47 protein-coding genes are annotated in these 54,335 nt (G+C 45.7%); 22 read left to right on the forward strand and 25 right to left on the reverse strand.

Annotated elements, in window-relative coordinates:
• The first annotated feature begins 97 nt into the window (after nt 1–97).
• The gene (locus tag Q5691_RS01090) at nt 98–412 is read left to right on the forward strand and encodes an ATP-binding protein (protein WP_333343803.1); all 315 of its coding nucleotides are present in this window, start codon (nt 98–100) and stop codon (nt 410–412) included.
• Between the two features lie 54 nt (nt 413–466).
• Nucleotides 467–1,183: a response regulator transcription factor gene (locus Q5691_RS01095; RefSeq protein WP_333214752.1), complete on the forward strand. Its 717-nt coding sequence runs from the start codon at nt 467–469 to the stop codon at nt 1,181–1,183.
• A gap of 23 nt (nt 1,184–1,206) precedes the next feature.
• Here the strand turns inward: Q5691_RS01095 and Q5691_RS01100 are convergent, their stop codons facing one another.
• A complete protein-coding gene (locus Q5691_RS01100) occupies nt 1,207–1,611 on the reverse strand; it encodes a gamma-glutamylcyclotransferase (RefSeq protein WP_333214754.1) in 405 nt (134 codons plus the stop codon).
• A 120-nt stretch (nt 1,612–1,731) separates the two neighbouring features.
• Between Q5691_RS01100 and Q5691_RS01105 the strand changes: the two genes are divergently transcribed.
• Entirely contained in the window at nt 1,732–2,331 is a 600-nt protein-coding gene (locus tag Q5691_RS01105) for a glyoxalase-like domain protein (RefSeq protein ID WP_333343761.1), read from the forward strand.
• Nucleotides 2,332–2,513: 182 nt separating this feature from the next.
• Complete coding sequence (locus Q5691_RS01110; RefSeq protein ID WP_333343762.1) at nt 2,514–3,329, forward strand: phytanoyl-CoA dioxygenase family protein; 816 nt, start codon at nt 2,514–2,516, stop codon at nt 3,327–3,329.
• Nucleotides 3,330–3,439: 110 nt separating this feature from the next.
• Here the strand turns inward: Q5691_RS01110 and Q5691_RS01115 are convergent, their stop codons facing one another.
• From Q5691_RS01115 to Q5691_RS01155, 9 genes are all read right to left on the reverse strand, one after another.
• On the reverse strand, nt 3,440–4,711 hold the full coding sequence (locus Q5691_RS01115; protein ID WP_333343763.1) for a bifunctional sterol desaturase/short chain dehydrogenase: 1,272 nt from the start codon (nt 4,709–4,711) through the stop codon (nt 3,440–3,442).
• 73 nt (nt 4,712–4,784) lie between these two features.
• Nucleotides 4,785–5,408: a restriction endonuclease subunit R gene (locus Q5691_RS01120; protein ID WP_333214761.1), complete on the reverse strand. Its 624-nt coding sequence runs from the start codon at nt 5,406–5,408 to the stop codon at nt 4,785–4,787.
• A gap of 155 nt (nt 5,409–5,563) precedes the next feature.
• Nucleotides 5,564–6,505 (reverse strand): hypothetical protein, encoded by a 942-nt coding sequence (locus Q5691_RS01125; RefSeq protein WP_333214763.1) that lies wholly within the window; start codon nt 6,503–6,505, stop codon nt 5,564–5,566.
• Nucleotides 6,506–6,508: 3 nt separating this feature from the next.
• Nucleotides 6,509–7,660 (reverse strand): DUF3696 domain-containing protein, encoded by a 1,152-nt coding sequence (locus Q5691_RS01130; RefSeq protein ID WP_333343764.1) that lies wholly within the window; start codon nt 7,658–7,660, stop codon nt 6,509–6,511.
• The gene (locus Q5691_RS01135) at nt 7,657–8,814 is read right to left on the reverse strand and encodes a DUF262 domain-containing protein (protein ID WP_333214767.1); all 1,158 of its coding nucleotides are present in this window, start codon (nt 8,812–8,814) and stop codon (nt 7,657–7,659) included. The genes Q5691_RS01130 and Q5691_RS01135 overlap by 4 nt, the downstream gene beginning before the upstream one ends.
• A gap of 154 nt (nt 8,815–8,968) precedes the next feature.
• Nucleotides 8,969–10,618, reverse strand: coding sequence for a family 10 glycosylhydrolase (locus Q5691_RS01140; RefSeq protein ID WP_333214769.1), 1,650 nt, complete (start codon nt 10,616–10,618; stop codon nt 8,969–8,971).
• Between the two features lie 359 nt (nt 10,619–10,977).
• Nucleotides 10,978–11,376, reverse strand: a complete 399-nt coding sequence (psb27, locus tag Q5691_RS01145; protein WP_333214771.1) for a photosystem II protein Psb27 — start codon at nt 11,374–11,376, stop codon at nt 10,978–10,980.
• A gap of 147 nt (nt 11,377–11,523) precedes the next feature.
• Entirely contained in the window at nt 11,524–12,777 is a 1,254-nt protein-coding gene (locus Q5691_RS01150; protein WP_333214773.1) for a DNA replication/repair protein RecF, read from the reverse strand.
• A gap of 314 nt (nt 12,778–13,091) precedes the next feature.
• Nucleotides 13,092–15,917, reverse strand: coding sequence for a cation-translocating P-type ATPase (locus Q5691_RS01155; protein ID WP_333343765.1), 2,826 nt, complete (start codon nt 15,915–15,917; stop codon nt 13,092–13,094).
• 486 nt (nt 15,918–16,403) lie between these two features.
• Between Q5691_RS01155 and Q5691_RS01160 the strand changes: the two genes are divergently transcribed.
• The 7 genes from Q5691_RS01160 (at nt 16,404) to Q5691_RS01190 (ending at nt 21,969) form a co-directional block, all read left to right on the forward strand.
• Complete coding sequence (locus Q5691_RS01160) at nt 16,404–16,751, forward strand: hypothetical protein (RefSeq protein WP_333214779.1); 348 nt, start codon at nt 16,404–16,406, stop codon at nt 16,749–16,751.
• Nucleotides 16,752–17,086: 335 nt separating this feature from the next.
• Nucleotides 17,087–17,605 (forward strand): phycocyanin subunit beta, encoded by a 519-nt coding sequence (locus Q5691_RS01165; protein WP_333037001.1) that lies wholly within the window; start codon nt 17,087–17,089, stop codon nt 17,603–17,605.
• A gap of 102 nt (nt 17,606–17,707) precedes the next feature.
• The gene (cpcA, locus tag Q5691_RS01170; protein WP_006631256.1) at nt 17,708–18,196 is read left to right on the forward strand and encodes a phycocyanin subunit alpha; all 489 of its coding nucleotides are present in this window, start codon (nt 17,708–17,710) and stop codon (nt 18,194–18,196) included.
• Nucleotides 18,197–18,345: 149 nt separating this feature from the next.
• Nucleotides 18,346–19,161 (forward strand): phycobilisome linker polypeptide, encoded by an 816-nt coding sequence (locus Q5691_RS01175; RefSeq protein ID WP_333214781.1) that lies wholly within the window; start codon nt 18,346–18,348, stop codon nt 19,159–19,161.
• A 193-nt stretch (nt 19,162–19,354) separates the two neighbouring features.
• The gene (locus tag Q5691_RS01180; RefSeq protein ID WP_333214783.1) at nt 19,355–20,224 is read left to right on the forward strand and encodes a phycobilisome linker polypeptide; all 870 of its coding nucleotides are present in this window, start codon (nt 19,355–19,357) and stop codon (nt 20,222–20,224) included.
• 247 nt (nt 20,225–20,471) lie between these two features.
• Nucleotides 20,472–20,756, forward strand: a complete 285-nt coding sequence (locus tag Q5691_RS01185; protein WP_333107417.1) for a phycobilisome linker polypeptide — start codon at nt 20,472–20,474, stop codon at nt 20,754–20,756.
• A gap of 373 nt (nt 20,757–21,129) precedes the next feature.
• Complete coding sequence (locus Q5691_RS01190) at nt 21,130–21,969, forward strand: HEAT repeat domain-containing protein (RefSeq protein WP_333311706.1); 840 nt, start codon at nt 21,130–21,132, stop codon at nt 21,967–21,969.
• A 21-nt stretch (nt 21,970–21,990) separates the two neighbouring features.
• On the opposite strand, the gene Q5691_RS01195 is transcribed toward Q5691_RS01190, so the two are convergent.
• On the reverse strand, nt 21,991–22,695 hold the full coding sequence (locus Q5691_RS01195; protein ID WP_333343766.1) for a DJ-1/PfpI family protein: 705 nt from the start codon (nt 22,693–22,695) through the stop codon (nt 21,991–21,993).
• A gap of 92 nt (nt 22,696–22,787) precedes the next feature.
• On the opposite strand from Q5691_RS01195, the gene Q5691_RS01200 reads away from it, so the two are divergent.
• Together Q5691_RS01200 and Q5691_RS01205 are read left to right on the forward strand one after the other, a co-directional pair.
• Nucleotides 22,788–23,510, forward strand: a complete 723-nt coding sequence (locus Q5691_RS01200) for a LuxR C-terminal-related transcriptional regulator (protein ID WP_333216651.1) — start codon at nt 22,788–22,790, stop codon at nt 23,508–23,510.
• A gap of 70 nt (nt 23,511–23,580) precedes the next feature.
• Complete coding sequence (locus Q5691_RS01205) at nt 23,581–24,207, forward strand: HEAT repeat domain-containing protein (RefSeq protein WP_333343767.1); 627 nt, start codon at nt 23,581–23,583, stop codon at nt 24,205–24,207.
• On the opposite strand, the gene Q5691_RS01210 is transcribed toward Q5691_RS01205, so the two are convergent.
• Together Q5691_RS01210 and Q5691_RS01215 are read right to left on the reverse strand one after the other, a co-directional pair.
• Nucleotides 24,196–24,489, reverse strand: coding sequence for a DUF2103 domain-containing protein (locus Q5691_RS01210; protein WP_333055302.1), 294 nt, complete (start codon nt 24,487–24,489; stop codon nt 24,196–24,198). The two genes, Q5691_RS01205 and Q5691_RS01210, sit on opposite strands and share 12 nt — an antisense overlap.
• 100 nt (nt 24,490–24,589) lie before the next feature.
• Complete coding sequence (locus Q5691_RS01215; protein ID WP_333343768.1) at nt 24,590–25,057, reverse strand: response regulator; 468 nt, start codon at nt 25,055–25,057, stop codon at nt 24,590–24,592.
• Between the two features lie 428 nt (nt 25,058–25,485).
• Here Q5691_RS01215 and Q5691_RS01220 point away from each other — a divergent pair, with 428 nt between their 5' ends.
• On the forward strand, nt 25,486–25,812 hold the full coding sequence (locus tag Q5691_RS01220; RefSeq protein WP_333055299.1) for an antibiotic biosynthesis monooxygenase: 327 nt from the start codon (nt 25,486–25,488) through the stop codon (nt 25,810–25,812).
• Here Q5691_RS01220 and cas6 read toward each other — a convergent pair whose 3' ends face one another.
• Together cas6 and Q5691_RS01230 are read right to left on the reverse strand one after the other, a co-directional pair.
• Nucleotides 25,813–26,694 carry a CRISPR-associated endoribonuclease Cas6 gene (cas6, locus tag Q5691_RS01225; RefSeq protein WP_333216658.1) on the reverse strand — a complete coding sequence of 294 codons (882 nt, stop codon included), beginning with the start codon at nt 26,692–26,694 and terminating at the stop codon, nt 25,813–25,815.
• A 302-nt stretch (nt 26,695–26,996) separates the two neighbouring features.
• Nucleotides 26,997–28,079: a class I fructose-bisphosphate aldolase gene (locus tag Q5691_RS01230; RefSeq protein ID WP_333216660.1), complete on the reverse strand. Its 1,083-nt coding sequence runs from the start codon at nt 28,077–28,079 to the stop codon at nt 26,997–26,999.
• A gap of 224 nt (nt 28,080–28,303) precedes the next feature.
• On the opposite strand from Q5691_RS01230, the gene Q5691_RS01235 reads away from it, so the two are divergent.
• Nucleotides 28,304–30,934: a M1 family metallopeptidase gene (locus Q5691_RS01235; RefSeq protein WP_333343769.1), complete on the forward strand. Its 2,631-nt coding sequence runs from the start codon at nt 28,304–28,306 to the stop codon at nt 30,932–30,934.
• 204 nt (nt 30,935–31,138) lie between these two features.
• A complete protein-coding gene (locus Q5691_RS01240; RefSeq protein WP_333343770.1) occupies nt 31,139–31,636 on the forward strand; it encodes an NUDIX hydrolase in 498 nt (165 codons plus the stop codon).
• A gap of 195 nt (nt 31,637–31,831) precedes the next feature.
• On the opposite strand, the gene Q5691_RS01245 is transcribed toward Q5691_RS01240, so the two are convergent.
• The 6 genes from Q5691_RS01245 to petC form a co-directional block, all read right to left on the reverse strand.
• Nucleotides 31,832–32,314 (reverse strand): hypothetical protein, encoded by a 483-nt coding sequence (locus Q5691_RS01245; protein WP_333311712.1) that lies wholly within the window; start codon nt 32,312–32,314, stop codon nt 31,832–31,834.
• A 51-nt stretch (nt 32,315–32,365) separates the two neighbouring features.
• Nucleotides 32,366–33,493, reverse strand: coding sequence for an FAD-dependent oxidoreductase (locus Q5691_RS01250; protein WP_333343771.1), 1,128 nt, complete (start codon nt 33,491–33,493; stop codon nt 32,366–32,368).
• 232 nt (nt 33,494–33,725) lie between these two features.
• A complete protein-coding gene (psbQ, locus tag Q5691_RS01255; RefSeq protein ID WP_333216172.1) occupies nt 33,726–34,169 on the reverse strand; it encodes a photosystem II protein PsbQ in 444 nt (147 codons plus the stop codon).
• A 111-nt stretch (nt 34,170–34,280) separates the two neighbouring features.
• The gene (locus Q5691_RS01260; protein WP_333216174.1) at nt 34,281–35,132 is read right to left on the reverse strand and encodes an alpha/beta fold hydrolase; all 852 of its coding nucleotides are present in this window, start codon (nt 35,130–35,132) and stop codon (nt 34,281–34,283) included.
• A gap of 105 nt (nt 35,133–35,237) precedes the next feature.
• On the reverse strand, nt 35,238–36,227 hold the full coding sequence (gene petA, locus Q5691_RS01265) for a cytochrome f (protein WP_333216176.1): 990 nt from the start codon (nt 36,225–36,227) through the stop codon (nt 35,238–35,240).
• Between the two features lie 165 nt (nt 36,228–36,392).
• The gene (gene petC / locus Q5691_RS01270) at nt 36,393–36,935 is read right to left on the reverse strand and encodes a cytochrome b6-f complex iron-sulfur subunit (protein WP_242717315.1); all 543 of its coding nucleotides are present in this window, start codon (nt 36,933–36,935) and stop codon (nt 36,393–36,395) included.
• 214 nt (nt 36,936–37,149) lie between these two features.
• Here petC and Q5691_RS01275 point away from each other — a divergent pair, with 214 nt between their 5' ends.
• Nucleotides 37,150–37,467, forward strand: a complete 318-nt coding sequence (locus Q5691_RS01275; protein ID WP_333036983.1) for a DUF3067 family protein — start codon at nt 37,150–37,152, stop codon at nt 37,465–37,467.
• Nucleotides 37,468–37,878: 411 nt separating this feature from the next.
• The gene (locus Q5691_RS01280; protein WP_333044070.1) at nt 37,879–38,187 is read left to right on the forward strand and encodes a carbon dioxide-concentrating mechanism protein CcmK; all 309 of its coding nucleotides are present in this window, start codon (nt 37,879–37,881) and stop codon (nt 38,185–38,187) included.
• A 117-nt stretch (nt 38,188–38,304) separates the two neighbouring features.
• Here Q5691_RS01280 and tatC read toward each other — a convergent pair whose 3' ends face one another.
• The 3 genes from tatC to Q5691_RS01295 form a co-directional block, all read right to left on the reverse strand.
• Nucleotides 38,305–39,150: a twin-arginine translocase subunit TatC gene (gene tatC, locus Q5691_RS01285; RefSeq protein ID WP_333343772.1), complete on the reverse strand. Its 846-nt coding sequence runs from the start codon at nt 39,148–39,150 to the stop codon at nt 38,305–38,307.
• A 183-nt stretch (nt 39,151–39,333) separates the two neighbouring features.
• Nucleotides 39,334–40,278, reverse strand: a complete 945-nt coding sequence (locus tag Q5691_RS01290) for an NAD(P)-dependent alcohol dehydrogenase (protein ID WP_333099182.1) — start codon at nt 40,276–40,278, stop codon at nt 39,334–39,336.
• A gap of 338 nt (nt 40,279–40,616) precedes the next feature.
• Nucleotides 40,617–42,794 (reverse strand): EAL domain-containing protein, encoded by a 2,178-nt coding sequence (locus tag Q5691_RS01295; RefSeq protein ID WP_333343773.1) that lies wholly within the window; start codon nt 42,792–42,794, stop codon nt 40,617–40,619.
• A 239-nt stretch (nt 42,795–43,033) separates the two neighbouring features.
• Here Q5691_RS01295 and Q5691_RS01300 point away from each other — a divergent pair, with 239 nt between their 5' ends.
• From Q5691_RS01300 to Q5691_RS01315, 4 genes are all read left to right on the forward strand, one after another.
• On the forward strand, nt 43,034–47,728 hold the full coding sequence (locus tag Q5691_RS01300; RefSeq protein ID WP_333343774.1) for a PAS domain S-box protein: 4,695 nt from the start codon (nt 43,034–43,036) through the stop codon (nt 47,726–47,728).
• Between the two features lie 346 nt (nt 47,729–48,074).
• Entirely contained in the window at nt 48,075–48,833 is a 759-nt protein-coding gene (locus Q5691_RS01305; RefSeq protein ID WP_333212194.1) for an SDR family oxidoreductase, read from the forward strand.
• A gap of 137 nt (nt 48,834–48,970) precedes the next feature.
• Nucleotides 48,971–50,068 (forward strand): DJ-1/PfpI/YhbO family deglycase/protease, encoded by a 1,098-nt coding sequence (locus Q5691_RS01310; protein WP_333212192.1) that lies wholly within the window; start codon nt 48,971–48,973, stop codon nt 50,066–50,068.
• 578 nt (nt 50,069–50,646) lie between these two features.
• Nucleotides 50,647–51,351, forward strand: a complete 705-nt coding sequence (locus Q5691_RS01315) for a rhomboid family intramembrane serine protease (protein ID WP_333212190.1) — start codon at nt 50,647–50,649, stop codon at nt 51,349–51,351.
• Nucleotides 51,352–51,447: 96 nt separating this feature from the next.
• Here Q5691_RS01315 and Q5691_RS01320 read toward each other — a convergent pair.
• The coding region (locus Q5691_RS01320) for an Ig-like domain-containing protein (protein ID WP_333343775.1) at nt 51,448–54,335 on the reverse strand (2,888 nt) is incomplete at its 5' end.

Below are 54,335 nucleotides of genomic sequence, written 5' to 3' on the forward strand. Positions count from 1 at the left end.
TTATTCTCTCCCGGCGCGGTGGCTTTAGTTCTTCTCAAAGCCACCGTTCTCATCTTTATTTAGTCTAAAGTACAGTTATAACCAGCCCATTAAAACTATTCACCTTCAACTAAATACTGACCTCAAGAGTGTTGTCCAAGTTTTATGGTGGGTCGAGCAGTTAGAGTATCTACCTATTCCCGAAGCAGTTTTGCAGCAGTGCAAACTTGCTACGATAGAAGGGTTTACAAATGCTGTTCGCCACGCTCATAAAAATCTGCCCTTGGCAACTCCGATCAACCTTGAAATAACCGTATTTAACGAACGCCTAGAAGTCAAAATTTGGGATATGGGAGAGCCTTTTGACCTCCAAGCTAAGTTAATTGAAGAATTACCGGTTATTTGGAGCGAGCTGGGATTTATGCTTGACTAAAGCTGTTCTGTAATTCCCAGCTTTAAATTGACAACAAAAAGAAACTTTTTTGTTATGAATACTGATACTACTCCCAAGATTCTCGTGGTGGATGATGACGCTTCCATCCGCACTCTAGTTCATCGTTTTTTAACTCATAAATATCAAGTAGATTCGGCAGCAGATGGCGAGACGGCTTTAGAATTGTTTGAGAAATTAAAGCCACTGCTAGTAGTTCTCGACTGGAATTTGCCCGATACTACAGGCTATCACCTCTGCCAGGAAATGCAGCGCCGTACTAATGTTTTTGTGATCATGCTCAGCAGCCGCACAGACGAAGCTGATAAACTTAAAGTCCTGTCCGCCGGTGCTGATGATTATATCTGTAAACCCTTTGGTTTGGCAGAGTTGGCAATTCGTATAGAAGTTGTGTTGAGACGGATGAGACCTGTGACTCCATCACGTATTGTATTCGATCAATTCGCGATCGATTCAGCGCGCCGGGAAGCAACACTCAACGATCGCATTATCAAGTTAACAGCCTTGGAATTTAATATCCTGTATTTTTTGGCAAGTCATTCTGGTCAATCTTGGAGTCGCCAACAGCTAATTGAAAAAATTTGGGGGTGGAACTGCCACGACACAGGAGAAAAGCAACTTGTTAGCGTACATATCGGTCAGATTCGCAAGAAAATGATTGAAGTTGATGCTACTGGATCGCAGTTTATTAAAACTATTCGGGGTTATGGTTACAGGTTTGAGCCGCCTTCGCCCACTGCAATGGCTATTTAGTAAGCTCATCGGCATTAACCACCTTATTTGGTGAAAAACCTATTTTCCCACGTGCCGTCGGGCAGCCAGATGCCTCCTAGGGAACGAACGCGATCGGGTAACATGAAGTAAGACCAAGCCGTGCCTAAAGGTTTGAGGTGTCGATCGAAGATTTCGATTTCCTGTCGCTGATATTCGTTGTGTGTCGGTTCCCGCAGCGGATGATAATCTTCAAGTTGGTCTAAATCGTCCAAAATAGCCGAGGAAGCGAAACAGAGGAGAAAACCGCAGACTGTGCCATCTCCGGCCATCATCGCAGGATAGCCGATCGGCAGCGCAAAAAGTTGACCGCGGGCGATCGCGGGGCAAGCATCCACAACTTTTCCTTCGCAGTAGCGAAGGTAGTTGCACTCCCCCGGTTTGAGAGTGCCGTAGACAAAGACTTTCATCGGGTAGGGCCTAACCGCTAGTTTTTGCTAACATAGATGGCTAAGCTAATAGTTTAAGTCTCGCGGGCGATCGCGACTGCAATCTTGATAAATTTCGTTGTTTACCCTTTCTTATAATTCATGACTCTAGCAGTTAGTTTTATTAATTTTGGACTTCGGCCTTTGTACTTGAGCTCTTTTTTGCCGTCCCTGCCCCTGGACAGCTTGTTTTCGACTCAAGGGATTATGGTGATGCTGCTGGCTGCCTATGCGGGGGCGATGTGGATGTTTCTCACCAGTGCTCCGAAGGTACACACGGTGATGGTATCGGATCTCGGACAAGCGAGGGAGTTCTATGAAGGTATGCTAAACTTGCCCGTAGCAGAAGTGCCGCTGCACTACTACTACAATTACGAGCAAACTTTGGGCACAACTGGTATCGATCCGCTGTATTTGTCGCCGAATGTCGGGAGGGCAACGACCTCTCAAACAATGGGGAGTCCGGATGGTTTGTGGTATCAGTTGATGAAAAATACCCAACTGCACATTATTAGCGGGGCCGGTGTAGGGGAAAAAAATCGCCAGCGTCACGTTTGTTTCGATCGCGATTGTTTGGATCAGCTATTGATGAGGGTACAAACTCGCGGCATTAGTTATAAAATTCGCCGGGAAAAGCCTCTGAATTTTTTGGTCAAGGATTACGATGGTCGCGTCATTGAAATGGCTGAGGTTAGTAATTAAGCTGACAGGCAAAAAATTTTAGATATAGAAATCCGGTTTCTCCCAGAAAGCGGGTTTCTAAAGTTACGAGTTTGCCAGTCATTGTTGCTATGACTTCTTCGTCTCCGTTACAACTTAACTAAATCTTTAATTTCTCCCAAACATTGTTTAAAACCGAGAACTTGATTCAAGAGGTAAAGCAGATGGGACAGACAAAATTAGTCGATCAGTTTAATCAAGATGGATATGTTAAGCTCCGGGGTTTTTTTTCCGAAGCCGAGATGAGAATACTGATCGAGGATATTAAAGAAGCCGATCCGAAGCACATTGACAATAATCTGAATAAAGGAAGCTTAACTTTTCACAGTCAGCTATTCCAATACAGTGAAAAGATCCAAAACTTCATCTCTCAACCCCGACTTGTGGAACTGCTTGCACAATTCATTGGTTCAAATTTCTGGGTGCGGTGGGATCAGGCAGTAGCCAAAGGACCAGGAGCAGAAACCTTTCCTTGGCATCAGGACAATGGCTATAGCAACCTTAAGGATAATCACTATCAACTGTGGATTGCACTTACCCGAATGACCCCCGAAAATGGTGGGCTGTGGTTACAACCGGGCAGTCACAAAAAACGGCTGCCGCACAAAGTTGAAGGTAACTATGCTGTGTATGATGGAACTCCTGACAGTCCACTCTTCATTGAAGCAGAAGCGGGGGATATTGTTTTGTTTTCCTCGCTGACACTTCACAGTACCACACCTAATGTTTCGCAGGAAACCCGCTGGGCTTACGTGATTGAGTACATGTCCCTCAATCACGTCGATCCTTCTATCAAACCACCCTATTTTGTGGTTGCCCGTAACGGTAAACCCCAGCCAGAGTTTGTTAATCTTCATACAGGTTTCCTGAACCCCTGGAATCATTTGAAATACGTTGGTTATCGCTGGAATCTCAAGCAAATGTGGCCAAGCAGGCTGAAACTACTTCTAAAGAGAGCAGAGTTGGTAGGAAAGAAGTAATACCAATTCTTACTGTACCCTCACTAGGTGAAGCCCGAACGTACTTCGTAAGTCATTCGTACTTCACCTAGAACCCTAGAAGCATTAGGTTGATTTAACCGGATTTGATATCACTTAGTTATTACTTCAACGCCCGATCGCTCTAATTCTATATCTGTCAAAGAGACTGCTTTCCGGCTGAAAATTTGGAAGTAGAGAGAAACAAAAAACTCTTTGACTGGAAAAACTATAAAAGTCAAAGGATTAATTGTCACGATGATATTGCGGGCATCGGCTTGAGCTTGTTTGACAATTTGCTGCGCTACCCAGTCGGGAGACATAATGCCGATCGGGTTTAAGTTGCTTTTAAACGGCCCTAAAATCAGTTTGCGAACGATGCAGGGTGCGTCCAGCCGCCGCAGGGTGACTAAATCTCCCAGGGCGCGCTTGCTGAGTTCGTACAGGGGACTGACAGCGGGAATTACTTCTGCTTCGGAAGTGTTGATCCAGACTTCTTTGCAAGCGATGTTTTCGTTAGTACGGACTGTTAAGAAAAAGAGTTCCATCAGCCGCCACGCGGAAAAAGTGTTAATTTCGTAGGAGTTTGCGATCGCCTCTCCTGTTCTTTCTCGCTGTACGTTAATCCCGTGATTAATGACGAGAATATCGATTTTTTCTAACAATAGGGCTAAGTCTGCCTCTTGACCAGCTTGCCAAGTTACAGTTTTTACAGGTAAATTTTCGCCGTCTAAATTGAAAGTAATTTCCTCATTTCCAGAGGAGAGGGCGATCACTTTTGCGCCAGCTTTGTGCAGGTGTTTGAGAAGCAAACGTCCTAAAGTTCCAGATGCACCGGTGACGGCTACAGTTTTGCCTTTGAGAGAAAGTGCTGTACCCATAAGTTTATCTATTAAGGTGAAAGTACCGCAATAGTAAGCATTTTGATTGTCGAAGTGATGCCGCCAGTGATAAGGTTTATTAACTAACCACTTGCCAGGGGGAGTCAGGAAGTCTCCGGGTTGGTGGGTGATGTCGGTTAATTCGTCTGCACCTTTGATGCCACACGCGCGGGCGATCGCGCTCAACAAAAAGCCTAAAGTATAAATACAACCCGCTGCTGCGCCCCAGTGATATTCCGGTAGCCCAAAATAAGCTACAACCCACAGCAACAAGCCCAAAACCATCATCGCCGCAGCTTCGGGCACGTCGTGACGCCAGTGTGCTTGCTTGTAAATTGTCTCGCTGACGGGGGTTAAATTCGGGCGGAAAACGCGGTGATGCCAAGTGTGCAGCTTTTGCAGGGGTGCCCAATAATGGGACACGACGTGATAAAAGTCTCGTATTATTTCTGCCCAGCAGACAGAAGCTATTGCCACAGCGCCGACTATCCAGTAATTTACCATGCTCGCATTAGTTTGAAATTTGAGATATTAGAGATTGTCTGTTTTGAAAGATAACTCAAAATGGCTTTTATTGCTAGTCTGGAAGTTGACTCAGGCGTTTTAAAATCTGCAAAACGCGGTACAATTCATTGCCGGGATTGGAAATAACAAATTCAGCCGATCGCGCATACTGGGGAGTTTCGCCTCTAACTAACTTGACAAAATTGAAGTTAGCACCTGTGGAAATCATGCCAAAAGTAGGATTTTCTGGGTTCGGATATGCCAGCATATATGTCAGTAGTTGTGGGAGTGCTTCGTCAGTTGAAAACGAAAGTTGTTTGGATTCTATTACTGTCACCCACAAGTTTGCTTTCATAATTAAAATATCTATTCTGCCTTCAATGATTCTGCCTTCGTCTTCCTCTTGAATGAATATCGACTTTTCGGCTTTTACTTGAAAAGGAGACTCATACAGACCGGCAATAAACAAAATGGGGCTGATGATTGTTAGCTTGACTGCGTTTTCCAATACAGGCGGGTTGTCTACCAAGTTGAAGTATATGTCTTGGACGCGATCGAGCAATTGTTTTTCTGAGTCTGTTACTTCAGGTAAGTTTTCTTGCCATTCTGTGAAAAATTCGCTGTTGCGAAGTCGCTGCAAGCCGAAGTTATCGATTAGATAGCGGAGGTTGATATCTCTTGCTTGTAGTTTTTGCATGAGGATTAATATATGTTTTTATGGTTATTAATAAGTTTAGCATAATTGGGATTTTAACCGCAGATGAACGCAAATGAACGCAGATGAAATTATGAGTAAGTTAATTGTGCTGAGATGTCTGTTCATCGGGATTTGCGAACACAATTCGCTGTAAATTATTTTATTTTGGGGCCAATATACCCAATGATTATCTTTCCGGGCCCTAATTCTGTGCAGAAATGGAGTCGCCAAGCTCCCGGTGTCATGCGGACGTGCCAACTGAAAATACGCTTTTTCCCGTCAAGACACTCAATATTTAGTTGCTCTTTAAACTCCTTAAGCCTTGACTCGCTCTCTGGAGATACCTTGCTAGGAAGATTATCCAAATCCAGCGCTCCGTCTGTCCAATTTTTGGATAATTCATCAAGCTCAAATAACTTTCTGACAACTTGTCGTAACATTTTCGGATCGACAAGGCTTTCTATCTGTTGGCTAACCCGATCGCAAAATTCCAGGCTGGAGAATAACTCAGCTCGACGTTTCCAAAGCTCCAAACCGTCAACCACCGCTGTTTGCTGACGTTTCTTAATCCAATCAGCGTGTTCGAGAACGTGGTTTTTCTGACTAGCATGAAGAACCTCTACACTTTCTTCTATCAGCTCCCCATTGTCGTCAATTTGTATTAGTTCTAAATTGAGGCGACTGCTATTCCACAATGACTCTGAATTCAGACTAATTGCCAATGTTTCAAGGTAATAAGAAACTTTAAATCCTTCGGCTTGAATACCCTGTAAACTCAACTCACAATCTGGAGCTTCTACTTTTATTTTAATACTTACATCAGAAATATCAACAGATAAAGGAGTTTTAGTTGCAAGCGTTTTCAGAAAAGTCCGCTCGTCTTTATTAACTTCAGGATCGTTACGCCAACAAGAAAGAGGATAGCTTTCAGCAAGAATCATAGCATGAAAATCCGCTTGAATGCGAATTCCCTTCAGCCCACACCCTTTAGCTGCAACCATTGTCCTAATCAATTCTGACATCCATTGTCGTGCCGTAAAAATATCAGGAGCAAGAGTTCGTGCAGACAGTTCATTAAACACCATCTCCAAATCCATCGCTTATTCTCCTTCCACCGCAGGTTCCAACAAAATCTCCAAGCTGTTGTCCCACTCATCAAAAAAACCCTTCGGCCATCGATCAATTCGTCCGTTGCGATCGATTTTTGGCGATATTACCTCAGTCACAGCTTGTCCTTCTTTATTTTGACGCTGGAAGTAGTGCAACTGAACATTTTTCGGGTCAATTTTGCCCCCGTGAACCGCAAGGCGAATCCCATTTAAGACATGATCGCTGTGAGTTTCTATCACAACTTGAACGCCACCGCTAGCTGCCAAAGCTAATAATTGACCCATTTTAACTTGTCCTTTGGGATGGAGATGCGCTTCAGGATTTTCAATTAAAATGATTGTACCAGGTGTTGATGCAAGTGCCGCTACAATAATCGGTAAAGTGTAGCTAATTCCAAATCCCACATTAGTTGCACGGTAAGGATTGCTATCTCCATAGGAATATTGAAAACTCATCAAATCGACATCGGATTTGGCGTCTATTTTGAGGCGCGTACCCGGACTAATTTCTCCCATCCACGCCTCAACTTGGTCGATTAAATCCATTGATTTTGCACTAGATTGCTCTTTTTCTCTTTGAGTCTTTAATTTTACCTCTGGATGACTGAGACTGCTATTGGGAATAACTTTCCGTCCATTAATAGCCAGAAAATGAGCCGCATATTCACCTTTGATACCCAATTGACCGAGCTGTCGTACTTGGTAATCTGACATTTCATTAAATGGTCGCGGTCCGATCCGTTCTGCCTGAAGGTAATGAAACTTATTGCCAAAAAGATTCGATTTATACACTTCCGAATTAACTGGTTCCACCCTGTTCAACACATCTACCTCTTGGTCATATTGGAAACGCCATCGCCCTTCGCTGTTGTTTTCCCAAACAATGTCAAAACCAATGAAGTCCTCTTTTGCTCCCTCAAAAAGTGCGTCACTAGCAGTACCCACATTCACTAAATCGCCATTAAGGGCCAACCCTTTTCCTGGCAGTAAACCCTGTTGGTAAGATTGTCGCAGCAGCAGGAACGATTGCATAACAGAAGATTTGCCAGTGCTGTTTAATCCGGAAAATAACGTGAGTTTTTTGAATTCCAATAACTGATTTGCAAAAGGTTTGAAGTTGACCAAGCGCAGCGAAGTAATCATGCCAGAACCTCCTGAATTATTTTTTCAATTATCCTAAATCTGTACTCGATTTTTTCCGCTGCCTGAGAGATAGAAGCCAGAAACTCTCGATCGCTATCTACATATTTTCTAAATTTTTCAATCAATTGCTCCCTGTGCTGCTTCAATATATTAAGTTGCTCGTCGCTAAGTAAACTGAGATTAACAGACCAAACTTCAAACAAGGCTTTATTTATTGGAAACATTTTTGTTTGGTGTTGGGAGATTTTACGAAAGGCATTTTTCCCAAAAATTTGCCAGGCGGCAATCATAGCTTTTGTGAAATTATTTTCTATTACTTGTAATTCCTGTTCAGACATATTATTAACCTTAGATAATGCTTTACTTAAAAATAGATTTCTCTTTTCAGATTGAGAATTTTTATAAGATGTAAGTGTAAAGGCTAAAAAACCCAGTATAAATTCCCGATCGTCCATCCGCATTTTACGCAACTTACTCAGCTTAGTAACTTGCTGGAATTCATTAGATGTAGCAAGTTGAGCTAAAAACTTTGTTGCCTTACCGGGGTTGAGAGCATGGCGGAGCTCTTGGGGAGTCATTGGCAATCCCCCTGTATTAATCCGTTTAAAAATGTTATATTTAACTTCCGGAGGTGTACCTTTTTCTATCAAATAAACTGTAACCGGAGTTTCCTCTATTCGACGCTGGTATCTGCGTTCAATTTCATCATAAGTTTTACCTTCTAAATTGGTTAAATATTCTAGTCCGCATAACCTAAGTGTTTTATCGCTCATAAATTGCTTGAGAGCAGATAGCCGCTGCAATCCATCCACAACTAACCATTTATCTTCATCAGTTGCATCTATATAAAAAGCTGGTAAGGGAATCCGAATCAGGATCGACTCAATCAGTCTACTTTTAGCGTCATCTTTCCAGATGTTTGCATGGCGCTGAAAGTCCGGTGCTAAATCGAGAGCTTCCTCATTGATTCTTCTTAGGAGTAGCTCGATGGTTGGTTCTTGGCTGAAAATATTAATTTGATCGGGATCGTATATCAGTTTGTCTGTTTCATAGGCTTCAGCATCGTTATCTTCTTCCTCTGGCATTAAATTTAGTTCATCAAGCGTCGTATCTTCGTTAGATACTTGGTTGTAGGCTTCAGGCTGAGCTACCATAGGAAATACTCCTTTGTACTAACATTTATTCCGATTCGGTATTGTCCTATTAAAACTTGGATGACATCGTAGCAGATAAGAACATTCTCAAATATTATCGCACAAATTCTCTCTTGTAGAGACGCCACGAACCGCATCTCTACAAATAATTTCCTTACAATCGGCAAGTTTGCCGTGCCCTTTCATCCTCCGGTTCTTGCCACCCAAAAGCAAAATGACTTACCGCATTAATTTGCGGCGTCGCCGAGCGAATTGCTCGCATTTGAATCTCCAAAGACGGCCGATTTTTCAGAGGTTTTCCCCAATCTCCAGCAATGGCAGGAATAATTTTTGCTCCCGGAGGCGCTAAACTTACTGTCCGCTGCACCTGTGGCACAATGCAGCTTACATCCCCGCAATTTCCGTAAGACATGGCGTGGAATTCTATAGCAGCCGGAAAGGTGTCCCAAGGCTGCAATCTCGAATCATATCCCCCTTGATTTATCGCTTGATTTGCAGTAGGAAAAAACACTGCTCCTACAGGAATTCCCATCCTTTGAGCAGGTTGAATTGCTATTCCCAAAAAATCTAAAATCCCTTGGACTGCGTGAGCAACGCTCAGTTTCCACAGGTCTTTTTGCAGAATGCCGGTATCGGGAAGCCGCGGTGTCGGTGTCGGTTTTGGTGTGGGAGTTGTAGGGTTTGGCTTGTTAGCGGCGGGAGTTGTTGAGGCCGATCTTGATGCGGGATTCTGGCTTCTAGTAGCTGTAGTTGCTACTGACATCGCCTGCGGAATTCGGCCCTGCCAAAGAGGTTCTCGCTCAGTTGGATACTGTTTGACTACTGCTTGAACGTCATTAGAATTGATAAATCCTTTAGTCAAATACCGCTGAATTAAATCTCGGCCTTGCTGATTGCTAGCCCGCTGCAAAAGAACTTGCTGCGATGCTGGGCCGTAAATCCACAAGTCTTGAACTTTGGTAGCAACTGAAGCGGGTCCGATGCCCCTTAGATAGCGAATGTAGTCGAATAACATTCCTTGCGGCTTGCGCTTGACTATTTGATTTACTAACAAAGTATAGTCTTGCCGTGCTTGTGGGTTGTAGGGATCGATAAAGGCTTGATTGCCCGGAACTTCTCCGAAGTCCTCGTTAATTGCTGCCTCTTCACTTACTGTTAAACTTGTCTGATTTTTACCGTTGATAGCGAGGGTTTGCTGTCTGTCTGGACGCTGAGAATAGCTATAGCCAAAGTTCATGGTAAATAACCAGGCGTATACTTTTAAACCTCGCTGTTTGCCTTTGGCGATCGCCTTTTCTAACAAGTCGTATTTCTCGTAACCGCGATTTCTCACAACAGAAGGCCAAGCCGTAGGATTGTCGGCTGCTGGGAGAAGCACTTGACCATCGTAAAACACTTCGACATAGACTTGGTTGTAGCCTTTATTCACAACTTTGTCTAATACCCGATCGAGTTCTCCGGGTCTGACATCGCAGGGATACAAACGCAGCCAAACTGCTTGGGTTTCGGGCCAAGTTTTTTTACGGCATTCTGCTATTTCCCGCGCGTGTTTGTTCAAAACAGCAAAATATGCTTGCTGAGATTCCGGTTTTCCCGACAGCGCGGCGCGGCGCAAGTCTTCTTTTTGATTGACCTGTTCTGGGGATAATTGGCAATAGGCTAATGTTTGGGCAAAAGCTGGTTGATTTCCGATAAACGGCCAAACAAGCTGGCTGATGAAGCTACTGGTTAAAACAGCAGTTACCGCACTTAAAAAGCGTCGCTGGTGTTGAAAATTCGCGATGCGAGTTGGTGCAATTTTCATGGGAGAATTGAATGGGGTTTTCTAGTTTAAATTGGGTGGCGATCGCATTTTTGCGATCGCGCTCAACAAGCAGCTACAAATTTTCTACTTTTTTCGGTTGACTTAGTTATGGCACAAGTCGATCGCACAATGCAAATTCTATCTGGTGGCTATTTAAATCCAATAAGGGCGATCGGGTAAGACAAGACTCCGCGATTAAACCCTTTTGCAGTATTTTTTCCCTAAATGCTGCATAAAAAAGCGCCTGGATACAGTGGGCGCTAAAAGCAGTTGATATTTCTACTAAAAATTGTTAACACTCAAATATCAAGGATGCAAGATGAATTATTAAAATTTATCCTCAATCCTAAATTTTGAGATTAAGCTCCTCTGTTAAGAGCAGCTTCAATCTGCTGAAATTCTGACTCAAGACGCTTTTTCAATTTTTCAGGAACAGGACGGTTTGGATAGGAACTGTAATGTCCGGCCAAAGAGTTTAATGCCGTCCGCATTGTCGTGAAAGAGGCCAGCTTGGTAAGAGCGGGATCGCGGCGGTATTCAGCAAAAAAATCGTTGATACTTGTGCGAGCCTTGGCTTGAGCGGCTGATTTTTCCGGCGTACCCTCTGGCAAAGTGAGCGCTGTTCTCAAGCTCTTCACTAATGCTAATGTGTCTTGGCCATAATCTCCACTCAGAGTGGCGGGAACATTGGTACAGCCCGCTACGCCGATGACAACAACTAATACTAGGGCTAACAGACGGGAAATGTAATGCTTCATAAGGTTTAGAAAAATGGAAGCGAAAGCGGCAATCAAAATTAACCTTTATCCTATCTTGAATTGAGCTAATAGTGCCAATTTCTCAACTTTTTTTCAGCTTTACCATGAAACATAAAATTTGTCAATCTAAAATCTAAAATCTAAAATCTAAAATCGATTGATTTGTCCAGCAACGACGGAGAGAATTTGGGTTTGTCGCAGCCACTGAGCATCAAAAGCGCCTAAGTGAGTTGTAGTAATCAGAGTTTGAAATCGTTCTTGAATTGTTTCTAAAAGTTGATTTTGGCGGCTCAGATCGAGTTCTGCAAGTACGTCGTCGAGCAACAGTAAAGGCGCTTCGCCGACGACTTCTTCAATAAGCTGCAATTCGGCTAATTTTAATGCTAATACCAGAGTTCGCTGCTGACCTTGGGATGCGTATTGACGAGCTGGGGTATTGTTAATTGTAAATGTAATGTCGTCGCGGTGGGGGCCGACTAAAGTGGTTCCTTGAAACTGTTCTGCGATCGCCCTTTTTTGAATTTTCTCTAAAAACGCTTGCCGCACTCCTTCGAGATTATCTTTAGCGATAAATTCTGAACTTACTTCAATATTAGCATCGTATTTTACATCTAAAACTTCTGCGGAACCGCTAATGGAACGGTGCCAATTTCGAGCTAAAGGCATCAAACGCTCCAAAATTCGATCGCGCCTGCGGATGACGCGAGCACCCGCTGTCGCCAACTGCGCGTCCCACAAAGCTAATTCCGAACTGGGAATGGGGAATTGGGAGTTGGGGATTGGGAATGGGGCATTGGGCATTGGGCATTCTGCGATATTTTGGTCTTCGGGAGTTTCAGATCCGATAAATCGCATTTTGTCAAAACTGTCGGAAAATTCCGTTTTCCTGATTTCTTTAGAACGTTTCAACAGAGCGTTTCTCTGGCGCAAAATTTGGTTGTACTGCTGCAAAATGTGAGCGTAAATCGGTTCTAATTGGATGACTAGGCGATCGATCCAATTGCGCCTTCCTTCGGGTCCACCGCGCACTAAGTCCAAATCCAAACAAGAAAATTGCACTACATTCAAGACGCTCAAAAAGTCTAAATGGCGGCGCAGCGGTTCACCGTTGAGCTTCAGTGTTCGACGCGCCCCAGAGCGAAGAGTTAAAGCTAAGTCGATCGCTCCGGTTTGACGTTCGAGTGTAGCATCAATTTGCCCGATCGGCTTTGAGTCGAGTATTAAATCGCGATCGCGTCCTACCCGGTGGCTTTTTAATGTCGAAAGCAACTCTACCGCTTCTAACAAGTTAGATTTTCCTTGAGCGTTATTTCCTACTAAAATGGTTTTGGGAGCGTCAAAGGCTACCTTTTGATCGAAGTAGTTCCGAAACTGCCGTAGGTGCAGCGTTTTCAAATACATAATATTAGTAAGTGGTAATCGATAATTGGTAATCGGTAGTTGGTAATTGGTAATACAGTAATCGTAGGGCGCAGCTTACGGGTTGTAAACGCGAGCCTTTGCTATGGCTATTTTCGCCTAGCGTAACGCTCGCAATGACATTATAACGAAGTAATAAATGTTTAATCGTGACACAATCTATTTAGTCTTCATAGCGATGATTTTAGCTGTGAGCCAGGGGTTGAAACCCCTGGCTGATCTTCTTGAAAATAGCGCCCAATGCGAGGGATTTAGGTAATAGTAAAACATGGCTCGCTATCCGTCAGCCGTTAACATTATTTCCTAGATTTGTTGTAAAAGCGCAAAAACAGTTTTTCCATTTCGATCCAGACAAACATCAGGGCGCTGAAACCGAAGCAAACCAGCAACTCAAACCCCGTTAAATAATGAGTGCCGAAAAATGCTCTCAGCGGCGGAACATAAATCAGCATCAATTGCAGAATAGTAGTCACAATTACAGCCCCCCACACAAAAATATTAGTGAAGGGATTCAACTCGATAGTTAGCTGAGTATTAGACCGAATTGCGATCGCGTGACCCATTTGTGCCAAACAAAGAGTTGTAAACACCATTGTTTTCCAAGCCTCGGGATCTCCAACATGGTTGGGGTTGGTGGTATATCCGTAAGCCCAGGACATCATCGCGATCGTCAAAATTGCAAAAATAATCCCGATCCGAATTATGTAAGAACCCAAACCCCGCGCAAAAATACTTTCTCGCGGGCTGAAAGGAGGCTTTCTCATCACGTTCGGTTCCCCCGGTTCCACGGCCAAGGCCAAAGCGGGAACGCCGTCTGTTACTAAGTTCATCCACAAAATTTGCAGCGGCGTCAGCGGCACTCCTCCCAAACCCATTAAAGGTGCGGCCGCAATTGTCAAAACTTCGCCGATGTTGCTGCCCAAAATGTACTTAATAAAGCGGCGAATGTTGCTATAAACCACTCGCCCTTCTTCAGCGGCGGCGACAATCGTTGCGAAGTTGTCGTCGAGGAGCACCATATCGCTAGCTTCTTTGCTGACATCGGTGCCGGTAATCCCCATTGCGATGCCGATATCGGCTTGTTTCAAGGCGGGGGCGTCGTTAACGCCGTCGCCGGTCATTGCGACAAATTTTCCCCAACTTTGCAAAGCTTGGACTATTCGCAATTTGTGTTCTGGGGAAACGCGGGCGTAAACGCTAACCTGTTCGACTTGCTGTTTGAGTTCTTCTTGGCTGAGCTTTTCTAATTCTTGACCGGTGAGAACTTGATCGCCCTCTGTTGCAATACCTAAATCGTAGGCGATGGCTTTTGCTGTCAACTGGTGGTCTCCTGTAATCATCACCACCCGAATGCCAGCATTGCGGCACTTCCTCACTGCTTCCCGCACTTCCGGGCGCGGGGCGTCCAGCATACTGACGAGTCCCAGCCAAATCATGTCTTGTTCGCTGGTTTCCTCAGAACCTTCGGGCGGTATGTTTTCCCAGAGTTTGTACGCAAACCCGAGGACTCGCAAACCGCCGCTTGCCATGTTGTTGTTTTCGACGAGGATGCGATCGCGCATTTCCTGGGTTAAAGGTTGTACTCGATCGCCGACTATAATCCCTTTGCAGCGCTCCAAAGTCAACTCTGGAGAACCTTTGGTCAGCATCAAATAATTGGGCTGCTGTCCTTCAACTGCTGGAAATCCCGAATGTCCCGATCGGCCGGGCACTTCGCAAATTACGCTCATCCGTTTGCGTTCGGAAGAAAAAGGAAATTCCGCCGTCCGCGGCAGCAATTGAGACTGTTTTTCCTTATAAATGCCTGCTTTTCCGGCTACACAAAGCAGAGCTCCTTCTGTGGGGTCGCCTAAAATCTGCCATTCTTGCTGTTCTTGTTGCAATACTGCGTCGTTGCAAACTGCACAGGCAATTAATAAAGATTCAAGTTCTGGATATTCCTCTAAATTATTAATTTTGGCAGATGTCAGGCGATCGGTAAAATCTCCGATCGGCGCATAGCCGTCGCCTGCGACGGCGACAGTGCAGTCGCCCGTAGAGACTAGCTGAACTACCATTTTATTTTGAGTCAGAGTACCTGTTTTGTCAGAACAAATGGTTGTTACCGAGCCCAAAGTTTCTACCGCAGGCAGTTTGCGAATCAGGGCGTTTCGCTTCACCATCCGCCTAGTTCCGAGTGCCAGAGTAACTGTCACGACTGCTGCGAGCCCTTCGGGAACCACAGCCACAGCCATGCTTAGAGAAACTTCTAGCAACTCTTCCCACCTGCTGGTATCCAACCCGATGCTGCCGTTTTGGAAGGTAATCATGCCGCCGATGACGACAATTGCGACTAAGGCTAGGGCACCGGAGACAAGAACATTTCCCAACTGGCCCATCCGCTGTTGCAGGGGAGTCGGTTCGCTTTCTACTGACTGAAGCATGGCGGCAATTTTGCCGAGTTCAGTTTGCATTCCGGTGTTGGTGACGATCGCCTTTGCTCGTCCCTGAACAACTTCTGTGCCCTGAAAAATCAGGTTGAGTCGATCGCCCAAGGAAGCATCTTCGGGAAGTTCTAGATCGGCTTGCTTGGTTACTGCTAGGGCTTCCCCTGTCAAAGCTGATTCTCTGACTTGCAAGTTGGAAGATTCGATCAAGCGTGCGTCTGCTGCTATTTTTACCCCCGCCTCCAACAGCATCACGTCTCCAGGTACGAGTTCCTTGGCTGCTATTTCTGAAGTTTTGCCGTCCCGCAGGACTCTGACTAGGGGAGAAGCGAGGTTTTTGAGGGCTGCGAGGGCTTTTTCAGCACTTTGCTCTTGGAAATAGCCGAGAATGCCGTTGAGTATGACGATCGCAAAAATGGCGATCGCATCTTTGGGAAAAGTATTCGACCGAAAGTCCAAAAAACCCGAAATCACGGCCACACCCATCAGCATCAACAACATGATGTTGGTGAACTGATCGACAAAAATCGACCACGGACTGCGGCCTCCTGTTTCTTCTAGTTCGTTGGGGCCGTATTGCTGCAAGCGTTCTGACACCTGTTGGCTGCTCAATCCAGCGTCTTTGTTGCTGCTTAGCTGCTGGAGAGTTTGGTCAATTGCTACGGTGTGCCAAGAAGAGGGAGAATTTGAAGACATAAATTACGATCGATCGTGGGGCATAAAGGTGGTTGTGGCCGGACAGCTACAGCCGATCCATCTGGCTGATTACAGTGAGAGAGTTTTAAGTTTTGAGTTCTGAGTAAAAAACTGTTTAACTTGCGACTCGTTTTGGGCGGTTCGATGCCGGGGAAGCAAAAAGCTTTTAACTTCACTGCGTCTGGCGGCTCGATCGCGCCGTTTGTAGACCTACCGCTGATAGCACCTATCCACCTTACCAAAAATAATGGGTTTAAAGCCCCGGCATAAGCTTGACGGAAGCCCAAGCAGTGATTCTTGGAATCCTGCGGTACGGCCGGGGAGGATGTCAATATATAGATGAAGCAAGTTTTTTTGCAACCGCTGCAGGACAAACAGTAGAGGCTTGCTGGGGTCAAGTCCAATGACTCCCCAGACCAAGCATCCCCGCGTTATGAAAGACCGGGCCCGGTCTTTCAACTTCCAAAGGCTGAGTTTGGTCACTCAATGCTGATAGTTCTGGTAAAAGCTGAGGCTGTGGCGAGGGGGTTCACAATCTTTTGGATTTTTCCCACACCGAATTTTGCAGGCCTCCTGACATTGGGCAGAATTTTTGGTTTTTTCCCTATTCCCCAGCCTTCTTTTACGAAAACTTTAATTTACTTAATACTTCTTAACAATTCTGCTTTTCCAGAGAAAGCCAACAAAGGCGGTAGAAACCACCGGACGGTTCCGGTGGTTTCTACCGCCACGGCAGGGCAAGAGAAGCAAACTCTTCCTTTATGGATACCCTCGCGCATCTACCCTAGGGAGGAGATTTGCCCGCAATTGCCCCGTAGGTATTTACCTTCTTAGAGAGATAAGTTTCTGTAATAATTTGTAATAAACAAAGGCGAGCGAGCATTGTATAAAGATTATCAGAGGGTTGAAACGACAGGCCAAAGTTAACAAAAACCCTGATTGACAAGGTTTGTCGCATCTCATAAAAGGTGTAAAATTTTCTAAGGTTTCTTAAACCTCCGTTGCAATGTAACAATAGTGCAGGTAGCGGAAAGGGAGAGATCGATGGGACCAGCAGATTAGCTGGCATCAAATTTCAACCCTTGCAGGCACTCGTAGCCTGAACAAATTTAACTTAACGGTTTTATACCGCAACCAAACTCAATTAACTCAAATAGGAGAGTTCTTTCATGTTTGACGCATTTACAAAAGTGGTTTCCCAATCTGACGCTCGGGGCGAATTTCTAGCTCAGGGTCAACTAGATGCTCTCAGCAGCATGGTTTCCGACGCCAACAAGCGGATTGACGCAGTAAACCGCATCACCGGCAACGCATCCAGTATCGTAGCCAATGCAGCTCGCACCCTGTTCGCTGAACAGCCTCAACTGATCGCTCCTGGTGGTAATGCTTACACCAACCGCCGCATGGCAGCTTGCTTGCGCGATATGGAAATCATCTTGCGCTACGTCACCTATGCAACATTTGCAGGCGACGCCAGCGTTTTGGACGACCGCTGCTTGAACGGTCTGCGTGAAACATACCAAGCTCTGGGAGTTCCCGGTGGCTCAGTTGCAGCCGGCGTGCAAAAAATGAAAGAAGCAGCGATCGCGATCGCTAACGACCCCAACGGTGTTACCCGTGGTGATTGCAGCTCGCTGATGTCTGAAATCGGCAGCTACTTCGACCGCGCAGCCAATGCAGTCGGCTAAAAATAGCCAAGCGAACCTTTCTTGTAAAGAAGCGAGCATCGCATTTTTGCAAACAATCATTTTTGTACAAAAACAACACAACATTAGGGAGAAACCAGAACAATGAAAACCCCTTTGACTGAAGCAGTAACCGCAGCCGATTCTCAAGGCCGTTTCCTGAGCAGCACAGAACTCCAAGTCGCCTTCGGACGTTTCCGCCAAGCAGCAGCAGGTTTGGAAGCAGCTAAAGCTTTGACCGCCAACTCTCAGCGCTTGATCGACGGTGCAGCTCAAGCTGTGTACAACAAATTCCCGTACACACAACAAATGCAAGGCCCGAACTACGCTTCTACCCCAACCGGTAAAGCCAAGTGCTCTCGCGACATCGGCTACTACCTGCGGATGGTAACCTACTGCTTAGTTGCAGGCGGCACCGGTCCAATGGACGAGTACCTGATTGCAGGTGTTGACGAAATCAACCGGACATTTGAATTGTCTCCTAGCTGGTACGTTGAAGCTCTCAAGTACATCAAAGGCAACCACGGTCTGAGTGGCGACGCTGCAACTGAAGCGAATTCCTACATCGACTACGCAATCAACGCTCTGAGCTAGATTTGCGTGATGCCCGGAATTGTAAGCTGCTGTTAGCTTAAGTGTTAGCGGTTGTTTAGAATTCCGGGCATCTGCGATCGAAGCCTAGTTTTGCAAATACTTTTTTTAAGCAGTTTTCAGTTTTTAAAGCAAAAAAGGGAGAAGCGAAGATGGCGGGATTAGGTGCAGCAGAACGGTTGGGAATAAAAGCATTTGAAGAAGCGGGACGAGTAGAACTTCGCCCCCACTGGACGCAAGACGATGCGAAAGCAGTAATTCGCGCTGCTTACAGCCAAGTTTTCGGTAACGAGTATTTAATGTCGAGCGAACGACTTACCAGTGCAGAATCTCTGCTGATGCAAGGGCAGATTTCAGTTAAAGATTTTGTGCGGTCAATTGCACATTCCGAAACTTATCGGAAAAAGTTTTTTTATCCGAACTCGCAAACGCGGTTAATTGAGCTTAATTATAAGCATTTGTTGGGCCGCGCTCCTTACGACGAGTCGGAAATTGCTTTCCACGTTGATTTGTACAATGCAGAAGGCTACGAAGCTGAAATCAATTCTTATATTGACTCAGTTGAGTATGAAGAAAATTTTGGCGACAGTATAGTGCCTTACTATCGCGGTTTCGCGACCCAAAGAGGTCAAAAAACCGTCGGTTTTAACCGGATGTTTCAATTGTACCGGGGTTTTGCTTCTAGCGATCGCTCGCAAAACCAAACCCAAGCCCGGCTGACTTGGGAAGTAGCGAGAAATATGGCTTCGCCGATATACACGGCCTCCACCGGAAAAGCCCTTGGCGGGACTTCCGGCGGTTCTCGCGACCAACTCTACCGAGTCACCGCAATGCAAGGTTCGGCTAAGTTTTCGCCCCAAGTGCGGCGGACAACTACCGAATATCTCGTGCCTTACGAGCAACTTTCGAGCCGCTTGCAGCAAATCAACAAACGTGGCGGCAAAGTGGTAAGTATTACCACAGCTTAAAGTTTGTGTATTGACGTTTTTTTGAAACGTCTTTAGCAAATTAGGACTAAGGATAAAAAATTCTTCAATTTTATGTGTATAGGTAAGGTGTGCAGTGCACACCCTACTTTGAGGCATATTATCCTTAGTCCTAAAAATTTCAAGTGCAACCAAGCATTAAACTTTTGTCATTAATAATTTAGGAGAAAATCTGGTGGCGATTACGACAGCAGCGTCCAGACTGGGAACATCCGCATTGAGCGATGCGCCGAAGGTAGAACTGCGCCCGAACTACAGCAAAGACGACGTTGAAACTGTGATTCGTGCGGTTTACCGTCAGGTGCTGGGCAACGACTATTTAATGAAATCCGAGCGACTTACCAGTTCCGAGTCTTTGCTGCGGGACGGCAGTTTGACTGTACGAGAATTTGTACGGGCTGTAGCTAAGTCAGAACTGTACAAAACCAAGTTTTTCTACAACAGCTTCCAAACTCGGACGATCGAACTAAACTACAAACACTTGCTCGGTCGTGCTCCCTACGACGAATCTGAAGTAGTTGAACACTTAGATTTGTACCAAACACAAGGCTACGACGCTGATATTGATTCTTACATCGATTCAGTAGAGTATCAAGAAAACTTCGGCGAAAGTATCGTACCTTACTACCGCGGCTTTAACACCCAGCGTGGTCAAAAAACCGTTGGTTTTACCCGGATGTTCCGCCTGTATCGCGGCTATGCAAACAGCGATACATCTCAACTAGAAGGCAATAACTCTCGCTTAGCTGTCGAACTCGGCACTAACACCGCTACGGCTGTAGTTGGGCCTTCCGGCGGTAACGAAGGTTGGGCATATCGGCCTTCTGCCAGAAACGTAACTCCCAGCAGCACTTTCGGCGGCGCTGCTGCTTACGGCAAAGAAGGGCGGCTGGTGCGCGTGGAAGTTTCGGGAATTCGCACGGGCGGCTATCCCAGCGTGCGCCGCAGCAGCAAGGCTTTCATCGTACCTGTTGAGGAGTTGTCCTCGCAAATGCAGAAATTTCAACGCCTGGGCGCGAAAATCGCCAGCATTACTCCAATTTAGTCATACCAATTTAATGTGAAGTTGCACATATCTCGATCCCCCTAAATCCCCCTGGTTGTTGGGGGACTTTGAGAAGAATCTTGTCCCCCCCTTATTAAGGGGGGTTAGGGGGATCAGATTCTATGCAGCCTCATAAAAAATTGGTATCAGTTGGCAGTTGGTAGTTGGCAGTTACTAGCTTTTAGTCAACAGTCAACAGTCAACAGTCAACAGTCAACAGTCAGAATTACCAATTACCAAGAAGCTTATGTTGGGTCAAATTGTAGCTGGAAAAAGTGGCAATACAGCTTCGGCTGGTCGCTGCTTTCGGTATGAAGTTGTGGGCTTGCGCCAAAGCGATGAAACAGATAATGTGGATTATTCGATTCGATCGAGCGCGAGTACATTTATCACTGTGCCTTACAATCGGATGAATCAAGAAATGCAGCGAATTACTCGCATGGGCGGGAAAATTGTCAGCATTCATCCTTTAAACGCGGGTGCAGAATCATCGCATGAATCATCCCATGAATCATCGCACGATCACCAATAGTTTGGTTGAAGGGGCGATGAAAATCGCTCCGACACAAGCTAGAAGGGGCGATGAAAATCGCTGCTAGACAAACAAAGTCCACTCCAAGCGGACTAAGGAATGAGAATTAAATAACTTACAATTTTGATGGTTCTTGTGGGATGGGCGTCCCGCCCGTCCAGAAAGGGCGGGCGGGACGCCCAACCCCTACTCCCCACTTTCAAGAGTGTAAATTATTTAATTCGCGATCCTAAGAGTTAATGCAACCCGCCCAGGCGGGTTTTGTGTGTTTAGTAGCGATTTTAATCGGTCAGTTTCCCTAACCCTTGCAGGTTTTTTCTGTGTAGCAGCGATTTCAATCGCCTAATAACTAATAACTAATAACTAATAACTAATGACTATGGATTATTACGAATCCGACTCACCGCCGGCGGGTGTAGCTGAGGGCGAGTCTTTAACAGTTGAACAGGCGATCGCAAATTTGCACTCCCAAGATTACAGTCTCCGGTATTATGCTGCTTGGTGGGTGGGCAGATTTCGAGTCAAGGAACCGGCAGCTATTGCAGCTTTAATTGCCGCATTGGAAGAAGAGTCAGAACAAACAAAAATCGGCGACTATTCCCTATTACGAAATGCGGCGCGGGCTCTGGGTAAATTGGGTGACAAACAAGCCTTACCGGCCCTGATTCGCTGTTTGGAATGCGCTGATTATTACGTGCGGGAAGCGGCGGCTCAAGCTCTAGAAATGCTGGGCGATCGCGATTCTATTGGGCCGCTAATGAAGTTATTGGATGGGGGCGTAGCTGTGGCTGTGCGAGTGCCAGGAAAATCGCACCTCGTGCAACCTTACGACTCGGTAATTGAAGCTTTGGGAACGCTGCAAGCTACAGAAGCAATACCGCTAATTTCACCTTTTTTAGAACATTCTGTGGAGCGGGTGCAGTACGCTGCGGCGCGGGCGATGTATCAGTTAACTGGAGAGCGGGTTTACGGAGAGCGATTGGTAAGTGCTTTGAATGGGGATAATTTGCAGTTGAGGCGATCGGCGTTGATGGACTTGGGGGCGATCGGCTATTTGCCGGGAGCGCAAGCTATTTCTGAAACTTTAGCAGAAAATAGCCTGAAATTGATAGCGCTCAAAGGAGTTTTGGAGCATCACCTCAATCAACAAGAATCACTATATTTGTCAGATGAAGCTATCCAAGTTATGAACTTAATGGATAGCCTTTTGTAAATAGCGCAGGTAACTATTAACTTAATGATTAATACCCAATTCGAGCGCTGTTTGCTTCGTTGCTGCGAGGGATGCCTTTATTAGCTGTTCGCCAAATTTCTTCACTTGCTCAACTAAAATCTCTCCAGCACTTTCGGGAGAACCAGCATTAAAAGGTGGTGCGGGATTATACTCTAGAAGTAACTGAATCATTTTGGCAGTTTCCTCGCCGCAGAGTTTGGCAACAACTACCAATCCAAAATCGATACCAGCAGTTACGCCACCGCCTGTGATGCGATCGCGATCGACAACAACTCTTCCCGTTCCAACTTCAACACCCAGCATTGCTAACTGGTCGCGAAATGCCCAATGGCAAGCAGCGCGGTATCCTTGAAGGAGTCCAGCAGCAGCTAAAATCAAAGAACCCGTACAAACCGAGGTGATATATTTGGCTGTTTTTCCCTGTTGGCGCAGAAATTCCAGTACCTCCGCATCCTGCATCATTTCCACCTGCCCGATCGCGCCACCGGGAACGCACAAAACATCTAAAGACAGACAGTCATTGAAGGTGGCGTTAGGTAAAATCGTCATCCCCTCGCTACTCGTCACTGGTTCGAGAGTCTTCCACAACAGCAGAACACGAGTGTCAGGCATCATGGAAAATACCTGGTAAGGCCCAGTCATATCGAGTTGAGTCATGCCAGGAAAAATCACCAGACCAATGTAATATTTTGCTTGATTTGTCATTTTTCAAATTATTGGAACCTTTGCTAGAGATTATCGTAGGAAGTAATCTCAAAATTGCATAGTCCCCATGTGAGTACACTTTGAACCCATCAATGACTAATTCTCTTTATGCCCTATTTGACGCGATCGCCTCTGCTCGCGACGAGCGCGAACTTCGACTGCGGTTTATGGATGGAGTGGGCGAGCATTTTGGAGTACAGCGTTGGGGAATCTATTTCTTTGGCGAACACTCCGGCATTGCCGAGATTGATGTTCGGGGCGTACCCAATGTTAGTGCTTTTGTAGAGCGCTACGAAAAAGTTGGTCGAGCCGTCGATCCGGTGTTGCGCTACGTGCTTGAGTGCCATGCTCCGGCTCACGAAGAAATGGTGCTACCTCTGGGAGGTTGGAAGCATTGCGAACTTTATCAGCACTGTTGCGCCTACTACGATCACGAACACATAATAACTGGGCCAATTGTAGGCGACGGCCGTCTTATTGGTACAGTTAATTTAGCCCGCGTCGGTGATACACCTGCATTTGGTGGTGGGGAAGTTGCTCGCTTGAGCGCGCTATGTCTTCACCTGTCAGCCCGTCTGGCAAAGTTACAGGTGCCGGAGGCAAGATTCATTTCGCCGTTAGCGAGTCGTTTGACACCGCGAGAGGTACAAATTGCTGAACTGGTAGCACAAGGACTAACGAATGCTGAGATTGGTGCAGCGCTGTGGATTACGCAAAATTCTGTCAAGCAAGCTCTCAAACGGATGTTCCGCAAGCTGAATGTTTGTTCTCGGACTGAGATGATAGCGCAACTTCAAGGGATTTTAGGTTCATAGGAAATATTGTGGAAATGAGCAATCTAAAATCTCAAATCGTTTGTAAACCTGCTGTAAATACTATAAATAAATGGCATTAGAACTAATTCAGGCTGTCGAACAAGCAGATTCTTCCGAAGGCTTGTTAAATGCAGTCAAAGCACTGGCGGCGACTCCCTCAACACAAGCAATTCCTACCTTAATTACAGTGCTCGGTTACAACAACCCAGGCGCCGCTGTTGCCGCCGTGGATGGGCTAATTCAGCTCGGAGAAGCTGCGGTGCTGCCGCTTCTAGAACAGCTTGACGGCTACAATTACGGGGCGAGAGCTTGGGCTGTTCGGGCTTTGGCGGGAATTGGCGATCCCAGGGGTTTGGAGATTTTGCTGGATGCAGCGGCGAATGACTTTGCTTTGAGCGTGCGGCGGGCGGCGGTTAGGGGTTTGGGGACGATTTGCTGGGAATTGATGCCCACAGAACAAATTGCAGATGCTCAACTTCGCGCTGTGAAAACGCTACTGCAAGCGTCCCGCGATCCAGAATGGGTGGTGCGCTACGCAGCAGCGGGGGGTTTGCAAGCTTTGGCGGCTGCTGCGACTGTTAAACCGGATTGGTTAGCGGAAGTTTCGGCCAGACTTGAGGAAATCACCCAAAGCGATGAAACTACTTCGGTGAAAGCCCGGGCTTTGCTTGCTAAGAAAATATTGTCACTTGGGTAGGGTTTGGGCGATCGTCTCTTCCAAGTCCCCTTGAGTGAGAGTCGTTAATATAAAGACTTCTTGTACGGTTTTGCCCTGTCTGGCGATGATTTTAAATCCCCCGCGGATGGGTACTGACACTCTTAATGTCATGCGGGGGATGTGTCCTTTAACTTTGTTGATGACGCCCGGAGTTACTGTTTGAATGCCCATTTTTAGGGTGAGGCGCTCTAAAATTGGTATCAAACCGGGAAGGTGGGTAGAGTGGTTCCAAACTAGGCGGCCTTTGGGTTGTGCGTTCATAAATATTTAACCAAATTCAACATACCCAGTCTAAGCCACCCCTGGGGGGAACCAATTTGAAATTCCCTCAACTTATGTATCAATAACGTTACTGTGAGTGTCATTGCCAGCAAACCGAGACAATCTCAAACCGAGATTTTTGGTTCCGGGCACGCAAGCTAAGATTTGATGGCGCAGAATTGTCCTGTACTTTTTGATGTGGTGGGTTGGTAACTGTCGGTTTTTCTAGTTGAGTGGCGATCGCCCCGAGCATTGCTGCGACACTGCAAGGTTTTTTGAGATAGCCGTCTGCTTTAAGTTCCAGGGCTTTTTCCATTTCGGAGGCTGTCATAAAAATAAACGGAATTCTGGCGGTTGCAGGGTGCGATCGCACGGCTGCGAATACTTCAAAACCGTCGAGTTCCGGCATCATGACATCTGACAAAATTAAATCGGGAATTTGGGCAGCTAACTGGATACCAACTTGTCCGTTTTCGGCGCCGACAGCTTCAAAACCGCGCGATTCCAGAAGTTCTAATACGGTTTCTCGGATTAAGTTATCGTCTTCAATTACTAATATTTTTTTCATTTGTTTGAACAGGCTCTTTACTTTGTTTGTATCTCTCTGTTATCATTCTTACAAATTAGTTTTAAATAATTCAATAGGGTTATTGCAAAAAACCGCTTTTGACTGGCAACTGTTTACGGCTTTGTGTATGCTCGCAGCTAAGCACAACACTTGAGTTATCCGCAGCTTTACCCTGTGTACTAGCACTAGAAGTCGCTCCAGCGTACCTAGGATTGTGAACGTCTAAAATCCGCGATTCAATAGTTTATTTAATCAAGATTCTAGCCGCCTGACTTAAAAAGTTTCTATTTGAGTGGCGATCGCAGTTACGTGTAATTAATAAATCCGCCGATGAGCTAAGCGCGAAACTCCAACCTGTGCAGTTCACAAATTTCGGGCGATCGGGTAAAATCTAACTTAGTGTATCGCTATTAAGTGAGGAAAAGGATATGTCAGAATTTCTCGACTTTCTCAGACATCAGTTTGCCTACGTTGCCATTGGCGAATTTAAACCAGGAAAATTTGAAGCTGCAGAACAACTTTTTGAAAAAGCCGTTGCAACTTATGCCACAGGTTTTAAGGGAGCATACCTGCTGCAATTGCCCAATACAGACAAAGGTATTGCCATCATTTTTTGGGAAAGCGTAGAAGATATGGCAGCCAATCAAAGCGAAGCTTATCAGGAAATATTGAAGCAGATGGCGCCTTTGTTTGCGAAAATACCAGACACTGATGTTTATGAAATTGTTAGTGAAATTCAGCCAAAAAGTGAATGATTAAAAAACCTGCAATCGGCGCGTCATTCCCATTCCCATCGGCGTCTTTCGCCCGACTCCACTGTAAAGCGCAAAATCTGCTAAAGTGTTAATTTGCTTGATAGTAGCAGGAGCTATATCTCCCATAATTCGGTAACTAATATCCCCGACGCAGCCAATAAATTTACTGCGAGAATCTGTACTAACTTCTGTTCTGATATCGAAGAAACTGGGAAAAATAGCTTCTGTGAAAGTAGGTTCGATCGCAATCCGGCTGTACTTGTTCCAGCGATTAGCTAAACTGCCAAAAATACTCTCACGAGTGGGCATAGCACTATCGTATACACCTTGCCGAAAATTAGTAGGAGTGCAAAAACTAAAAGCTATTTGGCGCTCAGTTTCCGAAGCTCTCTCGAACAATTCAGCGTAAGTACAAAAGTTTACCCAAGGCTGGTTGGATTGCGGTTCCCTCAAAATATTAGTAATGTATATATTTGTCGGCCCCAGATGCCAAGGGCGATCAAAATTGAGTTGCTGCCAAAGTTGAGTTAGGCGATCGAACAAACCGTCATCCAGCAGAGAAATTCGCCACCAAATCGGCGTATTTTCCTGAATAGCTTGCTTGTGTTCCCACTGTACAGCCGGAGATATTGTGCGGGAATCCGGAGGCAAAGCTCTCTTTTGTCGCTGCGGCGTACTGCTTTTGTAAGCCTCTTTTCTGCTTACTTGAAACGGGCTTAAAGTGAAAGCTTTTTCATGAGATTGATCGTGCAGGTAGGCGCTCAAATCGCTGTCTACAGCACTCACAAGGTTCAAAAACAAAGCGTGGAGATGCCGCCCCGTTAAAAACTGGGATGGAATTGGTGCAACTGGCAGCAGGTTTAAAACAAGGCTGTGGGGCATTTTTAAATTCTATACTATGTCTGTATAGCCTTTCTCAGTAACATGAGGTGCTCGTAGGGCATAGGGCATAGGGCATAGGGCATAGGGCATAGGGCATAGGGTATAGGGCATAGGGCATAGGACTCACCCCGCTTGAGAATCGCTATATGTATGTTCAGCTAGTATTAATACTACAGCTAAGTTGCCACTTAGATTAAAGAATTTTAATCACGTAAGGTGCACAGTGTGCACCCTACGTTTAGAGGAATTTGTGCGTAAGGTGCACGCTAGGTTTAGGTGGTGATATTGAGTGCGGTAAATTTTTAGGCGATCGAGATTTCAGGCGACAAATAAACATCTTGAATGGCGTGGAACAATTTTACGCCTTCTTCAAAAGGACGCTGAAAAGTTTTGCGACCGGAAATTAAGCCGCAGCCGCCAGCGCGCTTGTTGATTACCGCCGTGCGAATTGCTTCTGCAAAATCGCTTTTCCCGGAAGCACCGCCGGAGTTAATTAAACCCATCCTTCCCGCATAACAGTTGAGAACTTGATAGCGAGTTAGATCGATCGGGTGATCCGTTGTTAAATCCGAATAAACGCGCTTGTCGGTTTTGCCGTAACTGTGGCCGCTAGCTTTAGCCACAGCTTCGTAACCGTTGTTGCATTCGGGCAACTTCTGCTTGATAATGTCAGCTTGAATTGTCACTCCCAAATGATTTGCTTGCCCGGTTAAATCGGCTGCAACGTGATAATCTTTGTCTTGTTTAAAGATATCGTTGCGGAGATAGCACCACAAAATCGTCGCCATTCCGTATTCGTGAGCGTGGGCAAAAGCCTGACTGACTTCTTGGATTTGTCGCGTCGATTCGGGAGAACCAAAATAAATTGTTGCTCCGACTGCTGTTGCTCCCAAATTCCAAGCTTGCTCGACGGTCGCAAACATTATTTGGTCAAATTGATTGGGATAAGTCAGCAATTCGTTGTGATTGAGCTTGACAATAAAAGGGATTTTGTGCGCGTATTTGCGAGATACGCTTCCCAAAACTCCCAGGGTTGTCGCGACAGCATTGCAGCCAGCAGAAATTGCTAATTTAATGATATTTTCGCTGTCAAAATAGATTGGATTCGGTGCAAAAGAAGCGGCCGCCGAGTGTTCGATTCCTTGGTCTACGGGCAGGATGGATAAATAGCCGGTATTGGCCAAGCGTCCGCTAGAATAGAGTTGCTGAAGCGATCGCAAAACTTGGGGAGATCGATCGGTTTGAGCAAAAATGCGATCGACCCAATCAGGCCCCGGCAGGTGCAACAAATCTTTAGAAACTTTTGCTTGATGAGTGAGCAAGTCTTCGGCTTCGTCGCCAAGCCAAGATTCGATCGAACTGGGAACTGATAGTGTAGCTGTCATACAGATTTCCCTCTCAATTTCAATTGCAGGCTGATGATTGCAGACATTAACCTTGCTGATATTGTAGCGAAAAAATCATATTTTCAATCTCATCAACACTCGACGCAGTTTTTAACAAGTTAGCGACAACAGCAGCTAGGACGCGCTACTCTATAATAAGCTGGCAGTTCAGCCGGATCTGCGCTGCCAGCGATCGCCGATCGACTCACAACTTTGCCATCACAATGTCACACACTTACTTTGATTCTGAAAACGGTCACAAATCCTTCGAGATGCCCGGTGCCAGGCCCCACTACAACCCCGATCGCCCTGGTCAAGTAGAGCACATTTTCCTCGACTTAGTGCTGAATATTCCCAAACAAAGCTTTCGTGGCACTTGCAGCATCCGCATCAATCCTGTCCGCAGCGGTATTGACAAATTAACCTTAGATGCCGTCAACCTGAATATCAAATCAGTAAAAATTGGCGAAATTGAGCAAAATTTCGACAGCGATGGCGAAGTGTTGCAAATTCAACTACACGAACCAACCGGAGCTTACCAACCAATTACAATTGCGATCGAATACTCAGTCGAAAAACCCCAGCGTGGCCTCTATTTCGTCGGCCCGGACAAACACTATCCAGACAAACCAACACAAGTTTGGACTCAAGGCGAAGACGAAGATTCCCGCTTCTGGTTTCCCTGTTTCGACTATCCCGGACAGTTGGCAACTTCGGAAATTCGAGTGCAAGTTCCGAGACAACTCTTTGCTATTTCCAACGGCGAATTAATTAGTACAAAAAACGAAGGCGACGATAAAATTTATCACTGGTCCCAAACCCAGGTACACCCGACCTACTTAATGACCTTAGCAGTAGGAGATTTTGCCGAAATTAAAGACGAATGGAACGGCAAACCAGTTAATTATTACGTGGAAAGAAGCCGCGAAGCAGACGCTAAGCGCAGCATGGGCAAAACGCCTCAAATGATTGAATTCTTCTCTAAAGCATTTGGCTATCCTTACCCTTTTCCCAAATACGCTCAAGTCTGCGTCGATGATTTCATCTTCGGCGGTATGGAAAATACTTCGACAACTTTACTAACAGATAGGTGCTTGTTAGACGAACGCGCCAGCCTCGACAATCGAGGCACGGAAAGCTTAGTCGCCCACGAATTGGCTCACCAATGGTTCGGTGATTTAGTAGTAATTAAACATTGGTCTCATGCTTGGCTGAAAGAAGGCATGGCTTCTTATTCCGAGGTGCTGTGGACTGATAAAGAATATGGCAAAGAAGAGGCGGCTTACTATATGTTAAATGAAGCCCGCAGTTATTTAGCAGAAGACAGTTCTCGCTACCGCCGCCCGATGGTTACTCACGTTTACCGCGAGGCCATTGAATTGTACGATCGCCATTTGTACGAAAAAGGTGCTTGTGTCTATCACATGATTCGCGCCGAGTTGGGCGACGAATTATTTTATAAAGCAATTCACACTTTTGTGCGGGATAACGCTCACAAAACTGTAGAAACAATCGATTTGCTCAGGGCGATAGAAAAGGCTACTGGTCGCAATCTCATGTTTTTGTTTGACCAGTACGTTTATCGCGGTGGTCATCCCGATTATAAGGTTGCTTATTCCTGGGATGGCGACAGCAAGTTAGCAAAAGTTACTGTCACCCAAACTCAGGTAAAAGATAGCAAAAATGGCAACGGCAACAGCAAAGATGTTTTCGATCTTAAAATACCGATCGGCTTCGGTTACAAGCCGGAAAAAGAAGCAGATGATGACAATTCAGCACCTTCGACTCCGAACCTAAAAACTTTCATAGTCCGAGTGCATGAGCGCGAGCAAAGCTTCTATTTTCCTCTCGAAGAGAAGCCTGCATTTATAAGTTTTGATGTCGGCAATAAATACTTAAAAACTGTTGTTTTAGAGTATGGAATTGCTGAATTAAAAGCTCAGTTACAATTCGATCCAGACCCTGTTTCGCGGATTTACGCTGCCCAAGCTTTGGCGAAGAAGGGAGGGCTGGAAGCTGTGAAAACGCTGTCAGAAGTTCTCAAGAAAGAGCCGTTCTGGGCAGTACGGGCAGAAGTTGCCGGTCAGTTAGTTGAAATTAAACTCGACCAAGTTTTTGAAGGTTTAGTAAGTGGTTTAAAAGATAAAGATGCTCGTGTTCGTCGCGCTGTGGTGAATGCGCTGGGTAAAATCCAAACTCACGAAAGTTATAAAGCGCTGAGATCGATCGTCGAAAAAGGCGACGACAGCTATTATGTAGAAGCAGCAGCAGCGACTGCTATGGGCTCCATTGCAGGGGCTAACCCCGACGAAAAACCGAGCGACGAACAGGTACTGAAAGAGTTAAAATTGGTGCTGAAAGAGCGTCAGGGGTGGAATGAGGTAGTGCGATCGGGTGCGATCGCCGGTTTGGCGCAGATGAAAACTTCGGAAGATGCGCTGAATTTAATATTGAAATACACAGCCGTCGGCACTCCGCAAGCTTTGCGCTTGGCTGCAATTCGAGCTTTGGGCACAATTTCGAGTGGTCAAACGAAGGTCAATTTAGAACGGATTTTGCAGCGATTGGCAGAATTATCTAAAGAGACGTTTTTCTTGACTCAAGTCTCTGTAGTAGCGGGATTAGGACAAATGCAAACTCGCAAAGCAATTCGCATTTTGCGTTCTTTAGCTGACCAAACTCCCGATGGCCGCGTTCGCCGCATGGCTGATGAAGCTGTGCAAAGAGTGCAGAAAAATTCTGGTTCTGATGCAGCGGTAAAGCAGTTGCGGGAGGAATTAGACCAGGTGAAAAAGGAGAATCAAGATTTGAGGAGTCGGATGGAAAATTTGGAGGCTAAGGCGAAGAAAGATTAGGTGTAAAACCCCATACCGGCGCAGATAAAGGCAGATATTGGCGATCGGCTTTTATCTGCTTGTCGGTAGAGGATTTCGCGCAGTTATTATAATAATATAATTGTTCAGTGGGAGTGCATGGGAATTTCCTATTTTCCACAGAGGGGAAAAACCAAATATCTTTATTCTCCACTTTGTTGTCTCAACTGGGGAATTATCTAGAATGTGGATGCAATTTTTATTTTTGAGTTGTCAACTGTTGATGAAGTTGCAGTAGCTTTTTCACCCAGAAATATTGCACCAATCATGAGTATAAGAACCGCTGTATTGATAGAGCAATCGGGGGTAATTCCCTATCGTATTCAAGACGGAGAAATTGAAGTAATGCTGATTACTTCTTCGGCTAGCAAGCGCTGGGTGATTCCCAAAGGATTAATTGAACCTGACATGACTCCCCAAGATTCCGCCGCCAAGGAAGCTTGGGAAGAAGCAGGTTTGTTGGGTAAAGTTTTCCCGGATTTGCTAGGAACTTACGAGTATCAAAAGTCCGGCTGTACTTGGCTGGTAGGAGTATTTTTAATGCAAGTGCAAGCAGTTCTGGAAATTTGGCCCGAAGCTACCAAGAGAAAGCGGCAGTGGGTAAGTATTCCTAAAGCAATTAAGCGGGTTAATGAACCGGAACTGAAACTTATTTTGGCGGATTTACCTAATAGGTTCTGGTAATTTAGTCATGGATGCAGAACCTAATTATCTAAGGTGCGCCGAGGCGCATCTTAGCGCCATAATTCTTCGCGCGTCCAACCACTTTTTGGTCTTAGTATAAACTTGTAGGGTGCGTCCGTCAGCTAAAGTATTGGAAAATCGAGCTATGATTACTGACGCACCCTACAAAATGATGGCAGTGTAAAAAGTTTCCCCTTAAGCGTTAGCTGACAGAAAAGGAATGCTTTCGGCTAAGTTATCCTTAACTTCAATTCCCTGTTTTCTCGCCCAAAACTGGCTCAAAAAGTGAATTTGCCGCAAGCCGACAACTAAATTTAAACCTGGTACAAAAAGCCACCAAACTGTTAGCGGTTTTTTGATTCCTTCTTGGCGGTACAATTCGTTAACTGTCTTGTAAAGTTTGAACTGCACGATGTAAATCCAAGCAATACCCAGCAAGGAAAACCAACCAAACCATCCGGGAACGTCAGGGTCGAATATTCGCAAAGCTTGGGGGACGGCTACTCCTAAAACAAAGGGAAGCAAGCAAAGGGTTCCCGACCAACCAATGCCGTTATAGCGACGCAATTCTTCTTGAATAATCCATTTGTACCATCCGTAATATAGCAGTAAACTGACTGCAGACAGCAAAATTACTCGCCACAAAGAGCGGGGTTTACCTAAAGGTTTGTCGGACATATTTAGATGTAAGATATGAATGGCTATCTTGATTGTATTAACATTTGTTAATTATTGCAAAATCATTTCTCGAATCGATCGCGCTGTTGCAGGGGCCAGCAGAACACCGTTGCGATAGTGGCCGCTGGCGATGAGAACGCGATCGTTACCGGGAAGCATCTCGATAATTGGGGCCGGTCGCCCTTCCGGCCGCGGGCGCAATCCTGACCATTTCCTGATGATTGAGGCGAATGCTAAGGCGGGACAAAGTGCGATCGCCCTTGCCATCACTTGCGCCAAGATATCAGCATTCGCCTGAATTTCCCCGCCATTTTCGGAAAACTCCACTGTCGCCCCCACCCAAAATTCCTGATTTCCCAAAGGCACAATGTGAACGTCATCGCAAGTAATTACCGGGCTAAAATCTGGGTTTCCTACAGGATTGGGCGATCGCAAATGCAGCGCTTGTCCCAACACCGGGCGAATGTCAACCAACTGATTTAACGATGCAGTCACAGCAGCAGAACCCAAACCAGCCGCCACAATTAGTCGATCGAAATTTTCAATAACAGGCAAGATGCCTGTTCCACAAGAATTATTGACAGCAATGGAAGATGCGAGTTGAATCTCAGACACCTGAGAATCCAACTCAGTAATGCCTTGAACTTCCACTCCAAACTCAAAATTAACTCCTTTGAGTTTAGCAGCATCAACCAAAGCCAAAGTTAGCGCCGTCGGATCGACTTGCCGATCTTGAGGGGAATAAATCGCAGCAATAATCTGATCGTTTAAAGAGAGATGAGGGCAGCGAGATCGCACTCGTTCCCGATCCCAAAGTCCCAATTGCCAACCTTGAGACTCGCGAGTGGCTATCAATTTTTCCCACTTACTTAAATCCTCTCCCTCCGAACAAAGCATTAAAATTCCTTCTTTGTTAAAAGGAATTTTTCGCCCCGTAACTGCTTCCAATTCAGGAATCAAAGTTTCGTAGCGCTGAAGGCTGGTTTCCCTCAACTGCCAATTTCTGCCCTTAGTTTTGTGGCTGATAACTCCCATCAAGACACCGAGTGCAGCGCCAGTAGAACCTTGTGCCGGCGGCTGTTTGTCGAACACAGTAACTTGCAGTTCGGGAAATTGACTTAGTTCAAAGGCGATCGAAGCCCCAACAATACCACAACCAATAATTGCAACACGAACCATTCAATTTTAGATTTTAGATTTTAGATTTTAGATTAACAGTTTCCTAGGTTTTGTCCATATAAACCTTTTTTGGACGGGCAAGATGCCCGCCCCACAAGAAAACTAATTCTTTCTTTGTGGAACAGGCATCTTGCCTGTTTTTGACAATGATACGCCCCACAAGAAAACTGATTCTTTCTTTGTGGAACAGGCATCTTGCCTGTCCTGGATGCCAGATGTGAGTTAAAGCTAATTAAGCTTTAGGAATTAGCTGCAAGAAAGTATCAAAATCATTGACAGCTTTTTGATAGCTGGCCGTGACTTTTGCATAGTCAAGCTCTTTAGCAGCCAGATCAATGTTAACCAAATTGGTAAACAAACTCTTAGTTAAATCAACAGCTTGTTGTTGAGAACTAGGCAACAAACTCGCAGAAACGGTTTTCATTACATTCCGCAAGTCGCCTAGAGGCCCGTGAATGTAAGTTCTGGTATCAATCCAATTCCGTTTTTGAATTAGGTTTCCCAGTTTATCCATGCGCGATCGGAACTCTGTCAGAGTAGGAACATAGCGCTGAATTTGCTGGGTCTGAGCTGCTGTGTAAGTCGTTGGAACTTTTGCTTCCACACTGCTACAACTAACCAGAAATGCCATCAAAAACGCCATCATCAAGGCAAAAATTGAACGGGGACGAGTCATATTGATTTTAGATTTTAGATTTTAGATTTCTCGTTCTCAGGCTCTGCCTGGAAATGCAGCTCGGCGAGGAGCTGGTTCACTGACCTAGCACCGAGAGTTATGTACAAAGTATTATTTTACCTCCTGGCGGCGCAGAAAAGTTATCACAGCATCGCCAACTTTTTCTGACCAATGTTCTTGAGGATAATGCCCCGCTTGTTCCAGTGTGACTAACTCTGCATTTTGCAGGGAACCGACTAGCTTTTGAACAGGTTCAACACTCAGCCAAGGATCTGTCAAACCCCATACAAATAAAGTTGGTCGAGTCCATCCTTTCAAGCCGGATTCAATTTCGGCCATTGACTGCGGCAATTGAATATTGCGGACTGTATTCATCAGCGATCGACCTGCATCCGAACTCTTCAAAAACGGGCGGCGGTAAACATCTAAATCCTTGTCTGATATTGTCTGGCGGCTGCCACCTTCGAGAGTTCTGTCAACCAAAAGCGGGTCTTGCGTCATCATGTCGCCAATAAAAGGCAGCCCCAACTGCTGCATTTTCCAAGGCAATTTTATATCTGCTGAAACTGGTGTATTTATGATGGCTAGACGCTCAATTTTATCGGGATTGCGTAAAGCGTATTGAATGCCGGCTGAAGCTAAAAATCCTTGGACAACGAGGTAAAATCGGTCTAATTCTATAGCTTGAATAAAGCCAGCAAGGGCGTCAACAAAAGCATCGGGAGTGTAGGCAAAGTCGCGCTTGTCTGGTTTTGTCGATCGCCCGTAGCCCACCCAATCTGGGGCGATCGATCTAAATCCCTGTGCAGCCAAATCCGGCATCATTACAGTCCAGGTAAAACTCTGAGACGGCAAACCGTGCAGCAGCAGTACGGGCGGTTTACCAGTTTCGTTAACCGGATTTGTTTCCCGATAAAACCATTGCAGCGGGCCTACTTCAACTATCTTCTCATCAATTAACATTATTTTACTTGTTATTTATCAAAGAATAAGGCGGGTATTCCCCGCCCTACTTACCTAATAGTTGGGTGCACACATAGTACCTTACCCAACTAATTACAGCCGCGTTTAGAAATTCATTTCAGCAGCTTGAACTTTTTCGACCTGTTTCTTCTTGAGAACCAGCATGATTTGAGCCAGCATGGTTATAGCCACGAAAGCCATCAATCCTTTAACTCGACCTGCACTTTGCAGCACAATCTCCACGTCTTTTTGACCGAAGCCACCCACATTAGGATTGTTCGTCAAAAGTTCACCTGCTGCAACTGTTTGTCCTTCAGTAACAATCAGTTCTGGGCCTGCGGGAATCGTATCAACAACGGCTGCACCTTCAGCAGGTTGAATTGTCACTTCATAACCGCCAGCTTCCGGTTGAGCAATCTTAGAAATGCTGCCAGCTACCGAAGCATTGTAAACAGTATTATTGCTCTTTTCGCCAGTAGGATAAACCTGACCGCGACCGCGGTTGCCGCCAACATAAATTTGGTATTTGCCGTAGTGAACCGACTTGTCAGTTTCTGGATTCGGCGACAAAACTGGGAATACCAATTCTTTGTACTGTTCTCCCGGCACCGGGCCCACTAAAAGAATATTTTCTTGGGTTTCGCTGTAAGGTTGGAAGTAAAGATCGCCGACTTTTTCCTTCATTTCTTCGGGAATTCTGTCAGCGGGAGCAATCTTGAAACCTTCGGGCAACATCACAACTGCGCCGACATTCAAGCCACCTTTGCTGCCGTCGCCGACAACTTGTTGCACGCTAGTATCGTAGGGAATCTTGACAATAGCTTCAAACACTGTGTCAGGCAAAACCGATTGCGGCACTTCAACTTCAGTCACTTTTGCACCGAGGTGACAGTTAGCGCAAACAATGCGGCCTGTTGCTTCGCGGGGAGTAGCGGGTGCTGTTTGCTGAGCCCAGAAAGGGTAAGCAAATGCTGCTTGGGGAAGTGCGATGTCGCTGGTAAGGAAAAATCCTGCGGCTACGATCGCAATTAAGGCTGTTTTCGCGATCGTCCTGGCACTGCGGCGAAATATCGCAGATAAATTAGTTTGTGGCATTAGAGTATTCAATCTCAAAGGTCAGACAATTTTGGATTTTGGATTTTGGATTTTGGATTTTGGACTTTGGACTTTGGATTATTAGACTGCTTTAGGGATGCAATTATCTGTGGTTTTCACCATTCACCCCATATCTAAAATCTCAAATCTAAAATCCAAAATAGTTTAAGACCACCAAGGTGCTTCGCCGGTGCGGAAATCTGTTTCTGTCCAAGTTGTAAAAGCGATCTTGTCATCTGCGACAGTGGCGTGGGCCAGGGCCAGAGACAAAGGCGCGGGGCCGCGCACCACTTTGCCCTCATTATTGTATTGAGAACCGTGGCAAGGACAGATAAACTTGTTTTCGCTAACATTCCAAGGCACGACGCAACCCAAGTGAGTGCAGACTGCATTGATACCGTAGTCGGCTATAGATTGGTCTTCTTTGACCACAACATAGGTGGGGTCGCCTTTGAGACCTTGGGCTAAGCTGCGATCGCCCGCAGGGTGCGAAGCCAAATATTCGCTAACGATGATGTCGTTACCCAAAGCATCTTTAGCTGTCACTCCGCCCCCAACTGCCCCACTCGACGGAGGAACAAAATATTGGACAACGGGATAGAGTGCGCCCAGTGCCACACCTGTGACTGTACCGAACGTCAGCAAATTCATAAATTGGCGACGCCCCATATCGGGAACATCGGGATTTCCAGCAGAAGATTGAGCCATGACCTGCCTTTACGGTTTTAAGTTACGTTTGTTTGTTAGCTGTTAGCGAACTTGTACGTGCAGAGAAAGGAGGATAATTGCCGTTAATCTGCTCGCACAAATTTTAGGCCGCGAAAATTCCTTTTAAGAATGCGCCTTCCAGCCTTTATTAGAGTATTATTACATTTTTTGAACTTTGTCTTTTATTGTTTAATGGATTAACTCAGGAGCAACCATGACGGGCCAGGATTTACACCAGCTACTGCTAGAAAAATGGGGAAAGTCTTACGATATCAGATTGCGGCGAACGCGGGGCAAGATTTTTGTACAAGTTATGTGGAAATATCTAGAACAGGCATCTTTTCCGATGACGGAGGCTGATTATTTCGAGCATTTGGATGCGGTGGCCAATTACCTCAACGGCTGGGGAAGCACTGAACAGGTGAGAGAATACATCGTAACTACTCGCGATCGCCCGCGTTTGGGCAAAGCTGTCAGCGTTCCTCTAGATTTGGGTGAAAGAGCCTCCGAGTGGTTGCTAGACGAGTTTTGAATCACTCAGTCGATTTTAGATTTTAGATTTTAGATTTTAGATTGACTCTACAGCCGGGATCTGGGGGAGTTCCCTAAAGTTTTGTGTCGCGCCGCGGCTGGATTAGTTGAGCCCAAAGTCCCGAAAATCGATCGGCGAGCTTGTCATACGACTTCCTGCTGGTGAGAAACTAAGCTGTGGCGCATCTAATTTGCACAGTTGTTTTGATTCAAAGTCTTGTGTGGCGGGCTTTGCTGCGCGCCCGCAACTGTGGGATTTAAATACCGCAACAGTTTCTGGGGCTTTTTAGGGGCTTTTTAAATTTTGGGCGATCGGACTTCTAGCTTACCAAAATCATCCGAAGCAATTTCTGTCAACAATTTCACATACAATGAGTGTCAGATATCTTGTGAAATTTAGGAGAATGTTGTAATGGGTGTTGCACTGGGAATGGTTGAAGTCTTAGGATTTCCCGCTGCAGTAGAAGTTGCGGACTCAATGGTGAAAGCAGCCCGTGTTACTTTAGTTCGCTATGAGAAAATAACCCGCGCCTACTGGACAATTATAGTGCGAGGAGATGTTTCTGAAGTGCAAGCAGCCGTTGCTGCTGGAATTGAATCAGTTAAAAAGGTCGATGGCGGAAAGTTGCTATCGTATCACATAATTGCTCGTCCCCACGAGAATCTGGATTACATTTTGCCGATCGGCTACACTCCCGAAGTAGAACAGTTCCGAATGTAGTCAAAGTTTTGACAAAACTTTGGTGTGGAATTTTAACTTTTAGTAATTATAGAGGCGCGGGCGATCGCGTCTCTATATTTTTTTGTCGGCAAGTCGATCGATCTTTCTGTGAAGTTTTTAGCGTCCTAAAAGCTTTACCAAACCAACCCCGCCAAAATACAAGCTCAGCACCGCACCTCCTAAAAGACTTTGCGTTAAAGGGTCAGTAGAAGGCGTTAAAACCGCTCCCAAAACTGCTGCTCCCAAGACTACATACCGCCAGCCGGAGAGCATTTGGTTGGAAGAAACTATGCCCAAAACACCGAGCAATACCTGGAGAATCGGGATTTGAAAAGCTAAGCCAGTGCTGAACATTAACAGCAGCACAAATTTAAAGTATTTGTCGATCGACCACAACTGCTCCACAACATCCGCCCCATAGCTAACAAAGAAATTAAGCGCCGCCGGAATCAGAGCAATGTAAGCAAAGACTAACCCGCCCAAAAATAGGAAACTCGAACCGAAAAACACCGGCCCCAGCAACCTGCGTTCTTTGCGAGTCAAACCGGGGAGAACAAACAGCGCTATCTGGTAAAAAATAAACGGACTGGCTATAAGCAAACCGCTGTATCCGGCTACTTCGATAGAAACAAAGAAATACTCGCCCGGAGCTAGTTGCAGAAACTTGACGGGCCCGGCCGGTACTTCTAGCAGTTGGACTATAGGTTTAACTGTGAAAAAGCAACCGATTACAGCGATTACTACTGCAATTAGCGAGTAAAAAAGTCGCTGACGCAATTCTTCTAAATGGTCGAATAAAGACATTTCAACTTCGTCAGGAAGTTCGTCGAGAAATTCGTTTTCTAAGTTGCGAGAACCCATCGCACCGCCTGCGATTGGTGCAATGCTGTTTTCGGAGCTAATTGCTTCGAGGTTGTTGTCGGAACCTTGTTCGGATGTCTCCAAGTTTGAGGGCGCAGTCATAGGGAATGGGTAATTGGTAATGGGTAATTGGAAATTGGTAATTAATTGGAAATTGAAAATTGAGAATAGTTATTTCATAATTGCTCCGACTTCCTTCTTCATTCTTTATTCTGACTTCAGCAGCAGAAGGAACGATCGATAATTAATCCGTGTAGCGGTGTCAAAATCCGTGTCGTGCCTTGATTATTCAATGACGATCGCAATTTTGCCGATCGCGCGGCCCGTTTCGCTGTAAGCGTGGGCTGCTGCTACTTCTTGTAAGCTGTAAGTGCGATCGACAATCGGCTCAACTTTATCGGATTCTATTAACTCCCGCAAAGCCTCTAAATCGCTGGGGTTGGCATTGGCTAGAATGAATTTAGCTTTTTTACCCGATATAAACCAGCTTGTTAACATCGGTGCGAGGTTCTCGAAACTTGGCAAAGTCGAGATATAAACTCCCTCTGGTTGCAGCACTTTTTCGCATTCAGCAAATGTTCTTTTCCCGACAGCATCTAAAATTATATCATATTTATCTGTTTGTTGAGTAAAGTCAACTTCCTCGTAATCCAGGACAAAATCTGCTCCCAAACTCTTGACCAATTCTCTATTTTTTGCACTGCAAACTCCCGTTACTTCCGCATTCATTGCTTTCGCAACTTGCACGGAAAAAGTGCCGACTCCGCCGGAAGCACCGTTAATCAATACTTTGTTTCCTGCTTGGATTTGACCCAAATCCCTGAGCGATTGCAAAGCAGTTAAACCTGCGATCGGTACTGCTGCTGCTTCTGCATGAGTGATGTTTTTCGGTTTAATTGCTGCATCGGATTCTGGCACGGCCGCGTATTCGGCGCAAGCACCCCCATTGATGGGATTTAAGAAAGTATAAACTTCATCTCCGGGTTGAAATTTGGTGACTTCCCGGCCGACTTCCACGACAACTCCCGATATGTCAGAACCGACTATTCGAGGAAAGTTATATCCTGTTAATAGTTGCAGGTGTCCTTGCCGGATTTTCCAGTCTACGGGATTGACGCTGCTAGCGCGAACTCGCACTAACAATTCGTTGGATTTGGCTATCGGCTTTTCTAACTCTCGGTACTGCAATTCCTCGGCTGAACCGTAGCGATCGAACGCAACTGCTTTCATGGCAAATTTCCCGGTCTATTTTTAAGAGAAGACTCAATCCTTTACAATTACAGCACATTCGATCTAAATGTGACACAGTAAATTGAGCTAGACTTGTAGCAGCGGGCGATCAACTCTTGGAGGCCTCCAGACCGAAAGCATCCAGGATACAAGCCCCCAGATTCATTCCGAAAGCAGACTCAGGACCCAGAAATAAAAAACCTGTATCCGAGAAACTTGCCCCCCGAATTTATCCGTGGGGTCAATGCTTCAATTCTTTAATCTAAAATCTAAAATCTAAAATCGATTGACAGGACGCAGGCGTGAGGCAATGGGTTCGCTGGCAAGCGTGCGATCGACTAGAGATTAAAATTAATAGGAAGAGGGCGGGCGATCCCATAACCCTGAGCATAATCTACTCCAATCTCCCGCAATTTTTCTAAGATAGTCTCGTCTTCGACAAACTCAGCTATAGTTTCAAGATTCATCGCATGGGCAATACGATTAAAGCCTTCAACGAGCGCTTGAGAAATCAAATTATGACTAATATTCTTGACAAAAGCACCATCAATCTTTAAATAATCAACTGGTAAATTCATCAGATAAGCAAAAGAACTCAACCCACTGCCAAAATCATCTAAAGCAAAGCAACAGCCAATCTTTTTGAGTTCGCCCATGAAATATCTGGCTTGCTCAAAGTTTGCGATCGCTGCGGTTTCCGTGATTTCAAAACCAATGGTTTGTGGGGGGACTTTGTAGCGAGAAAATTGTTCGATTAAAAACCTCAGAAACTGATTGTTACTAATGCTGGCCCCAGAAAGATTGATCGTATACAAGCCTTGGTTAACATCTTTTTCCGGCAATTTGTGATAATTAGAGAAAAAAGTTTCGATTACCCAACAATCGATCTCAGTTATCAAGCCATAACGCTCCGCGGCGGGAATAAACTCATTTGGAGATACTACTTCTCCATTTTCGTCCAGCATTCTGAGCAAAATCTCATAATGCTCTACTAATGGGTTAGAGCTAATAGAGACAATCTTTTGGCAGTAGAGACGAAAATGATTGGTTCCCAACGCTCGGCTGATTTGGGAAATCACCAGTCTCTCACCACGTTGTTTAATTACTTCCTCATCATCTAGGCTATAAACATGAACACAGTTGCGGCCTCTCGCTTTGGCGGCATAACAAGCTGCATCAGCCTCTCCCAGAACCTGCATCAAATCTTTGCTGGTTTGGTTAATGGCAACAACTCCAATGCTGACCCCGATGATAAAGGTTTTGCTATTCCAAATAAACCGAAACTGATGCACTAAGTCTTTGAGTTTTTCTGCAATCTGAGCTGCTTCAGAGAGCGAACACTGAGAGAGCAAAATACCAAATTCATCACCTCCCAAGCGAGCCAGCATATCACTAACACGGACTCCCTGTTGAATAAGTGCGGTGATTTGGCGCAGTAGCTCATCGCCAGCAATATGCCCTACGGTATCGTTAACGACTTTGAACTGATCTAAATCTAAATAACAGAGAGCGTGCTGCTGATTGCTATCTTGACAAGAGGCGATCGCCTCAACTAGGTGCTGCTCAAATCTTCGACGGTTGATTAACCCCGTCAGGGCATCGTGACTGGCTTCCCAAGAGAGTTGACGGGTGAGATAGCGCGATTCAGTAACATCATGAAAGACGATAACTGCCCCGATAATTTGACCTTGGCGGTCTCGAATTGGTGCAGCCGAGTCAGCAATGGGGTACTCCGTTCCATCATGGGCAATCAGAATAGTATTGTTAGCTAAGTTCACAATTCGCTCCTCTAATAGAGCCTTGTTTATAGGATTCTCTACTGGCTCTCGTGTTACTTGATCAACAATTAGGAATAATTTAGAGAAAGGAACGCCTTGAACCTCATGAATTTTCCAGCCTGTCAGTCGCTCAGCTATAGGATTGAAATATCTCACATTACCTTGGGCATCTGTAGTGATAACCCCATCACCAATTGATTGCAGTGTCACTTGAGCCAATTCCTTTTCGGCAAAGAGAGACTCTTCAAGACGCTGCCGTTCTTCAATTTCTATCAATAGACGTAAATTCTGCTTTTGGAGTTTTTGTTGCAGCCTTCCGATAGTTAGGTGGGTTTCAACACGAGCTAATACTTCTTCGACTTGAAATGGCTTAGCAATATAATCTACTCCTCCCGCTGCCAGCCCTTGCACCTTATTAAATGTTTCATTTAGCGCACTCAAAAAAATTATGGGAATGTCTGCGGTGCGCTCATCTAATTTTAATTTTCGGCAAACTTCATACCCATCCTGATCGGGCAACTTAATATCTAGTAAAATTAACTCCGTCGATGGAGATTGGGCGGCTCTGAGCGCCATTGCACCTGTCGTGGCACTGCGAACTTTATAACCCTGTGCGCTCAAAGTATCCCTGAGCAGACGTAGGTTATCAGGCAGATCGTCAACAATTAAAATATTGCCTCGGTAGTTTGTAGCTAGATCGCTAACCCTATCGCTAGTTCTATCAACAATCATACTCATTTCCCTAGTTTCCTGCTAGAGGAATATAAACATATGCACAAATAGTATAGTTTAATTATTCGGTTAAAAAAGTCACTTTACCCACAAAGAAGTCCTGCGATCCTGGAGATATGGCGCTGGCAAGGGGGCGCAACCATACAAAATCTGAATAGTTCGGTTAGGGGCACTCCCCCCGTGGTTGCCCTTCTTCGGTTCGCCTAACATCATAAGAAGATTGTTTCAACCCAAGCAGCCGATTTATGAACAAGCACATTTCTCACATGGCAAGTCTACTCGTCATTGCGATCGGATGTCTCGTGCTGCTGGGTTGGCAATTTGACATCTCCCTACTCAAAAGTGGTTTTCCCGGTATGACTGCGACCATGAAAGCAAACACGGCAATTTGCTTTTTGCTGGCTGGAGTTTCTTTGAGATTGTTGCAGTACCAAAGACTAACCCGACTGCATTATCGAGTCGCTCAAGGGACGGCAGGATTCATCATCATCATCATCGGGCTGCTGACGCTGAGCGAGTATCTCTTTGGTTGGCATCTGGGCATTGATGAGTGGCTTTTCCGGGATGTCGGGTCTTCAGAGACTCCTGATCCGGGGCGAATGGCAGTGAATACCGCCTTAAATTTTGTGCTGATGGGAGTAGCACTATTACTGCTAGGGAAAAATTCCCAACGGGACACTTGGTTGGCTCAGATTTGCAGTAGTGTTGCAGCTTTAATGTCTCTGCTAGCTTTATTTGGATACATCTTTGAGGTCAAAATTTTCGCCCAACTAATCGTAGTTACAACAGCTCAAGTACCATCCACGATCCTAAGCTTTTTCATCCTCTATGGGGGAATTTTATGGCTCCGACCCAACGAAGGATTAATGCAAGTAGTAACCAGCCCGCTAGTCGGCGGAGTGATGTTGCGGTGGTTGCTGCCTTGGGCAGTAATCTTTCCAGTGGTAATGAACTGGTTCACTCTTCATGGGGAAAAAGTAGGCTGGTATAACGCTGAATATGGCTATGCCTTGCGGTCAACCATCATGGTTCTCACGTTCTCAATTCTCATTTGGGGGACGGCTCGATCTCTAAACCAGATAGATTTCAATCGCCAACAAACCCAAGTAGAGCTTCAAAAACTTAATGCAACTTTAGAAAATCTTGTGACTGAACGGACTGAAGCTATACGACAATCACAGGCTCGTTTTGCTGGAATTCTAGAAATAGCCAACGATGCAATTATTTCTGTCGATCGCACTCAACAGATTACCCTGTTTAATCAAGGGGCGGAAAAGATTTTCGCCTATAAAACAGAGGAAGTTTTAGGGCAACCCCTAAGCTTACTGCTGCCAGAGCCGTTTAGGAATGCTCACCAGCAGCATATCCAACAATTTGCTCAATCTTCTGGTAGAGCGCGAAGGATGGCAGAACGAGGTGAGATTTTTGGTCGCCGTCAAGATGGCACTCTGTTTCCGGCTGAAGCCTCAATTTCTAGGCTGGAAATGGGAGACGAAACGGTATGTACTGTTATTCTGCGCGATATTAGCGATCGCAAAAAAGCCCAGGAAGAATTACTTCAAACAACAACGCTGCAAAAAGCCATTTTAGATAGTACCAACTACACCATCATTTCCACCGCCGTAGATGGCACGATTCTTACCTTTAATCAAGCCGCCGAGAGATTGCTGGGATATAGTGCCGAAGAAATTGTGGGGAAAGCAACACCTGAGATCCTTCACGACAAGGAGGAAGTCGTGCGGCGCGCCGAAGATTTATCTGCTGAGATGGGAATCTCTATCGAACCAGGATTTGAGACTTTTGCGGCCAAGGCACGCCTTGGAATGCCAGACGAGTACGAATGGTCCTACATCCGCAAAGATGGCAGTCGCTTTCCATTACTCCTCTCGGTGACGGCTTTATATGACCCAGAGGGCAAGATCACAGGGTTTCTCTCCATTGGAAACGATATTACCCTCCGCAAGCAAGCAGAAGCATCACTGGCACGCATGGCAGCGATTGTGGAACATTCTGGTGAGGCAATGATTAGCAAGTCCTTAGACGGCATCATTTTAAGCTGGAACAATGCAGCAGAAGAAATCTTTGGCTACAAGGCTGAAGAAATTATAGGACAATCGATTACTATTCTAATTCCACCTCATCTTATCTACGAAGAACAGCAAACTCTCGCCACGCTTCGACAAGGAGAAATAATTAAAAACCATGAAACTGTGCGCGTCCGCAAAGATGGACAGCTTATCGACATCAATTGTACCATATCACCTCTGAAGGACACAGCAGGCAGAATTCTTGGGGCTTCTGTAATTAAACGCGACATCACTGCTCGCAAGCGTGCTGATATCGAGCGCCAACAAATGGAGACAGCTTTACAAAAGAGTGAAGAGCAGTTTCGCCATGCGTTTGAAGATGCGTCGATCGGGATGGCAATCCTTTCCCTTGATGGGCATTTTCTTAAAGCCAATTCGGTTTTATGTCAGATTCTGGGTTATTCCCAAGCAGAACTTTTAGGGTTAACGTATCAAAGCATTACCCATCCTGACGATTTAGAAATGGACATCAAAAACGTCAATCTTCTATTAACAGGAAAAATAGAAAGTTACTCTCAAAGAGAAAAGCGTTATATCCATAAGCAAGGACATATTATTTGGGGTTTACTTAATGGCTCAATAATCAGAGATAAGGCGGGAAATGCGCTAAGTCTTATTGCTCACGTTCAAGATATTACGGACAGAAAAAAAGCTCAAGACAAGCTAGAACTGCAAAGCATTATTATGAATAATATGGCAGGTGGCGTATGTTTAGTCAAAGCCTCAGACTTGACGATGGTCTACACTAATCCTAAATTTGATGCGATATTTGGCTATACAGAGGGCGAACTCGCAGGTCAACCCATTGGTGTAATAAATTATGTCGATACACAGGTTACACCCGACGAAACCGTTGAAGATATTGTGACTCAACTCGATCGGGATGGGGAAGCGAAATATGAAGTCTACAACAAAAAAAAAGATGGCACACTCTTTTGGTGCAGAGTTCATACATCTAGGTTTGAGCATCCTGAATACGGAACTGTATATGTTGCCGTTCAGGAGGATGTATCGCAGCTAAAACTTGCTCAGCAAGCCTTACAATCCACCACAAATCGCCTTAACTTTCTCCTGAACTACAGTCCCGTCGTCATTTTTAGCAGTAAAGCTGATGGCGACTATGGCGCAACCTTCATCAGCGAAAACATCAAAGACGTAATGGGCTACGAAACTAAAGCATTTTTAGAAGAGTCTGGATTTTGGATGAATCATCTGCATCCCGATGAAGTAGACCAGGTGGTTAATGGAATAACTAACCTGTTCACCGATGATTTTTATTTTCAGGAATTCCGTCTTCTGCACGCAGATGGGAATTATCGCTGGGTACTCGAACAACTCAAGCTAATTCGCGATCGTGCAGGTAGACCAGTGGAAATCTTGGGATATTTAATTGATATTAGCGATCGCAAACAAGCTGAGGTAGAACTTCTGCAGGCAAAAGAAGCAGCAGAAGCAGCCAACCAAGCCAAGAGTGTCTTCCTCACCAATATGAGCCACGAACTCCGCACCCCCCTCAACTCAATTTTGGGATTCACGCAATTGATGAGCTATGAGAGCAATCTGACTCCTTCTCTCCAAGAACATTTACAGATTGTCAATCGTAGCGGTAGACATTTATTGGACTTGATTAACGATATTTTAGATTTATCCAAAATAGAGAGCGGACGGATGACCCTAAATCCTTCTGACTTTGCTTTCACAAGTTTGCTGACTTCTATTGAACAAATGTTCCAACTTAAAGTCCAATCTAAAGAATTGCAACTCATTTTCGAGCTAGATCCAGACATTCCTGAATTTGTGCATAGCGACGAGAAAAAACTCTATCAAATCTTGGTCAATCTGCTCGGTAATGCGATTAAGTTTACCAATCAAGGAAGCGTCTCCCTACGGGTAAGAGCAGCACAAAGAGACAACACATCCTGTCACCTATGTTTTGAAGTTGAGGATACAGGCGTGGGAATTGCGCCCACAGAAATTGACAGCTTATTTAAGGTATTTGTGCAAGCCCAAGCTGGAAATAATTTGAGTCAAGGCAGTGGGCTTGGTTTAGCCATCAGTCAAAAACTCGTCAAACTTATGGGCGGTCTGATTCGGGTTAAAAGCACTTTGAACCGAGGTAGCACTTTTTCCTTTGAGATTCGTGTTCAGTTACCTCAAGCAGAATCCTTACCCCCAAAATCAATTAATCAAAGAGTAATTAGTTTAGCTCCCGGACAACCGGCTTACCGCATTCTTGTCGTTGAAGATTTAGCAGAAAATCGCCGCTTGTTAGTCGATATCCTTACTTCCATTGGCTTTGAGGTGAGACAAGCAACACAGGGAGTGGAGGCAATCTCACTGTGGGAGAGTTGGTTGCCACACCTGATTTTCATGGATCTGCGAATGCCCATCATGGACGGCTACACAGCTACTAAATATATTAGAGAACACCCTCAGAGCCAAGAAACTGTCATTATTGCTTTAACTGCCAGTGTTTTTGAAGAAGATCGAGAGAAAGTTCTTATGGCTGGCTGTAACGACTTTATCAGCAAGCCATTTCAGCAGAGAGAACTTTTTGATAAACTCGCTAAATATTTGGGATTACAATATATCTACGAAGTCCTAGAAAAAACTCCACAAAAACTATTAACTGAAACTGTGTCTGTAGAAGATATATCCGTGATGTCCCCTGAGTGGTTAGAACAAATGTATCAAGCCGCTTACTATCTCGATACCGAAGTTATGAATGAATTAATTGTACAGATTCCAGAATCTAAAGCAGGTTTGTCCAAGGCACTAACCGATTATATCAATAATTTTAATTCTGACCGAATTATGGATTTAATTCGACCTCTGCTCCCCAATTCACTTTAGCTATCGAGTTTAAGGACAAAGAAGCTATAGTGCTGTAAGCGGTGGCTATATTTCCGAAACCAACAGGGGAAAGGATTTGGAAATTTTTGGACAGGTGTATGGCAGATATCCATCAGCATGAGGAAATGGCATACACATTAGATGGAATGTGCTGTATCATATAGCAATCCTAAATGATTTGTGAATTTCTTACTCCCTCCCCTTGATAAGGGGAGGGTTGGGGTGAGGTAAAAAGTTTACGATTCCTGCAAGAATTGCTATATAGCAATTCTATTTCGTCTGTGGAAGGGATTTATTTTTTGTATTAACCGCAGAGGCCACCGAGAAAGAGAAAAGAGATAGAGAAATGATTGATTTAACAGGAAAGATAATTTTAGTAACTGGTGGCTCGAAAGGGATTGGTGCAGTGACGGTACGGACTCTGGTTAATGCTGGGGCCGAGGTGATTTTGCATTACTTTCGCAGTCAGAAAGAAGCTGAAGCGATCGCAGCAAGTGTTGGGCGCGATCGCTGTTATTTATTGGCAGCAGATTTGAGGGTGGAAAACGCGGCCTCGACTTTGTGGCGAGATGCTTTAAAATGGCGGGGTCATATTGATATTTTAGTTAATAATGCGGGGATTATGCAGTCAGCGGGTATCGAGGACGAGTTCGATATTTGGTCGTCAGCTTGGCAGCAAACTCTACAAGTTAATTTAGTTGCCGTTGCCGATTTGTGCCGGGAATCTATTCTGCATTTTCAAACTCGCCGAGTCGGTACAATTATTAATATAGCAAGTCGCGCTGCTTTTCGCGGCGATGACCCGAATTATCTGCACTACGCCGCTTCTAAAGGTGCTATTGTTGCTTTAACTCGCAGCATTGCTAGAGGGTTTGCGGCTGATAATATTTTGGCTTTTACAGTTGCACCGGGATTTGTCAGTACAGAAATGTCTAATCAGTTTATTCAAGAGTTCGGTGAAGCTGATATTATTCGCGATATCCCGATCGGCAAAATCGCTCCTCCTCAAGATGTTGCTAATGTTATCGCGTTTTTAGCATCCGGTTTGGCTACGCACGCTACCGGGACTACGATCGATATTAACGGCGCCTCTTATGTGCATTGAGACAATTACTGTAAAATACCTCTCAAGGCTCACGCTGACATCTTTTAAAACCAACTAATTTATCACTTTAGCAAGATGCTAAAAACTCGCTTAATAACTTAGCGTTAGATGAGAAGATAGTCTGAGGAAAGTTGATTATGACAACGAATAACGGCACCAACACCAAACGAGTTGCCATACTCATTGAAAATGGAGTTGAAGATTCCGAATTTCTAGTTCCTTACAACGCCTTAAAACAAGCAAATTTTGATGTAGTTGTCCTCGGTTCGCGGACAAACGAAAAGTATGCAGGGAAACAAGGAAAAGTTGCCCAGCAAGCTGACGGAACTACCACAGAAGCAGTGCCTGCAGAATTCGATGCAGTGATAATTCCCGGCGGTATGGCTCCGGATACAATGCGGACTAATCCCAACACAGTAAGGTTTGTACGAGAAGCATTTGAGCAAGGAAAACTCGTCGCTGCGGTTTGCCACGGCCCGCAAGTTTTGATTGAAGCCGACTTGCTCAAAGGCAAAAAGGCGACTGGTTTCTTGGCAATTAAAACAGACATGATTAATGCCGGAGCCAACTACATTAACGAAGCTTTAGTAGTTGACGGCAACTTGATCACTTCCCGCCAACCGGGAGATTTAGCAATATTTACCACCGCAATTATGGCTCGGCTCGGTTACGGCGGAAAAGAAGTCGGTTTGCCAGAAGAAACTGACACAAATGCAGAATGGTGGAAATTAGCTAATGGTTGGGGAGGTTCTACACAAGGCGACATTGTTAAAGGTTTGAATACCGCCCTCGCAGGGGAACGCTATGCTTGCGAAGCCTTTGAACATTATGCGGAAAAAACCCAAGACAGCGATTTGCGATCGCTCTTGAAAGAAATGATTCAAAACAAACAGCACCACATCATCGCTCTCGAAAAACGCCTCAACGATTTCGGTGAAAAACCCTCAATTCCTGCCCAAATTGCTGACAAGTACGCTAAGTTAAAAGCTTCTATGCAAGGAACCGATGAAACGTTCTTGCTGCGGAGCACTCTCGGTGATTTGCAAACCGGTGTTGTCGATATCAACAACCTGCGGGTAAAGTTCACAGATCCGGTATCAACGACCATTTTGACAGAGATAGAATCGGATTTGTCTAAGTGTGAACAAGTCATTGCTAAACTCTTCCGCGCCCGTGCAGTTTCCCAGGAAATTAAGTCGCCTAAACCTTCAACTAGCCCCGCTGTAAAAATGTAATCAGCAAGAGGATCAATAAGTTTGTAGTTTTGTTGAAAGGTGAAAACTCGCACCTATATCGCAACTACAAACTTGCTCTGCCATCCTAGAATATAGCGTTTGCGGTAAAATAAAACCCAACACTAAAAAGCAGATATTCAACTAACTGCAAAGTGGAGGGTTTTATTCAATAGGTTTTATTTTTGTTTCAGCGGGAGACGGCGGGTTTGAAGGAAGCTTGCGACATCCAAGGGCGGTACAAGCCCCCGGATTCATCCGTGCATAAATAAAAAATATAGTATCCGATAAGCAGCCCCCGGATACATCCGTGAGGTCGCTTTCTTCAATTCTTCAATTCTAAGACCGAAAATCTAAAATCTAAAATCTAAAATCTAAAATCGATTAACCAGCCCTCGGATACATCCGTGAGGTCGCCTTCTTAAATTCTTAAATTCTTAAATTCTTAAATTCTTAAATTCTAAAATCCAAAATCTAAAATCTAAAATCGATTGGCTTGTCCCCTCTTCCTTTAGACAGGAGACACCTGGGCTATAAATGCGCTACTGTGTTGCCAATATTTTGATGAGGAAAAAAAGGCTGTGGTTCCCTTACGCGATGAAAATCCCATTACTATCACTCCCTACGTCACCTACGGGCTGATTGCGGCAAACATATTAGTATTTTTGTACGAACTCAGTTTGGCCGATCGACAATTAACCGAATTTTTCTACTCTTGGGCCGTAGTTCCTTGCCAGTTAAGCAATATGTGTCGGGTTGCTCTGCCCGTTTCGCCATTTCCCGAATGGACGACACTAATTAGCTCCCAATTCCTGCACGCAGGCTTTCTTCACATTGCCGGAAATATGTTATTTTTGTGGATTTTTGGCAACAACGTAGAAGACCGTTTAGGACACGTCAAATTTATAATATTTTACCTTACTTGCGGCGTTTTAGCATCACTAACTCAGTGGTTTTTTTCCTCCGCATCTGCCATTCCGTCCCTAGGTGCTAGCGGCGCGATCGCAGGCGTGATGGGAGCTTACATTCTCAGATATCCCCAAGCCAAAGTTCTCACACTGCTGCCATTAGGAATCTTTATTACCACTGTCAGAGTCCCCGCTTTCTTCTTTCTAGGATTTTGGTTTGCACAGCAAGCATTGAGCGGCCTGGCTTCCTTGAATGCCCCGGCAAGTGTCGGCATGGAATCCGGGGGAGTTGCCTACTGGGCCCACGCTGGCGGCTTTGTTTTCGGCGCTATTCTAGGCCCTTTGTTGGGACTTTTTTCTGAAGATAATCGGATTTAATTTTTCACCGCAGATGAACAAAAATTAACGCAGATAAACTGCCAAAGAAATCGGCGTTAATCTGCGTTAATTTGTGGTTTCAAACCTCTTATCTTCCTAGATAAACGTCAAGTCAAATTCCGAAAGAGCAGAAACCCCAGTTACACCATTTAACTTCGCCAAAATGCGAGAATCACTGCCGGTGACGTTATTGCCATTGCCGTCATAAATGATGTAAGTATTGCCCCCGGAATCGTAGGCAAACAAGAAAGCACTTCCTCCCAGAATATTTGCAGAAACCGTTGTCTGCACGTTCAGCAGAACTTGGGTGTTACCGCTGAGATTGGCAAATCCGGGGGCAAAATTAAACTGATCGGCGATCGGCACACCGAGACCGCTAAAATCAGTAATCACATCATATCCGCCCGCCGCGATCGCAGCCTCGATCGCCGCCGAAGAAGACGCATCAAAAGCCGGCCCACCTTGTGCAGGGCTGGTATAGCGGAATTGATTGTTGCCGCCACCCCCTGTCATGGTATCTGCGCCGAGGCCCCCTACGAGTACGTCGTTATCCACACCGCCGTTAATCGTATCGTTGCCGCCTTGACCGTCAATAGTATCGCTGCCCGCCAAACCGTCCAAATTGTCCGGCAAAGAACCCCCAACTAAATTGTTAGGCCCGCTATCAGCAGGCAAGATTTGAACGGTGACAGTACCTACGCCCGGAACTGTCCCGAATCCGTCGCTGACGCTGTAGGTGAAAGCAGTTGTACCCGCTACGTTGCCGGGGATGAATTGCACTTGAGAGACAAGATTTACAGCTACCCCCAGTTGTGGTGTGCTGACATTGATAATGCTGAGTGTCCCTTTTTGCGGACTGGAATCGTTCGCCAGTACGTCGATGAAAGTGGGCAGCAAATTATTCGTATTGGTAAATACGATGCCGTCATCGACAGCAATCGGCGACAGGATAGTGGGAACAGTTACGGAGGTATCGAAAGAATTGATGTTAATCGCCACTGACGCTGCTGCCGTGCCGCCTTGGTCGTCAGCTACGCTGTAGCTGAAAGAACCGGCTTGCCCGATCACGTTTGTTCCCGGTTGGAATTTCAGCCCAAGTAAATCCTGAACGGTTAACTTTTGGTTCACGGTGAGGGGGCTCGTACCCGTAATTACCTGACCAAAAGTAGGATTTGGAAGTCCGACTACCGCGATCGACAGCGGCTGGCCCTCGGGGTCGCTGGGCGCCGAAATGCTCAGAGACAGAGGCAAATTCTGCAAACCAGTCACCGTCTTGCCAGCTTCCACGATCGGCGGCTGGTTAGGAGTCGGAGATGTAAAACTCGGCGGAGTCGGCCCCCCGCCCAAAGGCGGAGGAGTTGGGGGCGCCGCAGTGGGAGTCGGGACGATGGAAGGACTCGGACTCGGAGTTGTCCCGCCCGCAGTCGGACTCGGACTCGGACTCGGACTCGTACCCGGAACCTGTACCGGCAATGGATCCGTTGTGGGGTTAGTTGTTGTGCCTGTTATGGGGTTAGTTGTTGTCCCCGTTGTGGGGTTAGTTGTTGTACCCGTTGTGGGGTTCGTTGTTGTGCCTGCTGGTGTTGGAGTTGTGGTCGCTGGTGTTGGAGTTGTGGTCGCTGGTGTTGGAGTTGTGGGGTTAGTTGTTGTCCCCGTTGTGGGGTTAGTTGTTGTCCCCGTTGTGGGGTTAGTTGTTGTCCCCGTTGTGGGGTTCGTTGTTGTCCCCGTTGTGGGGTTAGTTGTTGTACCCGTTGTGGGGTTAGTTGTTGTCCCCGTTGTGGGGTTAGTTGTTGTCCCCGTTGTGGGGTTAGTTGTTGTCCCCGTTGTGGGATTCGTTGTTGTCCCCGTTGTGGGGCTAGTTGTTGTCCCCTCAATGGTGAAGGGATTGTCGTTTACGCGCGGTATTTGAGCTGTAGTGAATCGAGATTCATCTAGCGAGGTCGATCGAACATCAATCAACACCGCCAAAAATTCCCCAGTTCGCCTGTCCCTAATAATCGTGTTGCTAGAATTCGAGCCTTGGCCCTGGAAAATTTCTAACTCTGTAAAGTTCAGACCTCCAGCCAGACCGATCGAATCTCCCGCATTAAAATCTCTAATTACATCAGCATCGCCGATTTCGCGGCCGCCAGTAGTGAGAAACCCGTTGCTACCAGGCGACGTACCCACCCTACCGAGAACAAAGATATCCGATCCGTCGCCTCCTGTCAGAGTATCCGATCCGCGATCGCCCGAAAGAATATCATCCCCAGGCCCCCCAGACAAAGAATCATTGCCGTCGCCCCCGAAGATCAGGTCATCACCCTCGCCGCCGTCACCAGTATCATTACCAACACCGCCGGTGATGACATCCCCGCCCTCCTGGCCCAACAAAATATCATTGCCAGCGCCGCCGATCAGGCAGTCGTTACCCGTGTCGCCAAAAACAGTGTCACTGCCCTTGTCGCCAAAAATCAGGTCGTCCTCCCCACCACCGCGCAGACAGTCATTGCCTTTACCGCCGTACAGCGAGTCGTTGCCTTCAGCACCCAAGACAATATCGTTGCCCTGGTCGCCAAAAGCTACGTCACCGCCCTCGTCGCCAGAAACCAAGTCATCGCCTTTGCCGCCCCGCGCCGTGTCATTACCGCGCCCGCCCTCAACGATATCTTTACCAGCGCCACCGTTGAGAGAATCGTTACCGTCTTCGCCCCTGAGTAGATCGTCCCCGTCTCGACTCAAAAGTGTGTCGTCGCCGGCACCCCCGGCAATCGTGTCATTGAACAAACTGCCGATTAAATAATTACTGCCCTCATTTGCGACAACTAAGCCATCGACAAAAAGTGGCTCTGGGGGAGGCGTGGGAACTGTCAGAGGTGGCCGCGGCACCGGGCTGATTGAAATGTCCGGGCCCGTCCCCATCATCATCGGCTCCGTCCCCGTCATCATCGGCTCCGTCCCCGTCATCATCGGCTCCGTCCCCGTCATCATCGGCTCCGTCCCCG

The sequence above is a fragment of the Microcoleus sp. w1-18aA5 genome, from assembly GCF_036701705.1.
Taxonomy (GTDB): domain Bacteria; phylum Cyanobacteriota; class Cyanobacteriia; order Cyanobacteriales; family Microcoleaceae; genus Microcoleus.

Coding starts and splice junctions, on each gene's coding strand:
- Q5691_RS01095 (WP_333214752.1), top strand. CDS start 467: ATGAATACTGATACTACTCCCAAGATTCTCGTGGTGGATGATGACGCT.
- Q5691_RS01100 (WP_333214754.1), bottom strand. CDS start 1,611: ATGAAAGTCTTTGTCTACGGCACTCTCAAACCGGGGGAGTGCAACTAC.
- Q5691_RS01105 (WP_333343761.1), top strand. CDS start 1,732: ATGACTCTAGCAGTTAGTTTTATTAATTTTGGACTTCGGCCTTTGTAC.
- Q5691_RS01110 (WP_333343762.1), top strand. CDS start 2,514: ATGGGACAGACAAAATTAGTCGATCAGTTTAATCAAGATGGATATGTT.
- Q5691_RS01115 (WP_333343763.1), bottom strand. CDS start 4,711: ATGGTAAATTACTGGATAGTCGGCGCTGTGGCAATAGCTTCTGTCTGC.
- Q5691_RS01120 (WP_333214761.1), bottom strand. CDS start 5,408: ATGCAAAAACTACAAGCAAGAGATATCAACCTCCGCTATCTAATCGAT.
- Q5691_RS01125 (WP_333214763.1), bottom strand. CDS start 6,505: ATGGATTTGGAGATGGTGTTTAATGAACTGTCTGCACGAACTCTTGCT.
- Q5691_RS01130 (WP_333343764.1), bottom strand. CDS start 7,660: ATGATTACTTCGCTGCGCTTGGTCAACTTCAAACCTTTTGCAAATCAG.
- Q5691_RS01135 (WP_333214767.1), bottom strand. CDS start 8,814: ATGGTAGCTCAGCCTGAAGCCTACAACCAAGTATCTAACGAAGATACG.
- Q5691_RS01140 (WP_333214769.1), bottom strand. CDS start 10,618: ATGAAAATTGCACCAACTCGCATCGCGAATTTTCAACACCAGCGACGC.
- psb27 (WP_333214771.1), bottom strand. CDS start 11,376: ATGAAGCATTACATTTCCCGTCTGTTAGCCCTAGTATTAGTTGTTGTC.
- Q5691_RS01150 (WP_333214773.1), bottom strand. CDS start 12,777: ATGTATTTGAAAACGCTGCACCTACGGCAGTTTCGGAACTACTTCGAT.
- Q5691_RS01155 (WP_333343765.1), bottom strand. CDS start 15,917: ATGTCTTCAAATTCTCCCTCTTCTTGGCACACCGTAGCAATTGACCAA.
- Q5691_RS01160 (WP_333214779.1), top strand. CDS start 16,404: ATGCTGATAGTTCTGGTAAAAGCTGAGGCTGTGGCGAGGGGGTTCACA.
- Q5691_RS01165 (WP_333037001.1), top strand. CDS start 17,087: ATGTTTGACGCATTTACAAAAGTGGTTTCCCAATCTGACGCTCGGGGC.
- cpcA (WP_006631256.1), top strand. CDS start 17,708: ATGAAAACCCCTTTGACTGAAGCAGTAACCGCAGCCGATTCTCAAGGC.
- Q5691_RS01175 (WP_333214781.1), top strand. CDS start 18,346: ATGGCGGGATTAGGTGCAGCAGAACGGTTGGGAATAAAAGCATTTGAA.
- Q5691_RS01185 (WP_333107417.1), top strand. CDS start 20,472: ATGTTGGGTCAAATTGTAGCTGGAAAAAGTGGCAATACAGCTTCGGCT.
- Q5691_RS01190 (WP_333311706.1), top strand. CDS start 21,130: ATGACTATGGATTATTACGAATCCGACTCACCGCCGGCGGGTGTAGCT.
- Q5691_RS01195 (WP_333343766.1), bottom strand. CDS start 22,695: ATGACAAATCAAGCAAAATATTACATTGGTCTGGTGATTTTTCCTGGC.
- Q5691_RS01200 (WP_333216651.1), top strand. CDS start 22,788: ATGACTAATTCTCTTTATGCCCTATTTGACGCGATCGCCTCTGCTCGC.
- Q5691_RS01205 (WP_333343767.1), top strand. CDS start 23,581: ATGGCATTAGAACTAATTCAGGCTGTCGAACAAGCAGATTCTTCCGAA.
- Q5691_RS01210 (WP_333055302.1), bottom strand. CDS start 24,489: ATGAACGCACAACCCAAAGGCCGCCTAGTTTGGAACCACTCTACCCAC.
- Q5691_RS01215 (WP_333343768.1), bottom strand. CDS start 25,057: ATGAAAAAAATATTAGTAATTGAAGACGATAACTTAATCCGAGAAACC.
- Q5691_RS01220 (WP_333055299.1), top strand. CDS start 25,486: ATGTCAGAATTTCTCGACTTTCTCAGACATCAGTTTGCCTACGTTGCC.
- cas6 (WP_333216658.1), bottom strand. CDS start 26,694: ATGCCCCACAGCCTTGTTTTAAACCTGCTGCCAGTTGCACCAATTCCA.
- Q5691_RS01230 (WP_333216660.1), bottom strand. CDS start 28,079: ATGACAGCTACACTATCAGTTCCCAGTTCGATCGAATCTTGGCTTGGC.
- Q5691_RS01235 (WP_333343769.1), top strand. CDS start 28,304: ATGTCACACACTTACTTTGATTCTGAAAACGGTCACAAATCCTTCGAG.
- Q5691_RS01245 (WP_333311712.1), bottom strand. CDS start 32,314: ATGTCCGACAAACCTTTAGGTAAACCCCGCTCTTTGTGGCGAGTAATT.
- Q5691_RS01250 (WP_333343771.1), bottom strand. CDS start 33,493: ATGGTTCGTGTTGCAATTATTGGTTGTGGTATTGTTGGGGCTTCGATC.
- psbQ (WP_333216172.1), bottom strand. CDS start 34,169: ATGACTCGTCCCCGTTCAATTTTTGCCTTGATGATGGCGTTTTTGATG.
- Q5691_RS01260 (WP_333216174.1), bottom strand. CDS start 35,132: ATGTTAATTGATGAGAAGATAGTTGAAGTAGGCCCGCTGCAATGGTTT.
- petA (WP_333216176.1), bottom strand. CDS start 36,227: ATGCCACAAACTAATTTATCTGCGATATTTCGCCGCAGTGCCAGGACG.
- petC (WP_242717315.1), bottom strand. CDS start 36,935: ATGGCTCAATCTTCTGCTGGAAATCCCGATGTTCCCGATATGGGGCGT.
- Q5691_RS01275 (WP_333036983.1), top strand. CDS start 37,150: ATGACGGGCCAGGATTTACACCAGCTACTGCTAGAAAAATGGGGAAAG.
- Q5691_RS01280 (WP_333044070.1), top strand. CDS start 37,879: ATGGGTGTTGCACTGGGAATGGTTGAAGTCTTAGGATTTCCCGCTGCA.
- tatC (WP_333343772.1), bottom strand. CDS start 39,150: ATGACTGCGCCCTCAAACTTGGAGACATCCGAACAAGGTTCCGACAAC.
- Q5691_RS01290 (WP_333099182.1), bottom strand. CDS start 40,278: ATGAAAGCAGTTGCGTTCGATCGCTACGGTTCAGCCGAGGAATTGCAG.
- Q5691_RS01295 (WP_333343773.1), bottom strand. CDS start 42,794: ATGAGTATGATTGTTGATAGAACTAGCGATAGGGTTAGCGATCTAGCT.
- Q5691_RS01300 (WP_333343774.1), top strand. CDS start 43,034: ATGAACAAGCACATTTCTCACATGGCAAGTCTACTCGTCATTGCGATC.
- Q5691_RS01305 (WP_333212194.1), top strand. CDS start 48,075: ATGATTGATTTAACAGGAAAGATAATTTTAGTAACTGGTGGCTCGAAA.
- Q5691_RS01310 (WP_333212192.1), top strand. CDS start 48,971: ATGACAACGAATAACGGCACCAACACCAAACGAGTTGCCATACTCATT.